General features: G+C 57.8%; 47 protein-coding genes, 1 tRNA gene, 2 rRNA genes and 3 pseudogenes (2 of these 53 cut by a window edge). 16 read left to right on the forward strand and 37 right to left on the reverse strand.

The features are described 5' to 3' along the window. The 4 genes from ACP8KU_RS05920 to ACP8KU_RS05935 all read right to left on the reverse strand — a co-directional run. Window positions 1–160: ribosomal RNA gene (locus ACP8KU_RS05920) — 23S ribosomal RNA — on the reverse strand; it reaches 2,920 nt to the left of the window's first position. Window positions 161–668: 508 nt separating this feature from the next. Next, window positions 669–2,186, reverse strand: a 16S ribosomal RNA gene (locus ACP8KU_RS05925). The 16S and 23S rRNA genes sit together here, the layout of an rRNA operon. A 629-nt stretch (window positions 2,187–2,815) precedes the next feature. Further along, on the reverse strand, window positions 2,816–4,102 hold the full coding sequence (tyrS, locus tag ACP8KU_RS05930) for a tyrosine--tRNA ligase (protein WP_484483439.1): 1,287 nt from the start codon (window positions 4,100–4,102) through the stop codon (window positions 2,816–2,818). A 54-nt stretch (window positions 4,103–4,156) separates the two neighbouring features. Further along, entirely contained in the window at window positions 4,157–4,324 is a 168-nt protein-coding gene (locus tag ACP8KU_RS05935; RefSeq protein ID WP_023017904.1) for a Trm112 family protein, read from the reverse strand. A 244-nt stretch (window positions 4,325–4,568) separates the two neighbouring features. Between ACP8KU_RS05935 and thiC the strand changes: the two genes are divergently transcribed. The 6 genes from thiC to ACP8KU_RS05965 are packed head-to-tail and all read left to right on the forward strand — an operon-like array spanning window position 4,569 to window position 10,455. After that, a complete protein-coding gene (thiC, locus tag ACP8KU_RS05940) occupies window positions 4,569–6,500 on the forward strand; it encodes a phosphomethylpyrimidine synthase ThiC (protein WP_023028767.1) in 1,932 nt (643 codons plus the stop codon). Then, complete coding sequence (locus ACP8KU_RS05945; protein ID WP_484483440.1) at window positions 6,490–7,164, forward strand: thiamine phosphate synthase; 675 nt, start codon at window positions 6,490–6,492, stop codon at window positions 7,162–7,164. Before thiC ends, ACP8KU_RS05945 begins: the two co-directional genes overlap by 11 nt. After that, the gene (gene thiO, locus ACP8KU_RS05950; protein ID WP_284623903.1) at window positions 7,157–8,278 is read left to right on the forward strand and encodes a glycine oxidase ThiO; all 1,122 of its coding nucleotides are present in this window, start codon (window positions 7,157–7,159) and stop codon (window positions 8,276–8,278) included. Before ACP8KU_RS05945 ends, thiO begins: the two co-directional genes overlap by 8 nt. A 24-nt stretch (window positions 8,279–8,302) precedes the next feature. Beyond that, window positions 8,303–8,506, forward strand: coding sequence for a sulfur carrier protein ThiS (gene thiS / locus ACP8KU_RS05955; RefSeq protein WP_005280344.1), 204 nt, complete (start codon window positions 8,303–8,305; stop codon window positions 8,504–8,506). A 9-nt stretch (window positions 8,507–8,515) separates the two neighbouring features. Continuing rightward, window positions 8,516–9,298 carry a thiazole synthase gene (locus tag ACP8KU_RS05960; protein WP_023028765.1) on the forward strand — a complete coding sequence of 261 codons (783 nt, stop codon included), beginning with the start codon at window positions 8,516–8,518 and terminating at the stop codon, window positions 9,296–9,298. Then, window positions 9,298–10,455: a ThiF family adenylyltransferase gene (locus ACP8KU_RS05965; protein WP_023028764.1), complete on the forward strand. Its 1,158-nt coding sequence runs from the start codon at window positions 9,298–9,300 to the stop codon at window positions 10,453–10,455. Before ACP8KU_RS05960 ends, ACP8KU_RS05965 begins: the two co-directional genes overlap by 1 nt. Before the next feature lie 137 nt (window positions 10,456–10,592). Here ACP8KU_RS05965 and ACP8KU_RS05970 read toward each other — a convergent pair whose 3' ends face one another. The 19 genes and pseudogenes from ACP8KU_RS05970 to uvrA form a co-directional block, all read right to left on the reverse strand. Continuing rightward, the gene (locus ACP8KU_RS05970) at window positions 10,593–11,630 is read right to left on the reverse strand and encodes an ornithine cyclodeaminase (RefSeq protein ID WP_484483441.1); all 1,038 of its coding nucleotides are present in this window, start codon (window positions 11,628–11,630) and stop codon (window positions 10,593–10,595) included. Between the two features lie 13 nt (window positions 11,631–11,643). Beyond that, on the reverse strand, window positions 11,644–13,161 hold the full coding sequence (locus ACP8KU_RS05975; protein WP_023017897.1) for an amino acid permease: 1,518 nt from the start codon (window positions 13,159–13,161) through the stop codon (window positions 11,644–11,646). A gap of 216 nt (window positions 13,162–13,377) precedes the next feature. Continuing rightward, complete coding sequence (gene argH, locus ACP8KU_RS05980; protein WP_484483442.1) at window positions 13,378–14,808, reverse strand: argininosuccinate lyase; 1,431 nt, start codon at window positions 14,806–14,808, stop codon at window positions 13,378–13,380. 6 nt (window positions 14,809–14,814) lie between these two features. Then, window positions 14,815–16,035 (reverse strand): argininosuccinate synthase, encoded by a 1,221-nt coding sequence (locus ACP8KU_RS05985; protein WP_023017895.1) that lies wholly within the window; start codon window positions 16,033–16,035, stop codon window positions 14,815–14,817. Window positions 16,036–16,113: 78 nt separating this feature from the next. Beyond that, window positions 16,114–16,596: an arginine repressor gene (locus ACP8KU_RS05990; protein WP_005282729.1), complete on the reverse strand. Its 483-nt coding sequence runs from the start codon at window positions 16,594–16,596 to the stop codon at window positions 16,114–16,116. A 2-nt stretch (window positions 16,597–16,598) separates the two neighbouring features. After that, window positions 16,599–17,519, reverse strand: a complete 921-nt coding sequence (gene argF / locus ACP8KU_RS05995; protein ID WP_005280336.1) for an ornithine carbamoyltransferase — start codon at window positions 17,517–17,519, stop codon at window positions 16,599–16,601. Next, window positions 17,516–18,694 carry an acetylornithine transaminase gene (locus tag ACP8KU_RS06000; RefSeq protein WP_278723755.1) on the reverse strand — a complete coding sequence of 393 codons (1,179 nt, stop codon included), beginning with the start codon at window positions 18,692–18,694 and terminating at the stop codon, window positions 17,516–17,518. The genes argF and ACP8KU_RS06000 overlap by 4 nt, the downstream gene beginning before the upstream one ends. Next, window positions 18,691–19,626, reverse strand: coding sequence for an acetylglutamate kinase (argB, locus tag ACP8KU_RS06005; RefSeq protein WP_005282711.1), 936 nt, complete (start codon window positions 19,624–19,626; stop codon window positions 18,691–18,693). Before argB ends, ACP8KU_RS06000 begins: the two co-directional genes overlap by 4 nt. A gap of 8 nt (window positions 19,627–19,634) precedes the next feature. Further along, window positions 19,635–20,804, reverse strand: coding sequence for a bifunctional glutamate N-acetyltransferase/amino-acid acetyltransferase ArgJ (argJ, locus tag ACP8KU_RS06010; protein ID WP_484483443.1), 1,170 nt, complete (start codon window positions 20,802–20,804; stop codon window positions 19,635–19,637). Between the two features lie 28 nt (window positions 20,805–20,832). After that, window positions 20,833–21,876, reverse strand: coding sequence for an N-acetyl-gamma-glutamyl-phosphate reductase (gene argC, locus ACP8KU_RS06015; RefSeq protein WP_284624856.1), 1,044 nt, complete (start codon window positions 21,874–21,876; stop codon window positions 20,833–20,835). A 202-nt stretch (window positions 21,877–22,078) separates the two neighbouring features. Beyond that, window positions 22,079–24,595, reverse strand: coding sequence for a phenylalanine--tRNA ligase subunit beta (gene pheT, locus ACP8KU_RS06020; RefSeq protein ID WP_484483444.1), 2,517 nt, complete (start codon window positions 24,593–24,595; stop codon window positions 22,079–22,081). Window positions 24,596–24,618: 23 nt separating this feature from the next. Further along, complete coding sequence (gene pheS, locus ACP8KU_RS06025) at window positions 24,619–25,665, reverse strand: phenylalanine--tRNA ligase subunit alpha (protein ID WP_023031140.1); 1,047 nt, start codon at window positions 25,663–25,665, stop codon at window positions 24,619–24,621. A 120-nt stretch (window positions 25,666–25,785) separates the two neighbouring features. Then, entirely contained in the window at window positions 25,786–26,592 is an 807-nt protein-coding gene (locus tag ACP8KU_RS06030; RefSeq protein WP_484483445.1) for a TrmH family RNA methyltransferase, read from the reverse strand. A 95-nt stretch (window positions 26,593–26,687) separates the two neighbouring features. Beyond that, window positions 26,688–27,098 carry a TM2 domain-containing protein gene (locus ACP8KU_RS06035; RefSeq protein ID WP_484483446.1) on the reverse strand — a complete coding sequence of 137 codons (411 nt, stop codon included), beginning with the start codon at window positions 27,096–27,098 and terminating at the stop codon, window positions 26,688–26,690. Window positions 27,099–27,262: 164 nt separating this feature from the next. Next, window positions 27,263–27,646, reverse strand: coding sequence for a 50S ribosomal protein L20 (rplT, locus tag ACP8KU_RS06040; protein WP_005280327.1), 384 nt, complete (start codon window positions 27,644–27,646; stop codon window positions 27,263–27,265). Window positions 27,647–27,702: 56 nt separating this feature from the next. Beyond that, window positions 27,703–27,897, reverse strand: coding sequence for a 50S ribosomal protein L35 (gene rpmI / locus ACP8KU_RS06045; protein ID WP_005280326.1), 195 nt, complete (start codon window positions 27,895–27,897; stop codon window positions 27,703–27,705). Between the two features lie 36 nt (window positions 27,898–27,933). Continuing rightward, on the reverse strand, window positions 27,934–28,455 hold the full coding sequence (infC, locus tag ACP8KU_RS06050) for a translation initiation factor IF-3 (protein WP_081443661.1): 522 nt from the start codon (window positions 28,453–28,455) through the stop codon (window positions 27,934–27,936). Between the two features lie 270 nt (window positions 28,456–28,725). Continuing rightward, window positions 28,726–29,580 carry a serine hydrolase gene (locus ACP8KU_RS06055; protein WP_484483447.1) on the reverse strand — a complete coding sequence of 285 codons (855 nt, stop codon included), beginning with the start codon at window positions 29,578–29,580 and terminating at the stop codon, window positions 28,726–28,728. Window positions 29,581–29,645: 65 nt separating this feature from the next. Continuing rightward, window positions 29,646–32,485: pseudogene (gene uvrA / locus ACP8KU_RS06060) on the reverse strand (excinuclease ABC subunit UvrA). Window positions 32,486–32,549: 64 nt separating this feature from the next. Between uvrA and ACP8KU_RS06065 the strand changes: the two are divergent. The 3 genes from ACP8KU_RS06065 (at window position 32,550) to ACP8KU_RS06075 (ending at window position 36,646) form a co-directional block, all read left to right on the forward strand. Then, window positions 32,550–33,152: an MBL fold metallo-hydrolase gene (locus ACP8KU_RS06065; RefSeq protein ID WP_284610767.1), complete on the forward strand. Its 603-nt coding sequence runs from the start codon at window positions 32,550–32,552 to the stop codon at window positions 33,150–33,152. 77 nt (window positions 33,153–33,229) lie between these two features. Continuing rightward, window positions 33,230–34,246 (forward strand): DoxX family protein, encoded by a 1,017-nt coding sequence (locus ACP8KU_RS06070; protein WP_023017882.1) that lies wholly within the window; start codon window positions 33,230–33,232, stop codon window positions 34,244–34,246. Window positions 34,247–34,387: 141 nt separating this feature from the next. Next, window positions 34,388–36,646, forward strand: coding sequence for a HelD family protein (locus tag ACP8KU_RS06075; protein ID WP_484483448.1), 2,259 nt, complete (start codon window positions 34,388–34,390; stop codon window positions 36,644–36,646). Window positions 36,647–36,735: 89 nt separating this feature from the next. On the opposite strand, the gene ACP8KU_RS06080 is transcribed toward ACP8KU_RS06075, so the two are convergent. The 7 genes from ACP8KU_RS06080 to rpsA form a co-directional block, all read right to left on the reverse strand. Further along, window positions 36,736–37,176, reverse strand: a complete 441-nt coding sequence (locus tag ACP8KU_RS06080) for a universal stress protein (protein WP_005280319.1) — start codon at window positions 37,174–37,176, stop codon at window positions 36,736–36,738. Between the two features lie 83 nt (window positions 37,177–37,259). Next, on the reverse strand, window positions 37,260–37,712 hold the full coding sequence (locus ACP8KU_RS06085) for a universal stress protein (protein WP_284609203.1): 453 nt from the start codon (window positions 37,710–37,712) through the stop codon (window positions 37,260–37,262). 149 nt (window positions 37,713–37,861) lie between these two features. Continuing rightward, on the reverse strand, window positions 37,862–39,955 hold the full coding sequence (uvrB, locus tag ACP8KU_RS06090; protein WP_484483449.1) for an excinuclease ABC subunit UvrB: 2,094 nt from the start codon (window positions 39,953–39,955) through the stop codon (window positions 37,862–37,864). 39 nt (window positions 39,956–39,994) lie between these two features. Further along, on the reverse strand, window positions 39,995–40,357 hold the full coding sequence (locus tag ACP8KU_RS06095; RefSeq protein WP_126318935.1) for a DUF4259 domain-containing protein: 363 nt from the start codon (window positions 40,355–40,357) through the stop codon (window positions 39,995–39,997). Window positions 40,358–40,432: 75 nt separating this feature from the next. Next, entirely contained in the window at window positions 40,433–41,035 is a 603-nt protein-coding gene (gene coaE / locus ACP8KU_RS06100) for a dephospho-CoA kinase (protein ID WP_005280314.1), read from the reverse strand. Between the two features lie 73 nt (window positions 41,036–41,108). Beyond that, window positions 41,109–43,157 (reverse strand): glucose PTS transporter subunit IIA, encoded by a 2,049-nt coding sequence (locus ACP8KU_RS06105; protein ID WP_484483450.1) that lies wholly within the window; start codon window positions 43,155–43,157, stop codon window positions 41,109–41,111. Between the two features lie 314 nt (window positions 43,158–43,471). Further along, window positions 43,472–44,935, reverse strand: a complete 1,464-nt coding sequence (gene rpsA / locus ACP8KU_RS06110) for a 30S ribosomal protein S1 (RefSeq protein ID WP_005280312.1) — start codon at window positions 44,933–44,935, stop codon at window positions 43,472–43,474. A 249-nt stretch (window positions 44,936–45,184) separates the two neighbouring features. Here rpsA and ACP8KU_RS06115 point away from each other — a divergent pair, with 249 nt between their 5' ends. Both ACP8KU_RS06115 and ACP8KU_RS06120 read left to right on the forward strand, forming a co-directional pair. After that, window positions 45,185–45,916: a class I SAM-dependent methyltransferase gene (locus ACP8KU_RS06115; protein WP_484483451.1), complete on the forward strand. Its 732-nt coding sequence runs from the start codon at window positions 45,185–45,187 to the stop codon at window positions 45,914–45,916. A 10-nt stretch (window positions 45,917–45,926) separates the two neighbouring features. After that, window positions 45,927–46,394, forward strand: coding sequence for an RDD family protein (locus ACP8KU_RS06120; RefSeq protein ID WP_484483452.1), 468 nt, complete (start codon window positions 45,927–45,929; stop codon window positions 46,392–46,394). On the opposite strand, the gene ACP8KU_RS06125 is transcribed toward ACP8KU_RS06120, so the two are convergent. Genes ACP8KU_RS06125 through polA form a run of 3 tightly spaced genes read right to left on the reverse strand, consistent with a single transcriptional unit; the run spans window position 46,358 to window position 50,359 of the window. Beyond that, window positions 46,358–46,729, reverse strand: a complete 372-nt coding sequence (locus ACP8KU_RS06125; RefSeq protein ID WP_005280309.1) for a hypothetical protein — start codon at window positions 46,727–46,729, stop codon at window positions 46,358–46,360. The genes ACP8KU_RS06120 and ACP8KU_RS06125 overlap by 37 nt on opposite strands. 38 nt (window positions 46,730–46,767) lie before the next feature. Next, a complete protein-coding gene (locus ACP8KU_RS06130; protein ID WP_284609210.1) occupies window positions 46,768–47,706 on the reverse strand; it encodes a DNA glycosylase AlkZ-like family protein in 939 nt (312 codons plus the stop codon). 4 nt (window positions 47,707–47,710) lie between these two features. Then, window positions 47,711–50,359 carry a DNA polymerase I gene (polA, locus tag ACP8KU_RS06135; protein ID WP_484483453.1) on the reverse strand — a complete coding sequence of 883 codons (2,649 nt, stop codon included), beginning with the start codon at window positions 50,357–50,359 and terminating at the stop codon, window positions 47,711–47,713. 144 nt (window positions 50,360–50,503) lie between these two features. On the opposite strand from polA, the gene ACP8KU_RS06140 reads away from it, so the two are divergent. Next, window positions 50,504–50,577 (forward strand) — tRNA-Leu (locus ACP8KU_RS06140). A 357-nt stretch (window positions 50,578–50,934) separates the two neighbouring features. Here the strand turns inward: ACP8KU_RS06140 and ACP8KU_RS06145 are convergent. From ACP8KU_RS06145 to ACP8KU_RS06160, 4 genes and pseudogenes are all read right to left on the reverse strand, one after another. Further along, on the reverse strand, window positions 50,935–51,237 hold the full coding sequence (locus ACP8KU_RS06145; RefSeq protein ID WP_431832304.1) for an IS3 family transposase: 303 nt from the start codon (window positions 51,235–51,237) through the stop codon (window positions 50,935–50,937). A 716-nt stretch (window positions 51,238–51,953) separates the two neighbouring features. Beyond that, window positions 51,954–52,247 (reverse strand): hypothetical protein, encoded by a 294-nt coding sequence (locus ACP8KU_RS06150; protein WP_284623064.1) that lies wholly within the window; start codon window positions 52,245–52,247, stop codon window positions 51,954–51,956. A gap of 268 nt (window positions 52,248–52,515) precedes the next feature. Continuing rightward, a pseudogene (locus ACP8KU_RS06155) lies at window positions 52,516–53,001 on the reverse strand (IS3 family transposase); the annotation flags it as partial. A gap of 40 nt (window positions 53,002–53,041) precedes the next feature. Continuing rightward, window positions 53,042–54,236, reverse strand: a pseudogene (locus tag ACP8KU_RS06160) (IS3 family transposase). A gap of 614 nt (window positions 54,237–54,850) precedes the next feature. Here ACP8KU_RS06160 and ACP8KU_RS06165 point away from each other — a divergent pair. The 4 genes in view from ACP8KU_RS06165 to ACP8KU_RS06180 are tightly spaced (each overlapping or abutting the next) and all read left to right on the forward strand, a layout consistent with a single transcriptional unit that may run on beyond the window. Next, window positions 54,851–55,687 carry a DUF368 domain-containing protein gene (locus ACP8KU_RS06165; protein WP_484483454.1) on the forward strand — a complete coding sequence of 279 codons (837 nt, stop codon included), beginning with the start codon at window positions 54,851–54,853 and terminating at the stop codon, window positions 55,685–55,687. Further along, entirely contained in the window at window positions 55,687–56,574 is an 888-nt protein-coding gene (locus ACP8KU_RS06170) for an ABC transporter substrate-binding protein (protein ID WP_484483455.1), read from the forward strand. Before ACP8KU_RS06165 ends, ACP8KU_RS06170 begins: the two co-directional genes overlap by 1 nt. Further along, window positions 56,567–57,520, forward strand: coding sequence for an amino acid ABC transporter permease (locus ACP8KU_RS06175; RefSeq protein WP_484484158.1), 954 nt, complete (start codon window positions 56,567–56,569; stop codon window positions 57,518–57,520). The genes ACP8KU_RS06170 and ACP8KU_RS06175 overlap by 8 nt, the downstream gene beginning before the upstream one ends. Beyond that, window positions 57,520–57,671, forward strand: partial view of an amino acid ABC transporter ATP-binding protein gene (locus ACP8KU_RS06180; RefSeq protein ID WP_284900561.1) — the 5' end (the start) only. It continues 613 nt past the right edge of the window; the window shows 152 of its 765 coding nt (coding positions 1–152); it begins with the start codon at window positions 57,520–57,522; its stop codon lies beyond the right edge, outside the window. The genes ACP8KU_RS06175 and ACP8KU_RS06180 overlap by 1 nt, the downstream gene beginning before the upstream one ends.

The following is a 57,671-nucleotide window of genomic DNA, read 5'->3' on the forward strand; positions in this document are numbered from 1 at the left end:
ACTGAAGGGTAACCCCACATAACCAGGGCCAGGTTTCCCCATTCGGACATCCTCGGATCAACGCTTTATTGACAACTCCCCGAGGCTTAACGCAGCCTTACACGTCCTTCATCGGCTCAGCATGCCAAGGCATCCACCATGCGCCCTAAATAACGAACACACCAACCACCACACACAAACCACACAACACAAAGGTCACACAATCCGTATGCAGTGGCAACAAGTGAACTTGACAAAATAAACAAAAAGAAAAATCACATCACACACACAACACCACCCACATAAGCAGGCGGCATCATGTGAGATGCTCGCGTCCACTATACAGTTCTCACACAACACCCCAACCAGCAACAAACACCACCACAACAAACGATGCTCATCAACCAGTCAGGCACACAAAAAAGGGGATAATGCCCCAGACACCCAACAATGCACCAACGACTTACCAATCAACTTTACTTCCTGTATGCATGGACACTTTTACGCATGTCACAAAGCACTGTCTCAACACTTAGACCCTGCTGATTAAGGTGTGTCTCCTACCCGGATTCAACAATGGTGGCAGCAGAACACTCGCCTACTCAACCACCAACCCACCATCAAACAACAGTGGGCAACCCACAACTGTGGGTCATGGCTGCAACTGCAGCCTAATAAAAGCTCCTTAGAAAGGAGGTGATCCACCCGCACCTTCCGGTACGGGTACCTTGTTACGACTTCGTCCCAATCGCCGATCCCACCTTCGACGGCTCCCTAACACGTTTAGGCCACCGGCTTCGGGTGTTACCAACTTTCATGACGTGACGGGCGGTGTGTACAAGGCCCGGGAACGTATTCACCGCAGCATTGCTGATCTGCGATTACTAGCGACTCCGACTTCATGGGGTCGAGTTGCAGACCCCAATCCGAACTAAGGCCGGCTTTCAGCGATTCGCTCCACCTCACAGTGTCGCAGCGCGTTGTACCGACCATTGTAGCATGTGTGAAGCCCTGGACATAAGGGGCATGATGATTTGACGTCATCCCCACCTTCCTCCGAGTTAACCCCGGCAGTCTCTCATGAGTCCCCAACCAAATGCTGGCAACATAAGACAAGGGTTGCGCTCGTTGCGGGACTTAACCCAACATCTCACGACACGAGCTGACGACAACCATGCACCACCTGTACACCAACCACAAAGGGAAACTACATCTCTGCAGCGATCTGATGTATGTCAAGCCCAGGTAAGGTTCTTCGCGTTGCATCGAATTAATCCACATGCTCCGCCGCTTGTGCGGGCCCCCGTCAATTCCTTTGAGTTTTAGCCTTGCGGCCGTACTCCCCAGGCGGGGCGCTTAATGCGTTAGCTACGGCACGAAAGTCGTAGAAAGACCCTCACACCTAGCGCCCACCGTTTACGGCATGGACTACCAGGGTATCTAATCCTGTTCGCTACCCATGCTTTCGCTCCTCAGCGTCAGTAACTGCCCAGTAACCTGCCTTCGCCATCGGTGTTCCTCCTGATATCTGCGCATTTCACCGCTACACCAGGAATTCCAGTTACCCCTACAGCACTCAAGTTATGCCCGTATCGCCTGCACGCCCGGAGTTAAGCCCCAGAATTTCACAGACGACGCGACAAACCACCTACGAGCCCTTTACGCCCAGTAATTCCGGACAACGCTCGCACCCTACGTATTACCGCGGCTGCTGGCACGTAGTTAGCCGGTGCTTCTTATCTAGGTACCGTCACAAAAAGCTTCGTCCCTAGCGAAAGGAGTTTACAACCCGAAGGCCTTCATCCCCCACGCGGCGTCGCTGCATCAGGCTTGCGCCCATTGTGCAATATTCCCCACTGCTGCCTCCCGTAGGAGTCTGGGCCGTATCTCAGTCCCAATGTGGCCGTACACCCTCTCAGGCCGGCTACCCGTCGCCGCCTTGGTAGGCCATTACCCCACCAACAAGCTGATAGGCCGCGAGCTCATCCTACACCGAAAAAACTTTCCACCACACACACTAAAGTGCGGTCCTATCCGGTATTAGACCCAGTTTCCCAAGCTTATCCCGAAGTGCAGGGCAGATCACCCACGTGTTACTCACCCGTTCGCCACTCGAGTACCCTGCAAGCAGGGCCTTTCCGTTCGACTTGCATGTGTTAAGCACGCCGCCAGCGTTCGTCCTGAGCCAGGATCAAACTCTCCACAAAAAGAAATTTCAGAACAACAAAATCCTGAAAAGGCCGTGAAAAGCCCAAACCTAACCAAAAGAACAAACCACCACAAACCCACAAAAGCAGGCCCATGCTGGCGTCCAAAAATTACTACAAAGAAAAATCACTGCCTCCCCAACCCGACGGGGCACAAAAAAGGGAGACAAAAAGTTGAACACAATCACATGCCAACCAATCCATCAATGCAGCCGAAACACTAAACAGTATTCAAAAAGATGCGTATTCCAACACCTTACCGGCACACACCAACCAACAAGCACACTAGGCTTGCCGGCCAACAGACCAATCAACACACAACCATGCACACAAAAATAAAAAATAAGTACATTGGCACACTATTGAGTTCTCAAACAACATCCACACACCACAAGAAAGTTAACCAAACGTTAACCTCTCAGCGGCGGCTCGTACCAACTTACCCAACAACCTGAACCAAGTCAAATCCTTGAATCAAGTCAGTACAAAAAGTCACTCAAAAGTAACCAACCGGCTACCTCTCGGCGACTTCGATAAAGTTACACCCAACCCCGAAAAACACACAAATCCCCAGGTAAAAGCGCAAAACGCGATTACCAAGGGATCAGTTAACAGCTAAGCTGACGCTCCTAGGAAGGATTCACAACCCGTGCTCCGGCGAAACGCTTCTTGCCTTTACGCAACACGAGCCACGAACCATGCAGCAGATCGTTGGAATTCGGCGACCACTCGATGTCCTCGATGCGCTGGTTATTCACGTAAGCGCCGCCCTCGCCCACGGTGCGGCGCGCAGCACCCTTTGATTTTTCCAGTCCCGCCTCAACCAGCAGATCCAGAATCGTTGCCTCTGGGCCGACCTCGGCAATCTCGGTTTCCTGCAATGCGGAAGACAACGTGGCCTCGTCCAAATCCTGCAGCTCTGCCTTACCAAACAACGCCTGGGAAGCCAGCTCCACTGCTTCGGTGGCCTGCTCGCCGTGCACCAGGGTGGTCATCTCCCGTGCCAATACGCGTTGCGCCTCACGCTTGTGGGGTTCCTCCTCTACCTTGCGTGCCAGCTCTGCGATCTCCTCCTGAGTGAGGAAGGTAAACCAACGCAGGTAGTCGATAACCACCGCGTCGCCAGCATTAATGAAGTACTGGTACCAGGAGTACGGGCTGGTCAGCTGTGGATCCAGCCACAGTTTGCCGCCGCCGGTGGACTTGCCAAACTTATTGCCCTCGGCATCTGTCACCAACGGCACCGTCAGGCCGTGGACCTTCGCACCATTCACGCGACGATTCAGATCGACGCCGGAAACGATGTTTCCCCACTGGTCGCCACCGCCAATTTGCAGCACACAGTCGTACTCTTTGTACAGGTGCACAAAGTCGTTTGCCTGCAGCAGCATGTAGGAAAACTCGGTGTAGGAAATACCGTCGGATTCCAGGCGGCGCTTGACCGTATCGCGGTCCAGCATGGTATTCAGCGAAAAGTTCTTACCGATATCGCGTAGGTACTCGATGACGTTGATCTGGCTAGTCCAGTCCGCGTTGTTCACCATAACCGCCGGGATTGCGGACTCGCCCGCCTCAGTGAAGTCCACGAAGGCCTCAAGTTGGTCCTTGATTGCCTGCATATTCTCTGCGATCTGCTCTTCCGAGAGCATGGAGCGCTCTCCGACATCCCGCGGGTCACCGATCATTCCCGTCGCGCCACCGGCCAGCGCGATGGGACGGTGGCCGAAGCGTTGGAAGCGCTTCAGCATAATCAGCGGCACGAGGTGGCCAGCGTGCAGCGAGCTTCCCGTCGGGTCAAAACCGCAGTACAAGCTGATCGGGCTCTCTGCGGCTTCCTTCAATGCCTCCAGGTCTGTGGACTGGTTGATCAGCCCGCGCCATTGCAGTTCATCGATAATGTTCGTGGTGTTGCTCATACGTAGGTGCTCCCTTGTTCCCTATTACGTGTTGTCTTTCCAGAGCGCGGCGCTCTACTTAATGGGCCAGTCCTTGGCTTCGTCGACCAGCATGACCGGAATACCATCCTGCACCGGATAGGCCTTGTTCAGCCTTGGGTTCACCAAATAGTCGCCGTGATCCTCCAGCGGCTGCTTGTCGATGGGGCACACGAGGATCTCTAGGAGCTTCTGATCGATCATGCTGCTTAGTCTAACCCGTACCCCAGACAAGCTATTTAGTGACTCCCTGATGTTGCTTGCCGATGTCCCCTCGGTCAATCGCCTAACCCATAACTTCACCCTCGCGTGGTGTGCGTTACAGTGGAAGGCGCAACCGAACACGGGCGCTCGAGGTATCGAGCTGAGATCGCGCTGTATGCCCGCGTGAGTACCGCTAGAACCTGCCTGGTTAGAACCAGCGAAGGAAGAATGAGGAGAGTCAACTATGACGGATACGTCTGCCCAGCACACCCGTACTACCATCCCGAACGACGAGTACGGTGCGGAAATCCACCCGAAGCACAGCTTCGCCCCCATCGAAAAGCAGGTGGAATCCTTCGGCAAGACCTTCACCCTACAGGTGCCGGAGACCGAGGTGCAGCTGGACGATTCCCCTACCGGCCCGAACGCGCCGCAGAAGCTCTACCGCACACGTGGCCCGTGGGCCGAGCCGACAGAGGGGCTAGAGGCTCTGCGCAGCGAGTGGATCGAAGCTCGCGGCGATGTGGAGGCCTACGAGGGCCGGCGCCGCAACCTGTTGGACGACGGTAACCGCGCCCTCAAGCGTGGCGAGGCCAGCGACGAGTGGAAGGGTATAAGCCGCGAGACGCTGCGAGCCAAGGAAGGCAAGCGCGTAACCCAGATGCACTACGCCCGCCAGGGTATTATCACCCCGGAGATGGAATACGTCGCACTGCGCGAGCACTGCGACGTAGAAAAGGTGCGCGAGCAGGTTGCCTCCGGTAAGGCAATCATCCCGAATAACATCAACCACCCGGAGTCAGAGCCGATGATCATCGGCAATGCCTTCAACACGAAGATCAACGCCAATATCGGCAACTCCGCAGTGACCTCCTCCATCCGCGAAGAGGTGGACAAGCTGCGCTGGGCTACCCGCTGGGGCGCAGATACCGTGATGGATCTATCCACGGGCAACGACATTCACACCACCCGCGAGTGGATCATGCGCAACTCTCCGGTGCCGATCGGTACCGTGCCGATCTACCAGGCCCTTGAGAAGGTCGACGGCGTGGCCGAGGACCTGACCTGGGAAATCTTCCGCGATACCGTAATCGAGCAATGCGAGCAGGGCGTGGACTACATGACGATCCACGCCGGCGTGCGCCTGCCCTTCGTGCCGCTAACCACCAAGCGCGTGACCGGCATCGTTTCGCGCGGCGGTTCCATCATGGCCGGCTGGTGCCTAGCCCACCACAAGGAATCCTTCCTGTACGAGAACTTTGACGAGCTGTGCGAGATCTTCGCCAAGTACGACGTCGCGTTCTCGCTTGGCGATGGCCTGCGCCCCGGCTCCATCGCCGATGCCAACGACGCAGCCCAGTTCGCCGAGCTAAAGACCATCGGTGAGCTGACCCACCGTGCCTGGGAGTACGACGTTCAAGTCATGGTCGAAGGCCCAGGCCACGTGCCGCTCAACATGGTGCAGGTCAACAACGACAAGGAGCAGGAATGGTGCGGCGGCGCGCCGTTTTACACCCTGGGACCGCTGGTTACCGATATTGCTCCCGGCTATGACCACATCACTTCCGCCATCGGTGCGGCCAATATCGCGATGGGTGGTACCGCGATGCTGTGCTACGTCACCCCGAAGGAGCACCTCGGCCTACCGAATAAGGACGACGTGAAGACTGGTGTGATCACCTACAAGGTCTCCGCGCACGCGGCGGACGTCGCCAAGGGCCACCCTGGCGCCCACGAGTGGGACGATGCGATGAGCAAGGCTCGCTTCGAATTCCGTTGGCACGACCAGTTCGCCCTGTCCCTGGACCCGGATACCGCCCAGTCCTACCACGACGAAACCCTGCCCGCGGAGCCGGCGAAGACCGCCCATTTCTGCTCGATGTGCGGACCGAAGTTCTGCTCCATGCGCATCAGCCAGGATATCCGCGACGCATTCGGCGAGAAGATCGACGAGGCGCTGGCCACTGACCGAGAGCAATCGCTAGTCAAGGACCTCGGCTTGCCTGGCTTCGGCCGCCAGAGCGTGGACGAAGAGCACTTCTCTAATGCTGAAGGCGAAGAAGAAATGGCCGAGGAGTTCCGTCGTGCGGGCTCCAAGCTGTATCTGAACCGCAGCGAGGCCAAAGAAGTAGCCGAGGATCTGGAAAAGGAAGCAGCGGGACACAGTGCGCGCTAAGCAACTGGATCTGCGGTGTTACCACGTGACGGGTGTACCGCAGGAGAAGGTCGTGCAGGTTGCCGCAGCGGCAGCAGCCGGTGGCGCGGGCGTGATTCAAGTTCGCAGCAAACCCATTAGCGTGCTCGATCTGACCGCGCTTGCTATCGACGTGGCGGCGGCGGTCGAAGAGGCCAATCCAGCAACGCGGGTGCTTATCGATGACCGAGTCGACGTGGCCGCCGCGCTGATGGGTAACCACAATATCCACGGCGTACACATCGGCCAGGACGACCTGGATCCGCGCCTGGCACGACGAATCCTTGGCGAGGATGCGATCATCGGGTTGACCACCGGCACCCTCGAGCTCGTGCAGGGTGCCAACGAGTACGCCGATGTGATCGACTACATCGGTGCCGGGCCGTTCCGCCCCACGCCCACGAAATCCTCTGGTCGAGCCCCGCTCGGGTTGGAAGGCTATCCCCCGCTCGTCGCGGCTTCGGCCGTTCCGGTGGTGGCGATTGGAGACGTGCAGGCCCCTGACGCCGAAGCACTGGCCGAAACCGGTGTGGCTGGTGTCGCCATTGTGCGCGCCTTCATGGATTCCCACGATCCGGCTGCGCTAGCGACCACAGTTGTCCGAGCTTTCGACCGCGCGAATGCAGCCACAGGTTCACATGCATAATGCCGAGCACGCGATCATTGGCGCGGGAATCATCGGGCTTACCACCGCATTCGAGCTGGTGGATGCGGGTGTCGACCCACCGGAAATCGTGGTGATCGATCCCCACCCCATTAGCGGTGCCACTTTCGTGGCCGGCGGCATGCTGGCTCCGGTGGCGGAGGTGCAATACCGGCAAGAGCCGTTGTACCCGCTGATGGTTGCTTCGGGCGAGATGTTCCCTGATCTTCTGGCCAGGTTGAGTGCGAAAACCACCGCACCGACCGGGCATCGCCGTGAATCCACCCTGGTGGTGGGCGCCGACCGCGCCGATGGCGTGCACATCCGCGAGCTGCTGGCGCTACAGCAGAAACACGGCATGGATGCCCACGCGCTGCCACTTCGGCAAGCACGAAAGCTAGAGCCTGGGCTCAGCCCCCAACTGGCGGCCGCGGTGGAAATCCCGGGCGACCATCAAATCAACCCGCGCATGTTCAGCGCGTGCCTGCTGGAATATCTGCAGCACGCCGGGGTTCGCTTTCTGTCCACGGCAGCAACGCGCATCGACGGCCAAAATGTGCAGCTTGCCGATGCCCCCATGGTCACTGCCAACATGATCTACCTCTGCAACGGGCTAGGCGCCAAGGACGTGGATGGCTGGTTCGAGGGTACCAATCCCCTAGCGCTACGGCCGGTGTTGGGTGACATGCTGCGGCTGCGGGTACCAGAGGAGCTAGCGCCAATCACCCGGGTGGTGCGCGCATTCGTGGAGGATCGGCCGGTGTATGTTATTCCCCGCACCGACGGCACCATCGCTATCGGTGCTACCAGCCGCGAAGACAACCGCAAGGGCCCGTCTGTGGACGGTGTGCACACGCTCCTTCGCGATGCCATCCGCGTGGTTCCGGGACTGGAGGATTGCGAGTTCATCGAAGCGATCGTTGGAGCCCGGCCAGGCACCCCCGATGATTTGCCCTACCTGGGCAAAGTACGCGACGGGCTAGTGATCTCCACCGGGTACTTCCGCCACGGAATCCTCCTGTCCGCCCTGGGGGCTAAGGTGGGTGCCCAGTTGGGATTGGGCACGTCCCCGGGGATAGACATTTCGGCCTGCGATCCGCTACGCCACGCCCGATAGCCACAAAAGAAAGGAATAAGCACCATGGAATACACGGTTAATGGAGAACCCCGCAACAGCGATGGGCCGATCACCGTGGGCACCATTGTAGAAGCAGAAACTGGCGATGCCGTGCCGAAAGGCGTGGCCGTAGCCGTCAATGGCGATGTCGTTCCAGCCAGCAACTGGTCTTATGAAGTCGCCAACGGCGATGAGCTCGATATCCTCATCGCCGTACAGGGCGGTTAGGAATCTCCGATGCTTACTATTGCAAATAAACAATTCGATTCGCATCTAGTAATGGGAACCGGCGGGGCCAGCAGCCAGGACATGCTGGAGCAATCCCTGGTTGCCAGCGGTACGGAGCTCACCACCGTCGCCATGCGTCGGCACAGCGCTAATAGTCCCGGTGGCGAGTCCATCTTCGAGCTCTTACAACGATTAAACATTGACGTGCTACCCAACACTGCGGGGTGCCGCACCGCCCGCGATGCCGTGACCACCGCCAAGTTAGCCCGCGAGGCGCTGGGCACCAATTGGGTGAAGGTAGAGGTGATCGCGGATGATCGCACGCTTCTACCGGACGTGGTGGAGCTCGTGGATGCTTGCGAGATGCTGGTTGCTGAAGGATTCGTGGTGCTGGCATACACGAGCGACGATCCGGTCATCGCCAAGCGGCTAGAAGACGTGGGCGTGGATGCGGTGATGCCTTTGGGCTCGCCGATTGGTACGGGTCTGGGTATCCTGAACCCGCACAATATTGAGCTGATCTGTTCGCGCACCCAGGTTCCCGTGCTGCTGGATGCCGGTGTGGGCACGGCCTCCGATGCTGCACTGGCCATGGAGCTGGGCTGCGATGGCGTGCTTTTAGCCAGTGCCATCAACCGCTGCCAGGATCCCCTGGCGATGGCGACTGCAATGAAATACGCCGTGGAAGGCGGCCGGTTGGCCCGCCAAGCTGGGCGCATTCCGAAAAGGCAGCATGCCGTGGCCTCGTCATCGTTTGAAGGGTTGGCGAGCTGGGAAGATAAGGTCCTGTAATGAGCCAACTGCCCCGCGAAGAGCTGCATAGAGTGGCCCGCCAGACCCTGTTGCCCGGTTTTGGCATCGCCCAGCAGGAAGCGCTGCACGGCACCCACGTATTTGTCATCGGCGCTGGCGGATTGGGATGCCCCCTGATGCAGCAACTGGCTGCCGCCGGTGTGCGCGAGATTTCTGTTATCGACGACGACACGGTGGATCTGACCAATATCCACCGCCAGATCCTATTCGGCACCCAGGATGTGGGTAGATCCAAGGTGGACGTCGCCGCCGAAAAGCTCGAACAGCTGCAGCCCGGCATCGTGGTGCATGCGATTCGCGACCGCCTTACCGCCGACAACGCCGTGGATTATCTCCGTGGAGTGGACATCCTGGTGGATGGTTCCGATACGTTTGCCACCAAATTCCTAGCCGCTGATGCTGCGGAGATCACGGGTACCCCGCTGGTATGGGGCTCGGTGCTGCGATTTCGCGGCGACTGCGCAGTGTGGTGGTCTGGACCCGGTGCCGAATCGGGCGTGGGCATGCGGGACCTCTATCCCCTGCAACCCGATCCCGATTCCGTGCCGGATTGCGCCACCGCCGGCGTGCTGGGCGTGACCACAAGCGTGGTCGCGGGCCTGATGTCGACCGAGCTAATCCAGTTCGCCACCGGCATGAACCGCGACCGGGTAGGTCTGTTGAGCATCTACGATGCCCTGACTTCCTCCATCACTCACTTCCGCGTGCCCCACGACCCGGCACGTGAGCTAACCACACAGCTGCAGCACAACTACGGTGGCGCTGCCTGTGCCTTACCGGGGGCCGAAGATACCGCGGCGATGTTCGACGATCTGCGCGCCGGCGCCGTGGCCATCGATGTACGCGAAGCCGGGGAGGCCGCCATTGATGATTTCTTTTTTGACGCCACCGCGAAGCATTACCACTTACCGACCACCGTGTGGCAGGAAGATCCAGAGGCAGCGCGCTGCTTGCTCGATTCCCTGCAGGGCGCGGGGCTTAGCGACGCCTGGGTGTACTGCGCCTCCGGCAAGCGATCGGCCAGCTTCATCTCGGCCTTCGCTGAGGAAGCCGAACAGCGTGGCATTATGCTGCACAACGTTGCAGGTGGCATAAAGAGCCAGCCCGCAACATTCCACGGGATGCCGGATCACTAACTAGTGCAAAACATCCGAATATGACAAAGGGTCCTTGCCTTGCAGGAAGACAAGGACCTCTTACAACTTCTAGGGATAGTGGTTCTCACCTTAGCGAGGCAGAGGGAGAAGTTGGATCCCTCTGCCCCACCCGTGCCTTAAAGCAGGGACGGAACGTTAGCAACCAAGGAGAACAGATCCTTAGGATCGTCCGGGTTGGCAATGATGTCAATCTCGGACTCCAAGTCGGTGCCCTTGACGGAATCGCGCAGGTAACGCAGCGCGGAGAAGTCATTGATGGCGAATCCGACATCATCGAAAAGCGTGATCTGCTCATCATCGTCGCGGCCGGTGGCCTGACCGGTGAGCACCTGGTAGAACTCCACGACCGGGAAGTCTTCCGGCTTCTGCTGGATTTCGCCCTCGATGCGGGTCTGCTCAGGGAATTCCACGAAGACCTTGGACTTGTCCAGGATGGAGCTCTCGAGCTCGGTCTTGCCTGGGCAGTCACCGCCGACTGCGTTGAGGTGTACGCCTGGGGCAACGTGGCGATCAGCAAGAATCTGGTTCTGAGCCTTGTCGGCGGTGCAGGTGGTAATGATCTCTGCGCCCAGTACTGCCTCGTCGACGCTAGAGCAGGCGGTGATATTAAAGCCAAGTGGCTCCAAGTTACGCTTGAACTTTTCCACTGCTTCAGGGTCGATATCGTAGATGGTGATGTCTTCGATGCCCATGACGCCACGGAAGCCCAGTGCCTGGAACTCGGACTGCGAGCCAGCACCAATCATCGCCATGCGCTTGGAATCCTTGCGCGCAAGGTGCTTGCCCACCATGGCGGAGGTGGCGGCGGTGCGCAGCGCGGTAAGGAGGGTCATCTCTGCTTCGAAGGTCGGGTAACCATTGTCGACGTCAGCGATAACACCAAATGCGGTAACGGTCTGGTAACCGCGAGCAGGGTTGGACGGGTGACCATTAACGTACTTGAAGGAGTACTCCTTACCGTTAGAGGTAGGCATCAGCTCGATGACGCCGAACGGGGTGTGGGAGGCAACGCGCGGAATCTTGTCAAAGCGCTCCCATTCGCGGTAGTCAGCCTCGAGGTAATCCACCATTCCAGTAATGATGTTCTCTACGCCTTCGCGCTGAATCCAGCGCGCCATATTTTCGACGTCTACAAACTTAACAGCGTGGTTCATAAGAATTCCTTTCTTAGTTCTTGGAGTGAAGGTCTGTTTGTGGTGCGGCAGGGAAGCTCGAGGTTGGCAGGTGCTTTGCCTTCCTCTCCTCCGCAATAGTGCGGATACGCTCGCGCCATGCAAACCACATTGCCACAAAGACCGGAATGAGCAGCACGGTCGATGCAAGCGCATAGGTTCCGATCGGATAATCAAAGGCCATCAGGATAATTACCAGGCCAATGAAGATCAGTACCGCCCAGTCTCCGCCTTGACCAAATGGTGAGCGGTACCCAGGACGAGTATAACGCCCACTCTTGGATAGTTGGATAAACCTCAGGTGAGATAGAGCAACCGCAGCCCACGAGGCTAGAGTGCCCAACGCAGCCAGGTTGAGGACGATTTCGAATGCCATCTCAGGCACGACATAGTTGAGGAAGACACCTGCCAAGCCCACCAGGGCTGCCATCACGATGCCGCCATAGGGCACGCCCGACTTGGACATACGGGCACCGAACTTCGGGCCCGAGCCAGAGGTAGACATGTTGTACATAATGCGGCCGGTGGAATACAGGCCAGCATTAAGCGAGGAAATAGCGGCTGTAATAACCACCAGCTGGAAGATTGGAGCGGCCACGCCAACGCCAAGGGACTCAAAGAAGGTCACAAAGGGCGACACTTCTGCCACGTAGTTGGTGTACGGCAGCACTAGGGTCAACAGCAGAACAGAGCCAAAGTAGAAGACCAAAATACGCAGGAGGACGTTGTTTACCGCGCGCGGGATGTGCTTTTCTACGTCCTTGGTTTCACCGGAGGTGGTACCCACCAGCTCGATACCTGCATAAGCAAAGACAACACCCTGGATGACAATCACGGCAGGTAGCAAGCCATTAGGCAACCAGCCACCGGTACTAGAAATCAGGCTGAAGCCAGTCGGGTCTCCACTCGGATGACCAAAGATTAGAACACCGATGGCCACGAGCATAAAGATAATCAGAGCGACGATCTTAATCAGTGAGAACCAGTATTCCAGCTCACCGAAGATCTTCACCGAAAGCATGTTGAATACCAAGATGCTGCAGATGACGACGAGGGCAAGCGTCCACTGCGGTACCGAGTCAAGCCATGTTGTGTACTGGCTAAACCACTTGATGTAGATGGCCACCGCAGTACCATCCGCGACCAGAGTCATGGCCCAGTTTCCCCAGTACAGCCAGCCGGTAACAAACGCAGCCTTCTCGCCGTAGAACTCTCGAGCATAGGAGACGAAAGAGCCGGAGCTTGGGCGGTAGACGATGAGCTCGCCAAGGGATCGCAGGATTATGTAGCCGAAGAAACCACAGATGAGGTAAAGCACCGCTAGGAAGGGGCCGGCGGTTTGCAGGCGGCTACCAGTACCCAAAAGAAGACCGGTACCAATCGCGGAACCGATGGCAATCATCTGTAGCTGGCGATTGCCCATCCCCTTTTGAAGGCCATGATCTTCCGATGCGAAAACCGCCTTCTCATTCTCGTGCGGCCCAGTACTAGACGGCGGAGAATTTTCAGTCATTTAGAGATCGTCCTTTCATTGGCAGGAATGCGTGTACTAGGTCTCATTCCTCGAAAAGACATTAACACAACACTATGTAACCCATGTCACCACTACCCCCAATTTGTTCAACAACACGGTTAGTACCTTGGGAATGAGTCGATCTCCTACCCCCGTTGGAAATATAAAAGAACCGCATGGCCATAGACCATGCGGTAAGAAGGGGGATTTCGCCAGTTAGCGCAACGGCTTCTGCGCCCACTCGCGCGCCGCGGCGGCATTTTCGCGGACGGTTTCGCGCTGTTCAGCAACGCGGACGCCGGCGGTTCCGCCTTTTGTTTTGCGGGAAGCAACGGCACCGTCGACGGTCAGAACCTTGCGCACCTCTGGGGTCAGTCGCTTGTCGACGCCCTTGAGTTCCTCATCAGTGAGGTCCACCAGGTCCACTCCCCGCTCTTCGGCGATGCGTACGCACGCGCCGGAAGCTTCGTGTGCTTCGCGGAAGGGCACGCCTTGGCGCACCATCCACTCGGCTAGGTCGGTGGCCAGGGTGAATCCGCGTGGCGCCAACTCGCGCATCCTGTCCTCATTGAAGGACAAAGTGGACACGAGCCCGGTCATCGACGGCAGCAGCAAGTTGAGCTGTGCTACCGAATCCACGATCGGTTCTTTGTCCTCTTGTAGGTCGCGGTTATAGGCCAGCGGCTGTGCCTTCAGCGTGGATAGCAAGCCAGTGAGGTTGCCAATCAGGCGCCCAGTCTTGCCGCGGGTAAGTTCCGGGATATCCGGGTTCTTCTTTTGCGGCATGATGGATGAGCCCGTGGACCATGCGTCGTCCAAGGTGACGTAGCCGTATTCCGGGGTGCACCAGTAGATGATCTCTTCTGCCAGCCTGGACATGTCAACGGCAATCTGTGCCAAGACAAAGGCCGTCTCCGAAGCGAAATCGCGAGACGCGGTGCCATCCAAGGAGTTCTCCGCAGCGGAATCGAATCCGAGTTCCGCGGCGATGGCCTCTGGATCAAGCTGCAGGGAGGAACCTGCGAGTGCACCCGAGCCATACGGGGATACGGCTAGCCGCTTATCCAAGTCCTGCAGGCGCTGAATATCGCGCAGCAGTGGTTGGGCGTGGCCCAGCAACTCGTGCGCAAGCAGGATGGGCTGCGCGGCCTGGGAGTGAGTTTTACCCGGCATGATGGCCTTGGGGTGCGCTGCGGCTTGATCCGCTAGGGCATCGACAAGCTCGGAGACCTGCAGGGCCGTATCGCGGATGGCATCGCGCACCCACATGCGAAAGAGCGTGGCGACCTGATCGTTGCGGGAACGTCCCGCGCGCAGGCGGCCGCCTACTTCGGGCCCGACGATGTCGATGAGGCCACGCTCCATGGCGCCGTGCACATCTTCATCGGTGGGTGCTGGGACAAATTCGCCTGAAGCAACCTTCTCCCCGAGCTCGGTGAGCCCGGTCAGCATGGTGTCGAGGTCGGCATCGGAAAGCAGCCCTGCCTTGTGCTGCACCTTGGCGTGCGCCTTCGAGGCGAGCACGTCGTACGGGGCAAGCACCCAGTCAAAGTGAGTGGAAACCGAGAGGGCGAACATCGCCTCGGAAGGGCCGCCGGAGAAGCGGCCGCCCCAGAGCGCGCCTTCGTTAGTCTTGTGTGGTTCCATCGGTGCCTATTTCTCTGCGCTGGTGGGGAAACCACCCTCGCGGTCACGCTGGTTGGAAATCTGGGTGGACAAGCCGTGCAACTGGACAAAGCCCTTTGCCGCGGTCTGGTCGAAGGTATCGCCGGTGTCGTAGGTAGCCAGATCGAAGGAGTACAGCGACTGGCCGGAGCGGCGGCCGGTCACGGTCGCGGTACCTGCGTGCAGGCTCAGGCGGATATCGCCGGTGACGTTCTCCTGGGATTCCTCGATGAAAGCATCCAGGGAGCGCTTGAGCGGCGAGTGCCACAGGCCGTCGTAGACCTCCTCGGACCACCGCGCATCCGTCAGGCGCTTGTAGCGTGCCAGCTCGCGCTCCACGGTGACATCCTCCAGCGCCTCGTGAGCCTGGATGAGCACCATGGCACCCGGTGCTTCGTAGACCTCGCGGGACTTAATGCCCACCAACCGGTCCTCCACCATGTCCAAGCGGCCGATGCCCTGGGCACCAGCACGGCGGTTGACCTCTTCGATGACCTGCAGCGGGGTCAACTTCTTGCCATCGACGGCAACCGGAACACCCTTCTCAAAGGAAATGATGATCTCATCCGGAGCATTGCCCAGGCCCGGGTCTTCCGTATATGCGTAGAGATCCTTTGTCGGTGGGTTCCACAGATCCTCCAGGAAGCCGGTTTCTACCGCACGGCCCCACAGGTTCTGGTCGATGGAAAATGGCGAGGCCGCCGATTGCTCAATGGGCAGGTTAATCTCTTCGGCAAAATCGATGGCCTTATCGCGGGTCCATGCATAATCACGCGCTGGGGCGACGATCTCTAGCGATGGATCCTGGGCGCGGAAGGACACCTCAAAACGCACCTGGTCATTGCCCTTACCGGTGCAACCGTGAGAAACGTGCGTTCCGCCGTGCTCCTGCGCGGCCTTTACGAGATGCTTGGTAATAAGCGGACGGGAAATGGCAGATACCAGCGGGTACTGCTTCATGTACATGCCATTCGCCTTAATGGTGGGCACGCAGTATTGCTCCGCAAACTCATCTTTGGCGTCGATAACGATGGATTCCACCGCACCGCAATCGAGCGCACGCTGGCGTACGGACTCCATATCCTCGCCGCCCTGACCCAAGTCGAGGGAAACGGCAACGACATCGCCGCCGGTCATCTTTGCCAGGTATGGAATGGCTACCGAGGTATCGAGGCCACCGGAATAGGCCAAGACTACGCGTGCAGACATGCTAAGACTCCTTAATTAATTGAAAACAATTCGGTTAGTTAAATAATATACGAGCGGGTGTGAGAATGCCACAATTTATTAAATCCTCTGCGAGGTCAGCGTCTCCGCCAATTCTGCGCCGGTAACTCCCTCGCGCGCCAGCACAAAGATGGTGTCATCACCAGCGATGCACCCCACCACGTCGTGGAGACCCACTCGGTCGATAAAGCTGGCGAGGTATTGCGCCGCGCCCGCTGGTGTGCGCAGCATCGCAATATTCATCGAGGAATCGTGGGAGACCACCAATTCATCCAACATGCGCCGCAGCTTCTCGCGCGGACCGCCCACCTGGTCTTCGAATTGCTCCAGCTCGCCGGCGACCATATAGTACGAGCGCCCGCCATCTCGCTTGACCTTTTTTGCTCCCAGCTCATCAAGATCTCGCGAGAGCGTGGCCTGCGTAATGTCGATGCCTTCTGCCAACAAGAGCTCCGATAATTGGACCTGGCTCGTGACGCGGTTGCGGTCCAGGATTTCCAAAATCTTTGCCTGCCGGGCAGTACGAGTGCTCGGGGTACTCATGGCTAGCTATTCTCCTTATTGATATCGAGCAACCACACCAGCAATGCCTTTTGGGCATGCAGGCGGTTTTCCGCTTCATCAAATACCCGGGACTGCGGTCCATCGATAACCTCTGCGGTCACCTCGTTTCCACGATAGGCCGGCAGGCAGTGCAAGAAAATCGCGTCCTTCTTTGCCTTTGCCATCACGTCTTTAGAGACCTGATACGGCAAGAACGGGGTGCGCCTGTCCTGCCCATCGTTTTCCTGTCCCATAGATACCCAGGTATCCGTTATTACCACATCAGCGCCGGACACTTCTTCCACATCATCGGTCACCGTCACATTGCCGCGCTGCCGTGCGCGCTCGACAAATTCGGGACGCGGTTGGAACCCTTCCGGTGACACGATGGAAATATCCATGCCTGCGGTAGCAAAGCCAATCATATAAGAATTGGCCATATTATTATTGCCGTCCCCAAGATAGACCGCCTTGCGGCCTGTAAGGTCACCTAGGTTTTCCCGGCAGGTCAGGAGATCGGCCAGGATTTGGCAAGGATGCAGGTCATCAGAAAGCGCATTGACCAGCGGAGCCGTCGAAGTCTCCGCCATCTGCTCCAGGTTGTCGTGGGCATAAGTGCGCCAGACAATGGCCTCCACGTAGCGGGACAAGACCGCACCCGTATCCTGATAGGACTCGCCCTTACTCATATGAGTGCCAGAAGAATCAACGGTAATGGCGCTGCCGCCCATGTGCGCAATTCCGGTTTCAAAGGAAAAGCGGGTGCGTGTAGATGTCTTATCAAAAAGGACGGCTACCGTCTTTGGCCCCTCCAACGGGCGCCGCGCGAACGGGTCGGCCTTGAGCTGGACCGCCAAATCGAGGACTTCCTTTTGTTCCTCTGGGCTCAGGTCATCATCGGCTAAAAAATGGCGCAAGTTCATACTAATTCCTCCACAACGGTGCGTAATTTTTCCAGGGCAGCATCGATTTCCTGCTGCGATATGATCAGCGGCGGGGTAAGGCGCAGGACGTTCTCGCTCGGGGCGTTGAGAATAATTCCCTGCGCGAATCCGCGCTTGACGGCCTCGCGAGCAACCGGTGCATTTAATACAACTCCGAGCATGAGACCGCGCCCGCGCACCTCGCTGACCCCGGGAATCTCCTTGACTTGCTGCGCCAAGTACTCGCCTTTGGCGGAGACCTCATTCAAGAACTCCTGATCCAGGGCATCGAGTACAACATTGGCCGCCGCACACGCCACGGGGTTTCCGCCAAAGGTGGTCCCGTGGGAACCTGGCTGGAATAAGTCCTTGGCGCGCCCACGGGTGATGGTGGCGCCGATGGGCAGTCCGGCACCCAACCCCTTGGCCATGGTGATGACATCGGGGGAAATTCCCTCAAACTCGTGGGCAAAGAACTGCCCCGTGCGCCCAGCCCCGGCTTGGACCTCATCGACGATGAGCAAAATGCCGTGCTCATCGCATAACTCAGAAACGGCCCGCATAAAACCGGCAGGAGCAGGAATGACTCCGGTCTCGCCCTGAATGGGCTCGAAGATGATGGCGGCGGTATCCGCGGCGTCTTGCTCCACTAATTGGCGCAGGTAGTCGATATCACCGTAGGGGTAAAATTCCACGCCACTAGGCAGTGGGCGGAATGCCTTTTGCTTATCGGGCTGCCCGGTCAAGGCCAAAGAACCCATCGTGCGCCCGTGAAAACCATGGTGCGCAGCGAGGATGCGCCGCCTACCGGTCAGCCGCGCGAGCTTAAATGCTGCTTCGTTTGCTTCTGAGCCGGAGTTGCAAAAAAATACTCGCGCATCGTTATCGCCTACCCGCTCAATGAGCTTTGCTCCGGCATCTAGTACGGGTTGGGTGGCAAAAAGATTGGAGGTATGCACCAGGGTGCGGGTTTGCTCGGCAACGGCATCTGCTACCTCCGCATTGCCATAGCCCAAGGAAATAACGGCGATCCCTGCTAGCAGGTCAATGTAGGTTTTACCGTCTTCATCGATTAGGGTAGCCCCCTCCCCGGATACTAGACCGAGTGGCGGCTGACCATAAGTATTGGCCAGTGTTTCTGACCACCGTCCGGTTAATGTTTTTTGCGCGCTCATGCGATATCGTCCTTCCTGAACACGGTGCCTTCGGGATAATCGTGCTTTTCGTAGTCATCGGGCAGGACCATCGTTCCAATGCCGCCCGGGGTTAAAAGCTCAAGGAGTACGGAATGGCCTATTCGACCATCAATGACGTGCGCAGCGGATACCCCGCCCTGCACAGCATTGAGGCAGGATTCCATTTTGGGAATCATGCCGGAGCTCAGGCCGGGAAGCAGCCCAGTAAGCTCATCGCTTTCGATTTTGGAGACTAAGGAATCTTTATTCGGCCAGTCGGTATAAAGGCCTTCCACGTTGGTCAAGATGACCAGGCGCTCTGCTCCCAACGCGCTCGCTAGCGCACCCGCGGCGCTATCGGCGTTGATGTTATACACCTCGCCATCGGCTCCTGGCGCGATAGTTGAGACCACCGGGATGCGGCCGGCTTCGATGATGTCATTGACCGCTGCCGGGTTGACCTCCACGATATCGCCCACCATCCCGATATCGGTTGCCTCTCCTTCTACCTCCACAAACCGCTTGGTAGCGCGGAAAAGCCCAGCGTCTTCGCCACTTGTGCCCACGGCGTAGGGCCCGTGCGAGTTAATGAGGTTCACCAGACCGCGGCCGACTTGGCCAAAAAGGACCATGCGCACCACGTCCATGATTTCGGGCGAGGTGACGCGGAAACCGCCCTTAAACTCGCCTTCGATACCGAGCTTATCCAGCATGGAATTGATCTGCGGGCCGCCGCCGTGGACGACAACGGGCTTTGCTCCAATGGTGCGCAGAAACACCATATCCGCCGCAAAGGCTTCCTTGAGTTCCTCATCCACCATGGCGTTGCCGCCATACTTGACGACGACGATTTTATCGCGGAAGTGCTGCAGCCACGGCAAGGCTTCAGCCAGCACCGTAGCGCGTTCTTGATTATTCAATCCGGGAAACATTTCTCCTCCTAGGAGCTATACGCCGAGTTAATCTCAACGTAGGAGTAGGACAAGTCGGTGGTGCGGACGAACGCTGTACCCTCACCGCCGGTGCCGAGATCCACGCGGACATCAATATCCGCCCCGCTCAAGTCCACATCGCGGGCCCCGGGCGCGCCCGTCGAGTATTCGCATACCGGCTGGTCATTGAAATAGACGGAAATATTGTCTGGGTCCATGTCTGCATCCGCCATGCCGACGGCGGCCAGTACCCTGCCCCAGTTGGGATCGGAGCCAAACATGGCGCACTTGAATAAATTGTCCCGGCCCAGGGTGCGAGCGGCATTGAGCGCTTGCTCATCAGATCCCGTGCCTTCGACGGTGATCTTTACGCGCTTTGTCACTCCCTCAGCATCGGCTTGGAGCTGATCCGCAATATCCGCGCAGACCTCTAGGATTGCCTGGTCCAACTCCTCTTCGCTGGGCTGGACGCCGGAGGCCCCGGAAGCCATGACAATCACGGTGTCATTGGTAGAGGTCGAACCGTCCACGTCCAACGTATTAAACGTCTGTGCGCAGGCCTTCTCCAGCGAGCTTTGCAGGATAGCTGCGTCAGCGACGGCATCGGTAGTAATGCAGACCAACATCGTGGCTAGCGACGGCGCCATCATGCCAACGCCCTTGCCCATAGCGCCCACGGACCAACCATCGCCAGCACAAGCGGATTCCTTAGGAACGGTATCCGTGGTCATAATCGCAGTGGCGGCGTCATTGCCGTGCTGTGGGGTCGTGCCCACGTGATCGACGACGTCCGCGATGCCCGCAAGTGCATTGTCTATAGGCAGCGGCTCGCCGATGAGCCCGGTAGAACAGATGGCAATATCTTTCACGGCGATTTCCGTGCCATGGGATACGGCATCGACCATCGCGCGTGCATCGACATCGCCTTGCGCGCCATTGCACGCATTGGCATTGCCGGAGTTGATGACTACGGCACGCAGCTGGCCATCCGCTACCGCCTCGCGGGAGACCTTAACGGGGGACGCCACCACGCGATTGCGCGTGAACACTGCCGCGGCATCCGAGCGCGGGCCTTCATTGATAATCAATGCCAAGTCCGACTTGCCAGAGGGCTTGATTCCGGCCGTTACCGCGCCGGCGCTGAATCCGGCGGGCCAGGTTATTCCAGGTGCAGTCATAAAATTCTCCTCTATATAGTGCGCAGCCCTACGGGGCGACTGCGGCTTGGAGCAATCCCAATGTTTCTGTCCATCCCAGCGCGAGGTTCATGCATTGCACGGCGGCACCGGCAGTGCCCTTGCATAAATTGTCTAGCGCCGCGGTGATGATGAGGCGGTGGGAATTTTCATCGACATGGGCTTGAATATGCACCATGTTCGTACCCACCACGTTCTGGGTTTCCGGTTGCTGGCCTTCTGGCAGGACGACGCAGAAAGGCTCATCTGCATAAAATTCTTCGAATGCGGTGCGCACCTGCTGCTTGCCGATGCCTCCTTTCAGCTCCGCCGTAATCGTCGCCAGAATTCCTCGGGGCATGGGTGCGAGCACCGGGGTGAAACTCACGGATACCTCGTCGTGGGAAAATGGTTGCAGGTTCTGCACGATTTCCGGGGTATGCCGGTGGGTGCCACCTGGTTTATATGCCTTGACATTTCCCATGGTCTCCGCGCCCAATTGCGCGACGGATGCCTTCTTTCCCGCTCCAGAGACGCCGGTAATAGCGATCACAGACAGGGCGGGCTCCACGAGATCGCGGGCAATGGCAGGCAACGCCCCCAAGGTAATGGCCGTGGGGAAACAACCAGGCACGGCGACCCGGTTTGTACCTTTAAGGTTCGACCTATTGTCTGGGAGTTCCGGGATACCGTACGGCCACTGCCCCGCATAGTTCCCGCCGTAGTAGGCTGCCCAATCGCTCTCCTCGCGGAGCCGAAAGTCGGCGGCGCAATCGATGATGGTGATCTCATCGCCCAAGTGCTCCGCAAGTCGCGCTGAGTGCCCGTGCGGCAAACCCAAGAAGACGACGTCATGTCCCGCAAGTTCCTCGGGCGTGGTGTCAGCAATGACGCGATCCGCCAGCTGCGGCAGATGCGGCATAATTTCTGCGACGCGCTGGCCCACTTGGGAATTTCCCGTCAAGGCACCAATGCGCAGGTCACCGGAGTGATAGGCAGGGTGGGATAGCAGCAGGCGCAGTATCTCTCCGCCGGCGTACCCTGTGGCCCCTGCCACTGCTACTGAAATCGTCATACGAGAAACTATAGCAAGAAATACGCTCCACTGTATGTTATTCAGTGAATTGGATTACTTTTCGCAGCTCATAGGGCATGAAAATAACTAAAAATCTGCATGAAAAAGCAGAACGGCGAAGACCCAAGACCCGAGTGGCTTATGTGCCACCAAAGTCTGGTTCTTCGCCATTTAATACAAAAGGCTAGGCTTCTGGCCCGTCCTATGCTCGCATTTCTGCACCGAAGCGCTGCTTGGCCAATTCGGCTGCCGTCGTGCGGTGCTCGTTGACCTCTTCATCGGTCAAGGTACGGTCCGCAGCGCGGAATTGCAGCTGGAAGGCCAAGGACTTCTTGCCCTCACCCAATTGCTCACCGCGGAAGATATCAAACAGGTCGACCGACTCGATGAGGTCTCCTGCGCCCTCTTCCACCGTTGCGCGCACCTTTTCCGCTGGAATATCTTCATCCACCACCAGCGCGATGTCCTGGTGCAAGGCTGGGAATGCCGACAATACCGGCGCTGGGAAGCGCTCGGTCAGCGGCAGCGCGGTGATATCAAGCTCCATCGCACACGTGCGCGGTGGCAGGTTGAGGGCTTCGAGCACCTGCGGATGCAATTCACCGGCATAGCCCACGATGTCATCTGTTCCTGCCACCTTGATGGCGGCGCACCGGCCTGGGTGCCATGGCAGGTGGTCCGCGGCTTCAACCTCGATATCCAGGCCAGCGGCGCGGGCCACCAGCCGTGCGGATTCAATCGCGTCCGCGTAGGTGTAATCGCGGCCTTCGCCCCACGGGCCCTCGTGCTCCATCTTGCCGGTTGCAACGGTTGCCACGTGCAAGGGCTGTTCAGGAAGCGTGCGCAGGAGTTCTTCTACCACTTCATCACCAGGACGCTGTGCAACAGACGGCATGGGCGAAGATTCTGCGCGCTTGAAGGCCACCTGCTGCAAGCCATAGAGCGCCAGATCTTTGCGGCCGCGAGCAACATTGCGGCCCAAGGCCTCAAGCGTTGCGGGAAGCAAGGTCGTGGCCAAGATGGCTTTGTCAGATTCCAAGGAATTCTGCACGGCGACGGTATTGCGGCGGGCATCGTCAGCCGCAAGGCCCCACACATCAAAGGTGTCGTTTGCGATAAACGGCGTGGGCAAAACCTCTGCATAGCCGGCATAAGCCAAACCGTGGCCGATGGCGCGGCGGCGTTTTTGCGCTGGGGTCAAACCGCGACCGCCTGCCGGGGTGGGCAGAACGGTGGGGATATCTTCCAGGCCTTCCAGGCGCAGGACCTCCTCGATGAGGTCAACATCCATGGAAATATCGGTCCGCCACGTCGCGGGCGTGACCTGCAGAACCGAATCCGAACCTTCCTCGACCGTGCAGCCCACCTCTTTAAGGCGAGAGATAACGGTCTCGCGGGAGTATTCGACGCCGGCGTATTCACTCGGCTTTTCCGCACGCAAGCGAATGGCTTGGGGCTCGGCTACCTCTCCGACGAGGGTACGTCCCTTTTCCACCGTTCCGCCCGCAATCGAGTGCAATAGCGCGCACGCAATATTAAGGGCCACCTCAACGATGGCTGGATCGACGCCGCGCTCAAATCGGCGGGATGCCTCAGAGGAAAGCTTGTGGCGGCGAGAGGTACGGGCGACGGTAATGGGATCCCAGATTGCGGACTCGAAGTAGACATCGGTGGTCTGGTCAGAAATCTCTGAGTGCGTGCCGCCCATAACGCCGGCTAGGGATTGGATGCCGTTGTCATCACAGATGACCACATCTTCACCAGAGAGTTCGCGAGTGACGTGATCGAGGGTTTCGAACTTCTCGCCTTCTTGTGCATTGCGCACCGTAAGGTCGCCCGCGACTTCATTGGCATCAAAGGCATGCATCGGGGCGCCCAAGAGCAACATGACGTAGTTGGTCACATCTGTTGCCACATTGACGCTGCGCTGACCGCACAGCATGAGTTCGCGCTCCATCCAAAATGGGGTGCGCGCCTGCGGATCGATGCCGCTTACCTTGCGCACGCCAAATCGCTGCGCCTTGGTCTCCTCGCGCAGATCGATGTTGATAAGCGAGCCTTCTGCCTCTGGAACCGCAGAGGTATCGATCCCGGCCACCGCTGGATCATCGGCGACGTCCTTAAACTCCAAGTCAAAGGAAGAGGCGATTTCGCGGCTTAAGCCACGCGCAGATAGCGCGTATCCGCGGTCCGGGGTGATGTTGACGTCAAAGTCGGTATCGGACAGTCCGATGACTGGACGGGCATCTTCGCCTACCATATCCGCGACTTCCTCACCCAGCACGATGATGCCGTTTGCCTGCGCGCCAAGGCCCAGCTCAGCAGCGGAGCACATCATGCCATTGGAGATGTGATCGTAGGTTTCGCGCGCCGCGATTTTGAACCCACCGGGCAGCTCTGCGCCGGGCAGGGAAACTACGACGTAATCGTGCAAGCGGAAGTTACGCGCACCGCAGATAATGCCCTGCAATTCACCGGTGCCATTTGCCTGGCCAACGTTGACCTGGCAGTACCGGATGGGCTTTTTGAACTGCGTGAGCTCTTCGATTTCTACGACCTGGCCGATAACCAACGGGCCAGTGGTCTCAGGGATCGGCTCATATCCTTCGGTTTCAAACCCCACGCGGACGAAACCGGAGTCCATATCGGCAGCGGACACGCTCCAATTCGGATTGGAGGCACGAAGGATACGGGTAACCCAGTCTTGGGAAATAAGCATGATGTATCTATCCTTTCTGGGTTTTAAGCCTGTACGCCAAAGGGCAGGGTGAAGCGGACATCGCCTTCAACCATGTCGCGCATATCGGTCAGTCCATTGCGGAATTGCAGGGTGCGCTCAAGGCCCATGCCGAACGCGAAGCCCGTGTATTCTTCCGGGTCAACGCCTACCGCGCGCAGCACGTTGGGGTTGACCATTCCGCAACCGCCCCATTCAATCCAGCCGGCGCCGCCCTTTTTATTGGGGAACCAGACATCTACCTCGGCGGAAGGCTCCGTGAACGGGAAGTAATTCACGCGCATGCGCGTCGTGGTTTCGGGGCCGAAAAGCACCTTGGCTAGGTGCTCGAGCGTTCCGCGCAGGTGAGCCATGGTTAGGCCCTTATCCACGGCAAGGCCCTCCACCTGGTGGAAGACTGGGGTGTGGGTGGCGTCCAGCTCGTCCGTACGGAAAACGCGCCCTGGGCAGGCGATGTACAGCGGCACATCGCGCTCGAGCATCGTGCGCACCTGCACAGGCGAGGTGTGCGTGCGCAGAACCTGCTTGGAGCCTTCCTTGCCCACGTGGAACGTATCCTGCAGGGTGCGCGCTGGGTGATCCGGCTTGAAGTTCAGGGCATCGAAATTAAAGTACTCGGCCTCAATCTCTGGGCCATCGGCGATTTCCCACCCCATGCCAACGAAAATATCGGCAATGCGCTCCGATAAGGAGGTAATGGGGTGCAGCGCACCCGTTTGCGCCCGGGTCGTAGGAATGGTGACGTCGACGGTTTCGGCCTTGAGCTGGGCCTCGCGGGCCTGCTGCTCCAATTCCTCCTTGACCTGCGCAAAACGCTTTTCCATCTTGCCGCGGGCCATGTTGACGGCCTTACCGGCGGCTTTGCGTTGATCCTTAGGTATTTGGCCGAGGGATTGGCGGGCTTGCGGGATATACCCGTTATCGCCTAAGTGCTCGCGGCGGGCAGCGGTGAGATCCTCTAGCGTCTCTGCTGCTTCGAAGGCTGCGATAGCCTTATCGGCCGCGGCCCCCAGGGCCTGTTCGGTCAATTCGATCTGCGGTGTATCGGACACGTACTTCGTACCTTCTTCTCGCGCGAAAACTAACGCGTGCAATCTTACTCTGCCACTAGGACACGGACAGCCCCAGGGACCCCCTTTTCATTCGCTACCGCGGAGCAACGCGATTGCGGCCTAGTTCTGGTCCTGCGCCTTCGCGGATTCGTACAAGCAGATGCTGGCCGCGGTGGCAAGGTTGAGTGACTCCGCGCGCCCCCGCAGCGGGATGCGTACCCGCATATCGGCCTCTTCAAGCAGCTCGCCCAGCCCGTGGGCCTCATTGCCGAAGAGCCAGGCGGTGGGTTGGGAGAGGTCGGCATCGGCAAGCTCTACTTCCCCATCCGCGGCTGTGGCGACGATTTGCATGCCAGACTTGCGCAGCTGCCCCAATACGTCCTTGATATTTGGATCGCGCGCGACGGGGACGTGGAATAAGGAGCCGGCCGAAGCGCGAGCAACCTTGCTACCTAGGGGATCCACGGTCTCACCCGCGAAGATCACTCCATCGGCGCCCATCGCATCCGAAGTCCGAATCAACGTCCCCGCGTTTCCGGGCTCAGAGGTAAGAACCGGTACCGAAATCAACTTCGGCTTCCCGTTGAGGATCTTTCCCGCAGACCACAAGACGGAGGAACTGCACAGAGCGAAAATTCCCGTCGTCGTCGCGGTATCGGCCAGGTGCTTGGCGGCCTTGTCCGTAATGGGGTGGACGTAGACATCCATATACCCACAGGCCGTAACGATGTCCGCAAAGCGCTCGGCAGCCTTCTCCGTCACGAATACGTCCGTCGCCGCACCCGTGGATACTGCGGCGTCGACGGCATTTTCGCCCTCGATGATGAACTGCTTAGCCTTCTTACGGCTAGCAGCCCGGTGCAATTTCGCCGCGTTGACGATGCGCGGAGTGCGTTCAGTAAAGGCGGAGTCAAAGTCTAAATTCATAGGCCCTACCCTACCTTGGGCGCTGAACTGCTCGTTTCACGCCTTAGGCATGACAAAGCCCTGCCTGAAATCCGGCAGGGCCATGGCTCAAAGTATTACTTCTTTAACGGAACTCCGCGTGCGTCCTTGTCGTAATCGCCCACGCCAAGGAGAATCATGAAGAACTCAATGAACACCCAGATTCCTAAAACGGTCCAGAAAAGGAAGCCCAACAGGAACCAGAAGGTAAACCAGCCAAGGATATTGAGCGACAACTGCACGACGCCATAAGTAGTGCGGCCAGTGTAGAAGTTATGCGCGCCGACACTGCCCAAGAAGAAGCACAGAAGCAACGCAGCTACCCAGGACTTTTGGTTACCTGCCGCCGCATATTGTTGCTGAGGATAGCCCTGCTGCGGGTAGCCACCAGAGTGGAAGTCCTGGGAGTAATACGGCCGATCCTGGCCAGAAAATTGACTCGAACCAGGGTTGCCTTCTGGTTGCTCACGGTTATATGGGCTCGTCATGTCGCGGCGTTCTCCTTGCACATGCTGGGTTTTATCGACACATTAATTTAGCACATACAGCGAACAGGTTATCTGCAGGCTTGAGGCAGTGAGATAGCACAGAACCCACCCCTCACCGTGTCGAGCGGTGTAGAGTGGGCAATCAGCTATGTAGCTGGAGAGGCTTACGCAGCCTTCGGTGCGTTGACGTCCTCAGGCAGGGCGGCCTTAGCGGTCTCGCACAGTGCGGAGAAAGCCTCGAAGTCGTTGACGGCAAGCTCGGCGAGGATCTTGCGGTCTACCTCGACCTCAGCCAAGCGCAGGCCGTGGATGAGGCGGTTGTAGGTGATGTCGTTCATGCGGGCAGCAGCGTTGATGCGCTGGATCCACAGCTTGCGGAACTCGGACTTACGCGCGCGACGGTCGCGGTAAGCGTAAGTCATAGAGTGCAGCCACTGCTCCTTAGCCTTACGGTACAGGCGGGAACGCTGACCACGATAGCCCTTGGCGGACTTCAGGATCGCGCGACGCTTCTTCTTTGCGTTAACTGAGCGCTTTACTCGTGCCACAGTAATACTTCCTTAAATTCTGGTTGAGATGGTGGATGTGGGTTGATTGGGCGCTATTAAGCGCGACCGAGCAGGCGCTTGACGCGCTTGGTGTCTGCCTGGGAGACGGACTCGGTGCCCTTGAGGCGACGGGTACGCTTGGAAGGCTTGCCCTCCAGCAAGTGGCGGCGGTTTGCCTGCTCGCGGCGCAGCTTGCCGGAACCGGTCACCTTGATGCGCTTTGCGGTGCCCTTGTGGGTCTTCTGCTTCATGAGTATTAAGTCCTTAAATCCTACGTGGAATATGGTTTACTTTTTGCCCTTACGAACCGGACCCAAAACCATGGTCATATTGCGACCATCCTGCTTGGGGCGGGACTCAACTACGCCAACCTCGGCGACGTCATCGGCCAACCGCTCCAAAAGCCGGAAACCCAGCTCCGGTCGCGATTGCTCACGGCCGCGGAACATGATGGTCACCTTGACCTTGGATCCCTTTTCCAGGAAGCGAACTACGTTACTCTTCTTGGTCTCATAATCGTGATCGTCGATCTTCGGACGGAACTTCTGTTCCTTCACCACGGTCTGCTGCTGGTTCTTACGAGATTCGCGAGCCTTCTGGGCTTGCTCATACTTGAACTTGCCGTAGTCCATGATTTTGGCAACTGGGGGCTTAGCCTTAGGAGCTACCTCGACCAAATCCAGGTCAGCTTCATAGGCAAGCTTGCGGGCATCATCGGTACGGACGATACCCACCTGTTCACCACCGGGGCCGACAAGACGGACCTCGGGTACTCGGATACGCTCATTAATGCGAGCTTCAGCGCTGATTGTGGTTCTCCTCGATTAGGGGTTTTGGGTAATGAGTTCACCTACCGTGGACCACAAACGAATCTAACCCGGTCTGTCATAGACAGCCGGGAGATCTCACAGAGCCAGACACTGATGCCTGGTTACCTTTACCGTTATCCAACGAACCTGAAGTTCGCGGCATCGGGTGGGAGAATCTCCGCTTGTGACCCAGGTTCCTGCAAAAGGTACCTTGGGCGGTAGTGGATATGACAGTAGCAGCCGCTACCACTTAAGGCAAACCGCGGCGAACTAGCCATCCTTGCAGGTGGAATCGGGCTCTAATTTTTCATCCGCGATGGCTTTGTCGATAGCCTTGAGGACGTCATCGGCAAGGTCATCGATCGCGGCGGAGCCATTCTCGTAGTCCTCGCCCTCGACGATGACGCTTAGGGCTACCCCTACCCTTTTGCCGTCCTTTTCATGCACGCCGAATTGCCGGAAGGTGTAGTCATCGCTATTTTCATCGAGTCCCCAGCCGCTTTTTGCCCGGGTGCTTGTGTGTTTGGAGAGGCCAACGTTTTGCCATTCCACGATGTCATTTAATACTTCATGGACGTATTCGGCTTCCTTAATGCAGGGCAATTGCGCACCGAAATTTGCCTGCTCCTGCAATGGCCAGGTGGCGTACCCGAAAGAACCTTCCTCGATGGAGGCCTTCGAACCGTGCTCGCGCAAGAGCTTTTCCACCGCCTCTGAGGCCTCGCCTTCCTCCCACTGCACCTGCGACCACAATGCGTAGGCGGCGTCATTGTCGGATTCCTTTATGGCCAAATCCACCAAGGATGGATCGGCGCCGTCTTGCAGCGCCGTAATGGCGATGGGCACTTTGATGGTGGACCATGCTGGGCTCTCACCTTTGTCTCCCGCGGAGATTTTTTCTTCGCCGGCGGAGATGGCCACGCCAACCTTGGCATCGTAGTCCTTGGACACTGCGTCAACTGCGCGGTCTAGATCTTTGGCGATTGCGGCATCGGCATTATCGCTAGCGCTTGCCGATGCCCCTTCCCCCGCCGTATCCGGCGCCTGCTCAGGCGACGAGCACGCCGACACGGCAGCAAGCGATACCGTGGCCAGTATCGCTCCTAATCTCTGCCGCAGGTTCATTCCTTACAGACTAGTCCATGTTTTAAAAAGAGGACAATTTTTCGCAGAAACTATCGCCCTTATTTTTAAGGCAGCATTTCCTTGAGGTAGCCGCCGGTATAGGAGCCTTCCACCTGTGCGACTTTTTCCGGTGTGCCCTGCGCGACCACGGTGCCGCCGCCGGCACCGCCTTCGGGCCCCATATCCACAATCCAGTCCGCTGCCTTGATGACATCGAGGTTGTGCTCAATGATGAGCACGGAATTGCCCTTATCTACCAAGCCTTGGATAACCAGCATCAACCGGCGAATATCTTCAAAGTGCAGACCAGTCGTCGGCTCATCCAAGATATAGATGGTGCGGCCATTGGTGCGCTTTTGCAGCTCCGAGGCAAGCTTCACGCGCTGGGCCTCGCCGCCGGACAACGTGGTGGCGGCTTGGCCGAGGCGGACGTAGCCTAGGCCAACATCGACAAGCGTGGCCAAGTAGCGGTGGATGGAGGTAATGGGCTCGAAGAAGTCCGCGGCCTCAGAAATCGGCATGTCCAGCACTTCCGCGATGTTTTTGCCCTTGTAGTGGACCTCCAAGGTCTCGCGGTTATAGCGCGCGCCCTCGCAGACCTCACACGGGACATAGACATCCGGCAGGAAGTTCATCTCGATCTTGATGGTGCCATCGCCCTGGCAGGCCTCGCAGCGCCCGCCTTTGACGTTGAAGGAAAACGGCCGGCCTTGTAGCCGCGCACCTTTGCTTCTTGGGTCTCTGCAAAAAGGTTGCGAATCTTATCAAAGACGCCGGTATAGGTAGCCGGGTTGGACCGCGGGGTGCGGCCAATCGGGCTCTGATCCACCTGCACCAATTTATCCAGGTGCTCAATGCCCTCCACGCGCTTGGCGCGCCCAGGAACCTGCCGGGCGCGGTTCAAGTTATTGGCCAAAGTCTTGGCCAGGATTTCATTGACCACGGTGGACTTTCCGGAGCCGGATACACCGGTAATGCACACCAGCACGCCGAGCGGAATCTCAACGTTGATTCCCTTGAGGTTATTTTCCCGGGCACCAACCACCTTCAGGGTGCGGTCCTTATCGATCTCGCGGCGGTGATCCGGAACGGCCAGGACCTTGGAACCGGATAGGTACTGCCCCGTTAAGGACTCCTTTACCTGCTCCACGCCGGCGGGCTCGCCTTGGTAGACCACTTCACCGCCGTATTCGCCGGCGCGCGGGCCGACATCCACGAGCCAATCGGACGAGCGAATGGTGTCCTCATCGTGTTCGACCACGATGAGCGTATTGCCGATATCGCGCAGGCGCTGCAAGGTCGAAATCAGGCGGTGATTATCGCGCTGGTGCAAACCGATGGACGGCTCATCCAAGACGTACAGCACCCCGGCGAGCCCAGATCCAATCTGCGTGGCCAGGCGAATGCGCTGGGCCTCGCCGCCAGACAGGGTCGAGGCGCCGCGATCCAGGGTGAGGTAGTTAAGGCCCACATCCAATAAGAAGCGCAGGCGGGCTTGGGTCTCCTTCAACACCGCCCCAGCGATGATTTCCTCGCGGTGTCCTAAGACCAGCGAATCCAAAAACTCCGAGGCATCCTCGATGGACAGGGCGCTCAGCCCCGCGATGGACTGTTCGCCATGGGTGGTCGACGCCAGGCGCACGGCGAGGATTTCCGGCTTCAGGCGCGTTCCCTTACAGGTGCTACACGGCACCCGGCGGGTGTATTGCAGCAGCCGATCCTTTTGGGACTGCGAATCCGTCGTATCCAATTTGCGGTGCAGGAATCCGACGGCACCCTCAAAGGGCGCGGTCCAATTGCGCTGGCGGCCATAGCGGTTCTTATAGCGCACCCGCACCTCGGTTTCGGTGCCGTAAATCAACGCATCGCGCTGCTCCTTGGTCAGCTCGCTGACGGGGGTCTGCGGGTCAAAGCCCAGGGCCTTGCCCAAACCTTCCACGAGTTTGACGAAGTACCGGGAGTTCGGGCTGGAATGCCACGGCTGCACGGCATCAACGGCCGGGGCATCCGGATCCGGGATGAGCAGATCTACGTCCACTTCGAGCTTCGTGCCCAAGCCATCGCAGACCGGGCAGGAACCAAAGGGCGCGTTAAAGGAAAACGCGCGCGGTTCGTATTCCTCGATGGTAAGGGTATGGCCATTGGGGCAGGCCGCCTTCTCGGAATAGGTATGCGTGAGTTCTTCTTTATCAACGAACTCGATGGTGACGAGGCCATCGGCAAGCCGCAAAGCCGTTTCCACGGAATCGGTCAGGCGCTGCTTCTGCGACGCCTTGACCTGCAACCGGTCCACCACCACCTCGATGGTGTGTTTAACCTGTTTCTTCAGCTTCGGCGGATCGCTTAATTGGTGGGTTTCACCATCCACGCGTACGCGGGAGTAGCCCTGCGCCGAAAGGTCCTGGAAGAGGTCAACAAACTCACCCTTGCGCTTCCGCGCCACCGGGGCAAGCACCTGGAACTTCAGCTTTTCTTCCTGCTCCAGGACGGCATCAACAATCTGCTGCGGTGTCTGGCGCTCGATGACGGCATCGCACTTGGGGCAGTGCGGGGTGCCGGCACGCGAGAAGAGCAAGCGGAGGTAATCGTAAATCTCCGTAATCGTGCCCACGGTCGAGCGCGGGTTGTGGTTGGTGGATTTCTGATCGATGGACACCGCCGGCGAAAGGCCGCCGATGTATTCCACGTTGGGTTTATCCATTTGGCCCAAAAACATCCGGGCATAGGAGCTCAACGATTCCACGTAGCGGCGTTGGCCCTCCGCGAAGATGGTATCGAAGGCCAGCGAGGACTTACCAGAGCCCGAAAGCCCAGTAAAAACCACCATTTTATCGCGCGGAATATCGATATCCACGCCCTTGAGATTGTGTTCCCGTGCGCCTCGCACAATCAATCGTTCTGCCACTGCGCTCCAGCCTCCACATCATAGATTTTAATCTCCCCTTGAATGTACCCGTAGGCTGGGACGTATGACTAACGAGCTACATCTTCACCAGATCTCCGTTTCGGAGATGGACAATAACTGCTACCTGCTCATTGCCGGCGACCAAGGCTTGCTTGTCGATGCCGCCGATAACGCCCCCGCCATCCTCGACATGGCCCGCGAGGCAGGCGTTGACATCACCGCCGTTCTCACCACGCACCGCCACTGGGATCACGTGCGTGCGCTCGGCGAGGTTTTGCAGGCCACCAACGCAAAGCACTACGCCTCCTTCATTGATTCGCCGGCCATTCCAGAAGACGTAGACGTTGAGCTGCGCGAGGGCGATTCCATCGAGTTTGCCGGCATGAAATTGCCCATCATCATCCTGCGCGGCCATACCCCCGGCGGCGTGGCGCTCGTGGCCACCGTTGACGGCGTCACCAACCTGTTTGTGGGAGACTCCGTTTTCCCCGGTGGATTGGGTCGAACGACCTCTGAGGGCGACTTTGTGCGGCTATATAAGGACGTCACCAAGCGCGTCTTCGAGGAGTTCCCAGATAACGCCATCATTCGCCCGGGGCATGGCAAGCCCACCACCTTGGGGGAAGAACGCCCCAAGTTGGGTGATTGGTGGGAGCGCCGGTGGTGATCTAGGCGGCTATTTCAGCGTATAATGGTCAATCACACGATTGGTCTAGAACAACGAGCTAAGGAGCTTAAAGGACTATGATTCGCAAGTTTGCCCGCCCCATGCTGGCATCGGTATTTGTATGGGAAGGTGTAGACGACCTGCGCAATGCCTCGGAGCACACCAAGGAAACCGAAGGCTTCCTCAAGACCCTGCGCAAGTTCGTCCCCTCCGGTTACAAGAACCTCATTCCCAATGATCCGGAGCTAGCTACCCGCGCCCTTGGCGGCGCAAAGATCGGTGCAGGTACCACCTTGGCTCTGGGCAAGGCACCGCGCACCTCCGCAGCCGTGCTGGCTGCCGCTACCCTGCCCAACTTGGTGGGCAAGAATAACTTCTGGGCCGCAGATAATAAGAAGGACAAGGAAGACCGTCGCAACGGCTTCATTACTAACACCGCCCTGCTCGGCGCGCTGTTTATCACCACCCAGGACACCGAGGGCAAGCCGTCCCTGCGCTGGCGCGCACAGAAGGCCGGTGAGCGCACCAATAAGAAGATTCAGCAGGCGCTGCCCACCAAGTCTGAGTCTCAGGAAAAGCGCGAGGAGCTTTCCGCTCGCGCCAGCGAGCTGTCCAATAAGGCCGGCGACTGGTTCAATGAGACCTCCCAGAAGGCTCAAGCCTATGTGGATGACAACAAGGATGATTGGCAGTCCACCGGTCGCGGCCTCCTAGATACCGCCAAGTCCTATGTCGACGACGCCAAGGACTACGTCGATGACAACAAGGACGACTGGCAGGATTCCGGCCGCGATTTCTTGGACAACGCGAAGTCCTTCATCGAGGACTCCGTCGATAGCGCCAAGTCCTACGTTGATGACAACAAGAAGGACTGGCTGAAGTCCGCTGAGTCCAACGCCAAGACCGCCCGCAAGGGTGCCGTCAAGGCCGCGAACAAGGCACAAAAGCGCGCCGATGACGCCGCATCGAAGCTCGACAAGGCAGATTCCAAGCGCGCTGCTAAGAAGGCTTCCAAGCAGGCAGACAAGCTGCAAAAGAAGGCTAATAAGAAGATCGACGCCGCTATCAAGAAGATTGAAAAGCGCGCTAAGTAATTCGCCTTAACCCTCGCACACGGCCCAGCCCTACGCTGGGCCGTTGTTCTTTGTCACGGCAAGGTCTAAACTCGAACCTCCCCTAGGCGGCACGCGGTTGCGTGCCCACCCAAATTTTCGTGTTTCATTCTGAGGAGTTTCGTGAACTCTGCACCGAAGAATTCTCCAGCAACTCATTCTCCCGCTACTGCATCTTCATCCAACAACGCGGATAACGCTGGAATTTCTGCCATCAAAGCCGAGCAGAACTATGTCGATGGCCTTTTTGACCGCCTCGATGACGAGGTGGCCGCGGCAAACGCACGCTTGAACGAGGTCCAGGCCGAGGTCGACCCGGCGACCCCCGATGCCGATGCCCTCGTGCGCCGCGAAACGGAATACCACGGCCTCCAGGCCAAGTTGGATCGCCTCAACGTCGCGCAGATGGGGCTCGTCTTCGGCCGCATCGATATCAATGCCCCCGGCGATAACCCAACTGATGAGGGACTAGACCGCCGCTATATCGGCCGCATGGGTTTGGATGCACGCGAAGAAAACTACCGCACCCTCCTGCTGGATTGGCGCGCGCCCATGGCCCGCCCCTTTTACCTCGCTACCACGGCCCAACCCGAGGGAGTGCATACGCGCCGCCAGATCCGCATGACCGGACGCACGATCACTGATGTCAATGACGAGGCATTGGACGGCCCTGGTGTGCGCGAGGAAGAGGCAGGCGTGGCAAGCGAATCCGCCCTGTACTTTGCCATGCAACGCGCTCGCACGGGACACATGACGTCCATCGTGGAGACAATCCAGCGCGAGCAGGACGAAATCATCCGGGATAATACCCGCGGCGTCATGGTCGTCGAAGGCGGCCCCGGCACCGGTAAGACCGCCGTAGCGCTGCACCGCGTTGCCTACCTGCTCTATACCCACCGCGAGCAGCTATCTTCCACCGGTGTACTCATCGTTGGGCCCAATACCAACTTTTTGGACTATATTTCCCGCGTGCTACCCGAGCTCGGTGAAACCGGTGTCGTGCTCTCCACCATCGGTGGGCTATTCCCTGGCATTACTCCCACCCATACCGAGGGGCTTGTGGGCCGCGAAATTAAGGGCAGCGAAGCCATGGCAGAAATCCTGAGCGCCGCCGTCAAGGATTATCAGCAGGTGCCAAGTGAGCCCCAGGACATCACGGTGGAGGGCCTGACCCTGACCATCACGCCCTCCATGGTGAAGAGGGCGCGCACCCGCGCCCGCCGCTCACGCAAGCCGCATAATCAGGCGCGCGAGGCGTTCATCGAGCACTTCGTGGAGGATCTGGCCCAGGAGATGGCCACCAAGGTGGGCACGGATCCCCTGGGCGGGGAAAACCTCCTAAGCCGCGCGGATGTGGATCAATTTCACGACGATCTTGCCATTGATGAGTCCGTGGTGGGCTGCATCGATGGTTTTTGGCCCGAACTCGATCCCTCTGAGGTACTCGCCGCGTTATTGTCTTCCCGCGAACGCATTGCCTCGGCTGCCCGCGGCTACGACGAGGAAACCCAGGCCGCCTTATACCGGCCCGACGGTTATGCCTGGACCGATTCCGATGCTGCCCTTTTAGATGAGTTGGCCGTCCTCATCGGGCTGCCCAATCCCGAGGAGAAGAAGGCGGCCAAGGATGCCGAGTGGCGCGAACAGATCGCGGATGCAGAAGATGCGCTGAATATTCTTTCCTCCTCCGAATCCACCGATAACGACGATGACATGTTTGAAGCGGAGATTCTTTCGGCGCACGACGTCATCGACGCGGAGACCCTAGCGCAGCGCCAGGAGGTACGGGATACGCGCACCACCGCGCAGCGTGCCCGGGAGGATCACACGTGGGCCTTTGGCCACATCATCGTGGACGAAGCGCAGGAACTAACCCCGATGGAATGGCGGATGCTCTTCCGCCGCTGCCCGTCGCGGTGGATGACGCTGGTGGGCGATACCTCGCAGACCGGTTCCCCGGCCGGCGTGGATGACTGGGGCGAGGCCCTAGAGCCGTTCATCGCCCAGCGCTTCCGCCACCACCTCCTTACCGTCAATTACCGCACGCCAGAACCCATTACCGAGCTTGCCAATCGTCTGTTGGCCTCCATCGATCCGGATGCCACCCCGGCCATTGCCATTCGCGATGGCGAGCCGGTGCGCCGGCTTGCCGATGCCGACTTCACCCCCGGCGTGACCATCGAGGACGATGGCCGCCTGACCGCGGTCATTGATGCTACGAACGCCGAAGCAGTCAAGGGCCTCGAGTTCGACCACGTTATCGTACTTAACCCGCGCGAGATTGTCGATGCCTCCCCGCAGGGGCTGCAGAACCTGTATGTCTGCATCACCCGGGCCACGCAAACGCTAACCCTAGTGGGAGATACGTCCGGCGTGCTTTAGCTCGCTGGGATCACAAAACCCACCGCGCGAATCCAGAGGTGGACTCGCTGCGGTGGGTAAGGCGAAAGCCGGTCAGGCGAAGGCCTAGATTAATTAACGGTGTGAACAATCATGACGTCACAATCGGACTGACGCGCCACATCCGCTGGCACAGAGCCGAGTAGACGACCGGTCAAGGAATTAATGCCGCGGTTACCAACGATGAGCAGGTCTGCATCATTGTCATTGACAATGGACATCAGGGCTTGCACCGGCGTGCCAGGGCGGACGGCGGTTTCTACCTTGGAAACCCCGTGCTTTTCCGCTTCTTCCTTGCCTGCATGCAGGTTGGCTTCGGCTTTCTCATCACCAAGAATAGTGACGGAATCCTGACGCAAGGTCTTCGAAGCCTGCTCTTGATTCTCGTAGTAAGCACAACCGATGATCAGCGTGGCATCGAATGCAGCGGCAATCTTGGCTGCTCGCTCCACGGCGAGGAGGGAGGACTTGGAACCGTCAGTACCGACAACAATCGTGCTGTAGTCGCTCATGATGACCTTTCTTTGTGGGTGTGTACCCTAACTATTCTAGTGTGCCAACTTGGCGTTACTGCAAGTCTAACAATGAAAAGTGATTAACGTTTTTCACTCGTGTTAACCACCACGACATCCACCTTGGATTTATGGGTAAGTTCCGTCGGCACCGAGCCAAAAACGCGCCCGCGCACGGAATTAACGCCGCGATTGCCCACGACCAAGAGCTCAACGTCGTATTTCTCCGTGACCTCGATTAAGGCATTGACGGGGTCACCGGGGGTGGTGATCACCTCAATGTTTTCCGCACCTTCGGACTCGGCAATCCGCTGCGCGTTCGTGAGGTAGGTATCGGCCATTTCTTCGCTGACCACCGGTAGCCTGGAGCCCTCACCGCTGGGGGCGCCGAGCATGGAGCCAGAATGGTTATAGGCTGCGGAGACGATGATGAGCTTGGCATCGTATGCCCGCGCCATGGATGCCGCCGAGCGCACGGCGCGCAGGGAAGTTTCGGAGCCATCGGTACCGACGGCGATGGTGTGATACGTAAGCATGATTCTCCTTGCTGGTGAATTACTAGGTCGGCACATTGAACCGGCTTTTAGTCGCCCCCAGTATAGTCAGGACGCCGAACCAATAAGCCTATGGTTGCAGTAGTGCGCACTTTTAGGGGGAGCCTGTTATTGAGACACTGCGAGCGGCGTTAAATTCCGGCTTCCTTTAGGCCGCGCAGCTCCTTCTTCAAATCAGCAATCTCATCGCGCAGCCGGCCGGCTAGCTCGAATTTCAACTCGCGTGCGGCAGCGCCCATCTGTGCCTGCAGGTCATTAATGAGAGCCTCAACCTCATCGGTGGCCATGCTGGACACGTCGCGCTTTTCCACCACCGCCGAAGGATCCGACTCGGCGGCCTCTTCCCCATTATTCTCATAGACTTGGTCCAAGATATCCGCGATCTTCTTGCGCAGCGGCTGCGGATCCACGCCGTGTTCCTTGTTATAGGCAATCTGCTTCTCGCGGCGGCGCTCCGTTTCATCGATGGCTTCTTGCATCGAGTCGGTGATTTTATCCGCGTACATGATGACCTCGCCCGATACGTTACGGGCAGCGCGGCCAATGGTCTGGATGAGCGATGTTGTCGAGCGCAAGAAGCCTTCCTTATCCGCATCGAGGATCGCCACGAGCGAGACCTCGGGCAAGTCCAAGCCCTCGCGCAAGAGGTTGATGCCCACGAGCACGTCGAATTCGCCCTGGCGCAATTGGCGCAGCAACTCCACGCGCTGCAGCGTATCGATATCCGAGTGCAGGTAGCGGACCTTAATCCCCTGCTCCAAGAGGTAATCCGTCAGGTCTTCTGCCATGCGCTTGGTCAAGGTGGTGACCAGAACGCGCTCCTTAGAGGCAATGCGGCCGCGGACCTCATCAATGAGGTCATCGATCTGGCCCTTGGTCGGTTTCACCGTGACCTTAGGATCGACCAGGCCAGTCGGGCGAATGACCTGCTCGACAAACTCGCCGCCGGAGGAGGTCATTTCGAAATCGCCCGGGGTGGCGGACATATAGACCGTCTGGCCAACGCGCTCTTCGAATTCGTCAAAGGTCAGTGGCCGGTTATCCACCGCGGAGGGAAGGCGGAAGCCAAACTCCACCAGGTTTCGCTTGCGCGACATATCGCCTTCGTACATGCCGCCGATCTGTGGCACGGTCACGTGGGACTCATCGATGATGGTAAGAAAATCCTCTGGGAAATAGTCCAAGAGCGTGGCTGGCGCGGACCCCGCCGGGCGGCCATCCACGTGGCGGGAGTAGTTCTCAATGCCGGAACAGAACCCCACCTGCTCGATCATCTCTAGGTCATATTCCGTGCGCATGCGCAGCCGTTGCGCTTCCAACAGCTTGCCACGGTTTTCTAGATCTTCTAGGCGCTCAGCCAATTCTTCCTTGATATCGGCCACGGCTTTTTCCATGCGCTCTGGGCCGGCCACGTAGTGCGTTGCGGGGAAAATGCGCACTTCATCGACCTGCTCGATAACATCACCTGTCACTGGGTGGATATAGTACAGCGAATCAATATCATCGCCGAAGAACTCGATGCGCACCGCGCGTTCCTCATATGCCGGAATGATATCGACCGTATCACCCTTGACGCGGAAGGTACCGCGGGTAAAGCCCACATCGTTGCGCTCATATTGGATATCCACCAAGAGCCGGAGGAAACGGTCCCTGTCGAGCTCCTCGTCGACGGCGATAATCACCGAGCGATCCAAATAGGATTGCGGAGTGCCTAGGCCGTAGATACACGAGACCGAGGAGACCACCACGACATCGCGCCGCGAGAGCAATCCAGAGGTGGCCGAGTGGCGCAGGCGCTCGACGTCCTCATTAATGGAGGAGTCTTTTTCAATATAGGTATCGGTCTGCGCGATATAGGCTTCTGGCTGGTAGTAGTCGTAATAGGAGACGAAGTATTCCACCGCGTTATTGGGCAATAATTGGCGCAGTTCATTGGCCAGCTGTGCGGCCAAGGTTTTATTGGGCGCCATCACTAGCGTGGGCCGCTGCTGCTTTTCAATCAGCCACGCGGCCGTCGCGGATTTACCCGTACCGGTTGCACCCATGAGCACAACGTCGCGCTCGTCGCGGTTGAGGCGCTCATTAAGTTCCTCGATGGCCGCAGGCTGGTCACCTGCGGGTTCATATTCAGAAACGACCTGAAACTTGCCGGGGGTGCGTTCTACCTCGCCGACGACGCGGTGTTCAGAATTTGGAATAAGGGGATGTTCAGCAGCAAAAGCCATGCCCGCTATTCTACTGCTTGGACGCTCCTGCTAGCCATTTCACGGCAGCGCGGCCTGGGCGGTGTGCAACCACTGGTCGAGCTCCCCTGTCGGTTCCCATAGCGCGTAGACCGACGAGGAATCAGAGCACATCGCTTGATTGATGCGCCGGCGCAGCCACGCCTTAGATTGCGGCGTGTACAGGGACGCTAGATCCGTCGGGGCTACGCCGTCTGGCAGGCCATCGGCAGGCAGCTTCGTCAGCGCCCCTAATGCGATGACCGCTTCGGCTTCATCGGAATCGAGCACTCCAGTGCCGCACGAGCGCTGAAAGTGCCGGAGATCAAAAGAACCATTCCGCAGGCTATCGAGTACGTCTCGCGCCGCGTGATTATCGAATGGTCCAGTGCCCCAAGTTCCCACGCTCAAATAGTGTAGGGACCAAAAGTAAACGTTAATAGGAAAAGACGTTAACGCTACTTACCAAAAAGGTTAAGGTTAAGAAGACGCCGCCTCAATCTCATCGCAGACCGCCGCTGCGCGCTCGGCCAGTTGTTCCTGCGTGCCGTTATTATCTATGACATGGCTTGCTGCCGCGAGCCGCTTGTCATCAGAAATCTGGGCGTTAATCCTTTTGCGCGCGTCTGCTTCATCGAGTCCGCGGAACTCCACGAGACGACGCACCCTCTCTTCTGGATCCACGTCAACGACGATGACAAAATCCATATCCCCGTCGAGCCCATTATCCACCAGCAGCGGCATATCATAAACCGTAAAATCAACGCCCTCTTCGCGCGCAGCAGCAAATTGTCGCTGGGTCTCTTTTTGGATACGCGGGTGTGTAATCGAATTCAGGAGCTCGGTGTGCTCCTTATCCACGAACGCACGGCGGGCTAGTTCCTTACGGTCGAGACTGCCATCTTCCTGCAGGATGTCCTGGCCAAATTTCTCTGCTAGCTCGGCTAACGCCGGTTGGCCAGGCTTGACGATGTCCCTCGCTATGCGATCTGCGTCCACCACCCGCCAGCCGCGCTGAGCGCACAGCTTCGCTACCGTAGATTTCCCGCTGCCGATTCCCCCGGTTAATCCGATTAGCTTCATAAGATACCAGGGTACGCGAAAAGGAGCCCGGCACGACTGCCTGGGCTCCTTGCTGCGGAATTTAAGAGTGCCTTTAGGACTCGAGTTCTTCTTCCAGCTTTGGATGAACCTGCAAGAGTTCATCGCTTGGGGTGACAGCGCCGGTAGCGCCGCTCACGGAACCAAATTTCTTGGCGTTGGTAACAACGACCGGGGTAATCAGGTTGTAGTCCTTGGACTTAATGAAGTCTGCGTCAAAGCTGATGAGCTTATCGCCAGCGGAAACGCGCTGCTTCTTTTCCACGTGGACATCAAATCCCTCGCCGCCCAGTTCCACGGTGTCTAGGCCAACATGGATGAGCAGCTGTACGCCGTTATCCAGGTTCAGACCGATCGCGTGGCCGGACTTTTGGACGGTGAGCACGGTGCCATCGGCAGGCGCGTAGACGGTATTGCCGGTTGGCTTCACGGCAGCGCCCGGCCCAAGCTTGGCGCCAGCGAAGATGGGATCCGGTACCTCGGACAGGTCCACTGCCTCGCCCTCCAAAGGAGAGTCCAGCTTCATGATTGCCTGTTCTGCTTCCTTGGTGGCGATTCCGGTGGCAGCAGCAACCCCTGCAGCCTGTGCATTCTCGGAACCGTCCGACTCATCATCGGATCCTCCGATGATGCGGGACTCGGAGCGGCTAGCAACCTCTTCCACGGTCTCGTTATTTTCGCGGGCGATGCGCTCGAGGTCGGCCTGCTTTTCCTCTGCGGTGCGGTAACCAAACAGCAGCGTGAGGGAGAAGGAGGTGAAGAATGCCACGGCGATGCCGATGACGTAGCCCACGTGCGGGATCATGGCTGGGGTGGTCAAGATGGAGGTGAAGACGAAGGCGTTAGCGCGGACATCGAAAAGCCCCATCACTGCGCCACCGATGGCACAACCCGGCAGCAGGCGGTAGTAGGTGCGGCGGAAGCGGAGCAAGATGCCGTAGAGGGACGGCTCCGAAATACCGCCGAGGATGCCGGCTGCGAATGCACCGACGGAAACCTGGCGCATGGAGTTGTTCTTCTCCTTCATGGAGATGACCATCACGGCGCCGGTGACGCCGAAGCAGGCAAAGTTCCACGCACCCATGGGGCCTTGGATGAAGTCGTAGCCGTAGGTGGTGATGTTCTGAATCATGATCACGTTGAGCGGCCAGTGCAGGCCCATGGGCACCAGGAATGGGTACAGCAGCGGAATGACAATGGCCAAGATGAACGGCGAGAAGTCATTGATCTGGAACAGTACCCAAGAGATGCCATTGCCCACGCCGATGCCGAATGGGCCGAGCAGGAAGGCCGTAGCCGGAATCATGATGAGCAGCGAGAAGAACGGCACGAAGACCATGTGTACGGCGCTCGGGATGATCTTCTTCAAGCCCTTTTCCACCCAGAACAGGCCGATGGCCGCCAAGATCGGTGGGAATACCTGGGAGCCGTAAGAGTTAATCACCAGCGGCAGGCCGAAGACGTTGACGGTATCGCCCTGTTCACCCAGGGACATGAACTCCGGCGTGAGCAAAGCGGCCGGGATGGCGGCCGAGACCCACATATTCGCACCCAGCTTCTGCGCGGCGGTAGCACCCACCATCACCGGCAAGAAGTAGAAGACCGACTGGAACATCGCGTGGGCCAAGCGGTAGCCCTCAGGCTGTTCTTCCAACGGCGCGCGGAAGTCTTGGATGCCAATGGTATCCGCCAGCACCAGCAGCGTAATGATGAGGGACGCACCAAGCAGCGCCCACAGAATCGGGCGGAAGGTATCAGAGAGGAACTCGAAGCAGTAGTCGATCCAATCGTACTTACCGCGCACACCGTCGTAGTTCTTCTTAGATGAGGAGGCCTCCTCATCCGGCGGATTGACCCCAGGGTCCTTGATGATTTCGCCGTAGTAGCTGGCCACGCCGCCACCCATGACTACTTGGTAGCCATGGGTACCCTGCGTGACGGAACCGAGAACGGCCGTATCGCTTTCCAGCTTTTCCTGATCTACTTTCCCCACATCAGCGAGTTGAAAACGCAGGCGCGTCGCACAGTGCGTCAGCGACGTGATGTTATCGGCGCCGCCCAAGCTATCGATGATGTGTGTGGAAGTGTCCTTCACAGATGCCACTTCATACTCCTTGCATAAAGACAAAACAATAGTCAGTACTCAACTGGCTATTACGTCACACTTGGATTATAAGTGAGAGGCAACACAAACAAAAGCCCAATCTAGTGGTCTTAAGTGGGGATAGTTGTCTTTTTTGCTCACGAAATCACTTTGCCGCAGGTCAAGAACCCGCAAACGAAAAATAACGGGCAATCGTTTGCATATACTGTCATAAAACTCACAAAGCCACGTCCTTCCTCCCCTAAAGGAGAAGGACGCGGCCAGTGCAGCTGTGTGAAGCTAGGGGCTATCGCACCCTAAGCTCCAAAGGCGTCTTAGTTGCCGGCGAGCTTGTCGCGCAGTGCGGCGAGCTGCTCGTCAGAAGCCAAGGATCCGCCGGACTCTGCCTGAGTCTCCGATGCCGGAGCTGCATCGGTGGAGTCAGAAGAGTAGTTGGAGGATGCTTCAGCGGACTCTGCAGCTTCTGCGGCGGCAGCGCGGTTGCGCTCGATCTGAGCGGTATGCAGGTTGAAGCGGCGCTCGGACTCTGCGTAGCGTGCCTCCCAAGCCTGACGCTGCTCGTCGAAGCCTTCCTTCCACTCGTTGGTGTCCGGGTCGAAGCCTTCTGGGAACACGTAGTTGCCCTGCTCGTCGTAGGAGTCAGCCATGCCGTACTTGGACGGATCGAACTCTTCGGAGTAGTCCTCGTCAGCCTGCTTGACGGACAAGGAGATACGACGACGCTCGAGGTCGATGTCGATAACCTTGACCATAACTTCCTGGCCAACGGTGACAACCTGGTCCGGAACCTCGACGTGGCGCTGAGCCAGCTCGGAGATGTGAACCAGGCCCTCGATGCCTTCCTCGACGCGAACGAACGCACCGAACGGAACCAGCTTGGTGACCTTGCCCGGCACGATCTGGCCCACAGCGTGGGTGCGGGCGAAGACGCGCCATGGGTCTTCCTGGGTTGCCTTCAGGGACAGGGAAACGCGCTCGCGGTCCAGATCAACGTCCAGAACCTCAACGGTCACCTCGTCACCAACGGTGACAACCTCAGATGGGTGGTCGATGTGCTTCCAGGAAAGCTCGGAAACGTGAACCAGGCCGTCGACGCCGCCAAGATCGACGAAGGCGCCGAAGTTGACGATGGAAGAGACAACGCCCTTGCGGACCTGACCCTTCTGCAGCTGGTGCAGGAACTCGGAACGGACCTCAGACTGGGTCTGCTCCAGGTATGCACGGCGGGACAGAACAACGTTGTTGCGCTGCTTGTCCAGCTCGATGATCTTAGCTTCCAGCTCCTGGCCAATGTAGGGCTCCAGGTCGCGGACGCGACGCATCTCAACGAGGGAAGCAGGCAGAAAGCCGCGCAGGCCGATGTCCAGGATGAGGCCGCCCTTGACGACCTCGATGACGGTACCGGTAACCGGCTCTTCCTTGGCCTGCAGCTCCTCGATGGCGCCCCAAGCGCGCTCGTACTGTGCGCGCTTCTTGGACAGGATCAGGCGGCCTTCCTTGTCCTCCTTGGTCAGGACAAGCGCGTCAACCTCATCGCCAACCTCGACAACTTCGTCGGGATTGACGTCGTGCTTGATGGACAGCTCGCGGGAAGGGATAACGCCTTCGGTCTTGTATCCGATGTCCAGCAGTACCTCGTCGTGGTCAACCTTGACGACGGTACCCCCGACAATGTCACCATCGTTGAAGTACTTGATGGTGGCGTCTACAGCTGCGAGGAAGTCCTCTGCGGTTCCGATATCGTTGATCGCAACCTGAGGGGTAGTAGAAGATGGCATATTGTAAAAATGCTCCGAATAAATGTAGGAAATCGTTCGTGGACAACTGCGTGTCTCTCGAATTAAAAGCCCGTCTACGCTGCACAAATACAGGAGATAGAGGCCACATTCGATCCCGCCGCGTGATTGCCCCAAGCTTTCCTACAATAGCCTGCAACAACCCGTGGCATAGACATGCTTGTAAAAGCCTACATCTGTCCAGCTTATACGGCAAATATTGCACGCCAACCAGAAAGGTAACCCACCCCAGTGACTTCGCCTTCTCACGCCAATCAATCCCACTGGGACGGTGATGCGGCCAACTACCATGCCGAGCACCCCGAGTACCTTTCCTCTTTTTATTGGTGCCCAGAGATGCTCCACGAAGCCGATGCGCAGCTGCTTGGCGATGTCTCCTCTGCCGCCGTCCTCGAAATCGGCTGCGGGTCTGCCGCCTGCACCCAGTGGCTCAGCACCCGCGCCCGCTTTGCCACCGGCTGCGATATTTCCCGCAGCATGCTCGCCCACGCAGCACCTGGTTTGGCGCTCACCCAAGCCGATGCGCTGGCACTGCCCTACGCCACCGACTCCTTTGACGTGGCATTCTCTGCATTCGGCGCATTCCCCTTCCTCGCCGATCTCGATGCCGCGCTCGCGGAAGTTGCCCGCGTGGTGCGCCCAGGTGGGCGCTTCGTATTTTCCGTGACCCACCCAATGCGCTGGATCTTCCCCGATGATCCCACCAGCCTCACCGCAGAAATCAGCTACTTCGACCGCGCCTATCTTGAACACGATTCCGCTGGGACGCTCACCTACGCCGAATTTCACCGCACCATCAGTGATTGGTTCCGCGCGCTCCAAGGTCGCGGCCCGTTTCTCATCGAGGACATCATCGAACCGGAATGGCCCGAAGGCTTGGACATTACGTGGGGCCAATGGTCCCCGCAGCGCGGGGAAATTTTCCCTGGCAGCATGATTTTCATCTGCCGCGCCTACAGCTAACGTGGAGAACATGATTGCCGAAAGACTGGGAATTTTCCTGCGCCGCGCCGTGGCTTGGTGGATCGACGCCTTTCTCGTCGCCGCCATCGTCACCGTGGTGCGATGGGTGATTAATGCCCTTGCCAGTACCCCCTTAGCCGGGCGCCCCCAAGAAATCTACGAGGCGGCCGCTCTCGCCGTGGTCTTTTACATCTACCGCGTGTGGGTGGAAACGAAGAAGTCCACCTCCCTGGGCAAATGGTCGATGCAGCTCGAAATCATCCCGGCCCGCTCGCCGCTTGTCACCGCGTGCCTGCGCAATTCATGGCTGCTGCTCACGCCCCTGACGCTTACCGGCTGGAACATCGACGGCATTATCCTTGCGATTTTAGGCCTTTCTGTTTTAGCCATCGGCCAAACGCCCTTTGACCTCTTGGCCGGCTGCCTAGTGGAAAAGCGGCCTCAGGAAGATTCCACCGCGATGCGCGGCCAGAGGTAGTACACCACGGCAGCAATAGTAATGAGCGCAAATACCCACGAATACGGGAAGGCCACGGCAATGACAGTTACCGCGATCATTACACCGGCCGCCTGTATTCGGTAGCGCCACGGGTTCTCGCCTTCTCTGGCGGCGTTGCCAGCAGAAAGGAAAAACCCAAAAGTTATAACCGCATAGAAAATGAAGTAAGATTTATCGCTGCTTACTGCTTCTTTTAAGCCGCTCTCAGCAATTTGTCCCGCCGGGTATGCGACCATGACTGCCCACGTAGTCTCAAAAAAGCGCAAGACGTAGGGATGGGACTTCCAGGTAATACGTTTTCCGAGAAACTCCATGAAACTACTTTAAAATCCTCATCTGCTTCACGCACTTCTCAGCAGTCTTTCCACTGCCGTTCCACGCGGCGTGACGCGTAGGCGGGAATACCCCAGTCCTCAATCCCCTGCTTATTCCACATGCCGCGCACTTGGCCGTCAATAACGATGGCGCGGCGGAAAATGCCCTGGTTCCCGGGAACGAGCGCGTGGTGCATATCCGCTGACATGGCAAAAAGCCGATCCTGGTAGCCCAGGATATATTCATCAAAGGCGCCCAATAGCAGCACCGATTTCTTCCTTCTCACCTCTGGCAGCTCCAGCACCTCTGTAGAGACCAGCTCCTCGCCTTCCCTACCTATCCGGATGAGGTCATCCGGCAAATTCTCCGCTGCGGGACGAATGAGCTTTTGGGGCAGCTTGGACCACCACGCAAAGTCTTGCAGCGTCGCCGGACCATGGGTGCGAAAATAGCGCGTCATCAATTCCGTCGTGGCGGCCACCGAGTCGCCGTTAAAGAGGGCCTCCAGGCCGTCTAACTCCACCGGAGTAATGAGCTGCTCTTCGCCTACATAACACGCATGCCCGCTTTCCATGGCGATGCGTACCACGTGCCAGAAAGGTAGCTCGGGCAAGGCCCGGGCGGCGCGTGCTTTCAATTCTGCGCGCGTTAATGGGGCATCGATAAGCTGAAGCACGGCTTCCCGTACCGCTGCATCGCCTTTTCGAGGCTTCGCGCATAGCTCGGTTATCCAGCCCATATCCTTGACGGAGGCGGCGAACAGCGTATTGCGCATCGCATAGCCGCGCACGATCTCGGACTTATCCGATTCATCCGTTGCGCGCAGCGCCAAGGACCGGCGCACCGAATGCAGGTCCTGGCCTTGCGTAACGCCAAAGGCGCGAACCGCCTCTGCAGCGGTGTGCCAGCGTTGGGCCGTGAGCCCCTGGGCGGCCAAGCGCATGCGGGCGCGTTCGCGCCGGTTAAGCGTCATCATCGAACTAGTGGGCCGCGGCGTCCCAATCCGTACCGGCACCTGCAGAGACTTCGAGTGGCACGTTCAGCTCGATGGCAGAATCCATCTCGCGCTCAAGAATCTCGCGGACTTGATCGGCCTCGCCGGGGGCGACTTCCACCACCAATTCATCGTGTACCTGGAGCAAAACACGAGATTTCATGTCTCGCAACGCACGGTCCACGCGAATCATCGCGACCTTGATGATATCCGCGGCCGTTCCCTGGATCGGGGCGTTGAGCGCAGCGCGCTCCGCGTTTTCGCGGGCCAGCCGGTTATCGGAGTTGAGCTCTGGCAGGTAGCGGCGGCGGCCAAAGAGCGTGGCCGTATAACCATCCTTGCGGGCTTGCTCCACGACATCATCCAGGTACTTCTTCACGCCGCCAAAGCGCTCGAAGTAGCTTTCCATAATCGACTTGGCTTCACCAGCAGGGATTCCCAGCTGCTGCGATAGCCCAAATGCGGACAGACCGTAGACCAAGCCATAAGACATGGCCTTTACCCGGCGGCGCAGCTCAGGGGTCACCTGGTCAACGGGCACATCAAAGACCCTAGAACCAACGAAATTGTGCAGGTCCTCGCCGGCCTTGTAGGCCTCAATCAACCCGGGATCGGCAGATAGGTGGGCCATCACGCGCATTTCAATCTGCGAGTAGTCCGCGGTCATTAGCTGCTCAAATCCCTCTCCCACGATAAACGCCGAGCGAATCTGGCGGCCGGCCTCCGTGCGCACCGGGATGTTTTGCAGGTTGGGCTCCGTCGAAGACAAACGCCCCGTCGAGGTCACCGTCTGGTTAAAGGTGGTGTGAATGCGCCCATCCGGCTGAACGGTCTTGATAAGGCCCTCCAGCGTGGTTTTCATCTTCTGGTATTCGCGGTGGGCCAAGAGGTGGTCCAAGAACGGGTGTGGGTGCTTGATGGCCAGCTGCTCGATTTCCTTCGCGGCCGTGGAATAGCCCGTTTTCGTCTTTTTCGTCTTGGGCATATCGAAGGTCTCAAAAAGTACGTTTTGCAGCTGCTTAGGCGAATTCAAGTTGAGCTTGTCATCGCCGGCAAGCTCCCGCGCGGAGCGTTCCTGTTCCGCGACCTGCTCCACAAAGGCATCCTTTTGGGTTTCCAAAATGTCTACATCGACCGCAATGCCCGTAGCCTCCATGCGTGCCAGGATGGTCACCAGCGGCAGTTCCAGGTCGGTGTACAACTCGAACGAGTCGATGTCCTGCAGCTCCGCGGTGAGTTTTTCCGCCAGCTCCATGATTGCCGCCGCCTGATCTACCAGGGAGGAACTATCGAGCAGCGACATCTGCTCCGAGGCGGCGCCGAGGGACTTTTGGAGGTGGCGCTGGTAGACATCGGAAAGCTCGTAGGTGCGCTGGCCTGGGCGCAGGATATACGCAGCCAAGGCCGTATCGTGTGCAAGCCCGTTGAGCTCGATTCCGCGCCCTGCCAGCATGTGGAACGCGGCCTTCGCGGCGTGGAAATACTTAGGGGCCGGCGATTCTAGCCATTGGACCAAGGCCTTTTCCTCATCGGCGGATAGGTCCCCGAGTTCCACCTGCAGGCCGTGGTGCTCACGGTCCACAAAAGCGATGGCAGAGGCATCGCCCTGGCCCGGGGTGCCCTCGCCTTGCACATACACGGCTACGTGCTCGCGGCCAGGTAGCCATTCGCTCAGCGAGGCGTCATCGATGGTGAGCTCGACGTCTGGGGCATCCGCGGATTGCTCATCTGCCTCTGCTCCATCGTTGGGGATGGCAGATAAGACACGATCGCGCAGGTTGGTGCCAAACTCCAGCTCATCGAACTTCGCGGCAACATCGGCGACCTTGACTTCCCTGAATGCCAGATCATCCGGGCCGACGTCTAAGTCCATATCTGTAATCATCTGGGTGAGCTTCCGGTTCATCTGCACCTGCTCGATGCGTTCGCGGAAGTTATTTCCCACCACGCCATTGATTTCTTCGGCGTGCTCTACCAAGGAAGCCAAGTCTCCATACTTGACTATCCACTTGGTGGCGGTCTTCTCTCCCACCTTGGGAATGCCGGGGAGGTTATCGGAAGGATCGCCGCGCAAGGCAGCAAAGTCGGGATACTGCGCGGGGGTCAGCCCGTATTTATCCTCGACGGCTTCCGGGGTAAACCGGTGCAGCGTGGATACGCCCTTCATGGGATAGAGCACCGTGGTCGAATCCGTAACCAGCTGCAGGTAATCGCGATCACCGGTAACGATCAGCGTCTCGTAGTCCTGCGCCTGGGTGGCAAGGGTGGCCAAAATATCGTCGGCCTCGTAATTTTCACGCGAGAGCGTCGTAATACCCAAGGTCTCCAAAGTATCGCGAATGATGTCTACTTGGCCCTTAAATTCTTCCGGCGCGGCCTCGCGCTGCGCCTTATAATCCGGGAACATCTCCGTGCGGAAAGTCTTCCGGCCAACGTCAAAGGCAACCGCGATAGCATCCGGCCTTTCCTCAGAGACAATATTGGACAGCATGGATAAAAAGCCATACACGGCGTTGGTGTGCTGGCCGCCGGAGGTAGAAAAGTTTTCCACCGGCAGGGCATAAAAGGCACGAAATGCCATGGAATGGCCGTCAATGAGCAAAAGGCGAGTCTTATTGGAAGTCACCTGCCCCATACTAGGCAACACCGTGGACACGGCGACACCCCACCCAACTTCACCGCCTTGAGCAGGACTTTTTACCGGAAGTGGACCCCAATTAGGAATTGCACCAAACCCTGCGCTAATATTTCCATCAGTCAAAGGCGCTCGCTTTTGATTGCCCCTGTAGCCCAATTGGCAGAGGCAACGGATTCAAAACCCGTCCAGTGTGAGTTCGAGTCTCACCAGGGGCACATTGCAACCCCGCTTCCTTCCGGATAAATATCCACGGAGGAAGCGGGGTTTTGCCCGCATATCCGAATTTGTTGAGTTGTGGGGTTCGCGAACTAGACAACATTTAATGTTGGCGCGGTGAGGTTTCCAAGGTTTTCTCTTCTACTTAAACGGAACAGATCCTGGGACATTTCACAATCGCTTGGTTGAGTGCTTGCAGCGGTAATGCCTCGGTGCGCATCGAGTCCGATAATGCCCATCCACTATCCGTCGGGAGTAAACGTCAGTGACAAATGCGGCATACACAAAGCCTTTCTTCGTGCGCACGTAGGTAATGCCGGCCACCCACAGCTTGTTTAAGGCCTTGGGCTTTGAACTCACGCTCGACCAAATCCGGGCGCAGATCCGGCATGTTGAGGTGTACGGGTTGTGATAGGTGATCCGCCTTTGCCTTTGCCAGAAACACCGGCCAGGCGCATCAGCCGGGCGGTTTGCTCACGACCGATATCTATTCCGTCACGGTGAAGCGCATGCCACATTTTCCGCACGCCGTAGACACCGTAATTATCCCGATGAACAGCACTAATGCGTTCAACTAGAACAGCATCACGAAGGCGACGAGCACTTAAGCCCACAGGCTTTGGACTGGCGATAACCACGCGAGGTGATGAACCCACCACCCCGGTTATTTTTCAACGCCGATGCAGATGAACTCGACAGAGAAACAATCCCGGTATTTATCGATGAACCGGATCATTTCTTAACGTTTTGGGCCTGGTTCCGACGCGAAAAAAGCTGACGCAGCCTTCAGCAACTCGTTGGTATCTCGAAGCTCTTGATTTTCGCGGCGTAGCCTGGCATTTTCGGTAGCCAAATCTTCAGGAACAGGTTCTGGGATGTTTCCCGCACGACGAGCAGGCTTAAGTCCGTAGACGAGCCGTGTGCCATGAAACCCCCAACTTTGAAGCTACTGCCTAGCACGCGGCCTGCATCGACATGTTTTTCGCCAAGATGCGGTCCTCTACAAGACGGACCACACGGTCCTTTGCATCCTGGTCAAATTTTCTTGGCATGTTCCAGATTTTCCTATCTACTCAACCGGAACAAAACCTGGGACACTTCATTTGGCAACACGTCGTCGATGCGTCTACTTGGTACATCAGCTTGCTCTAGCTTAGCCTCGGCGTGAGCATGGTCGCGGTATTCGGTCCAGTTTGATGGTTACTCTGGCAATGGCTCTGGAACGAATGGAAAGCGTTAGAGAGTCCTTAGCAGTTCCAAAATACGCAGAAACTTAAGTGGAAATAGGTTCTTCTGCGGTTACAGTTAGTCCCTCTAGACTTCAATCTAGAGGGACTAACTGTAATTGGCCTTACAGCGGTTCCATATCTATAGGCTATGCAAAGTTTCCATAGCCAGAAATGGTGCTCACCCATAAGAACGCTGATACGACGAAAGCCGCAGCGAATGTGAAGGCAAAAGCACGCCATGATCGGTCGCTAAGCCGACCCTTTTTCAACATGTAGACAGACATGGCTAATACACCCAACACCACCAATGAAGGAAGAGGTAGCCCATAGAAGACGAAAGGTATTGGAAGCCATGTGGACAGGACCACTCCGACGTAAAGGGTTGCGACGCCCACGACAATTCCAAAAAGTATTCCCGGAATGATCGTTCTTTCTTTCACAACAAATTCCTTACCAATCAGTTTATCTTGATCAGACCACCGTTTTTAGCCTGCGCATGACATTCATTGATGGCGCCCGCTTCATCTCCTTCGTGTCGCAATTGGGGTTGCCCGCAAATCGTGGACACCTAGTCAAGCTACCTAGTGGTTAGGCAGCTATTTCTTCTTCGTTTCTGGTTTGGGTGGTGTGGTTTTCGAAATCGACGGGGCTGACCATCCCGAGGGCGGAGGGGCCCGACCCCCGGAAAGTGGACACATCGGGGGCTAGCTATGCTGCTGTGGTCAGTATAGCCGAAGTCTCGGCTTCAAAGACATCAGGCGCTACGAGATTGCACCAGGAGTGGCGCCTGCGGGTGTTGTAGCGCATGCACCACCGGAAGACCTCTTGGCGACAGGTAATTGGGTTGTCAAAGACTTTCCGATCACGTAGCACTTCCCGCTTTAAGGTGGCGTTAAAGGATTCTGCTAGGGCGTTATCAGCACTCGTTCCTACCGCTCCCATGGACTGGCGTACACCTAACGACGAGCAGTAATTTCTAAAAGCTTGTGAGGTGTACACACTGCCGTGATCGGAATGGAAAATAGTCCCGTCAAGACTGCCGCGCACGCCGTGTGCGTGGGCTAGAGCATCGATAACTAGTGAGACCCGCATGTGGTCTGCGAGTGCATAACCTGCAAGTTTACGTGAATACGTGTCAATGACTGTGGCAAGGTACATGTTTTTGCCTCCCCTACACGGCAGGTAAGTAATGTCACGGGGCCTGCCCCCGGAAAGTAGACACGTCGGGGGTTAGCTATGCTACTTGGCTCAATGTAGCTGAATTAAGTGCTTTGAAGTCATCGGGGGCTTGAAGGTTGCACCAGGAGTGTCGTCTGCGCGTGTTGTAGCGTATGCACCACCGGAAGACTTCCTGGCGGCAGCTGATTGGACTTTCGAAGACTTTCCGATCACGCAGGACTTCACGCTTGAAAGCGGCGTTAAACGATTCTGCTAGGGCGTTATCGGCACTTGTACCCACCGCTCCTATGGATTGGCGCACACCAAGCTGGGCGCAGTGGTCCCTAAATGCCTGCGATGTGTAAACACTGCCGTAATCGGAATGGAAAATTGCCCCTGTAAGGCTTCCGCGGACCTTTCTAGCATGAGACAAAGCTTCGATAACCAGCGATACCCGCATGCGATCCGCGAGTGCATGGCCAACGAGCTTGCGCGAGTAGGCGTCGATGACTGTGGCCAGGTACATATTCTTGCCGCCCTTACACGGCAGGTACGTAATGTCGCCTACGTACACGTGGTTGGGCCTGTCCGCAGTGAATTTGCGGCCTACTAAATCTGGCATGGCTCGGTCGCCAGGCTTACGCCGAGTGGTGATGCATCGACGCTGTTTCGAAAAGCCTTTAAGCCCCATGGATTTCATGATGCGTGCGACCTTCTTGTGATTGATTGGGCGAATGCCCGAATCGTTGTTGAGGCTTGCAGCGATGCGTTTAGCGCCGTAAAGACCATGCTCATCATCAAAGATGGTTGTGATTCTCGCACCGATAACGGCATCAGAATACATCTTTAACCTGCGATTTTTACGGGTTTGGAGCCATTTATAAAACAAGGAGCGATTGAGCTTTAAAACGTGGCACATCCGTGTGGACCGAGTGTTCGGTTTGGTGGTCATAGACAAACTGGAAGCAGAACTCCGGTGAGTTGCTTTAAGCAAAATATTTAGCGGCCTTGCGCAGGATGTCACGTTCTTCGCGCAGCTTCGCGTTCTCTCTTTCTAACTGACGGATCCGCTCTGAATCAGTCATCACTTGAGCTTCATCGCGCAGGGTCTTCGTGCGGGCACGTTTGCCGGTGCCGTACTGCTTGATCCAAGAATAAAGTGAGGAACGATTGACTCCTAGCTCTGCTGAAGCCACGTGAAGTGAGAGGTCCTCATTATTTTCGTAGAGGGCCACAGCATCACGTTTGAACTGTTCGGAATACCTAGGCATGGTGGTAGATTACCTTTCTTCCCAACCCAACCGGGCTGGATATCAGGTGTCTACCTAACAGGGGTCAGGTCCTTTGCTACTTTTTGCCGCAATGGGGTTCCTTTCTGACTTTGGATGTTTTTATCAATATTGGTTTTGTGAGATTTTTGGGTATTGGCGTTGTCAAATCGTTGTCGCAAAACGTGGCAACATAAATTACTCCCTGGTCAGACCCTTACATTACGTTAGTTGGTGTGAGTTCGAGTCTCACCAGGGGCACATTTCAACCCCGCTTCCTTCCGGATAAATATCCACGGAGGAAGCGGGGTTTCGTCATGCCACCTTGTTTATCTTGCTGCTACCTCGATTGTTCGTATATCCTTCCGCGAATTGCATATTTACACAACGCTCGAGAAGCATAGCCGTTGCAAAATAACACGTTCTTACCTCGAGACTTTAAGCACAAGCCCATCTCATATAAGGTGGATAACCGTTAAAGTAATGAAAGATATGCAGGCTTAAACCACCGCGGGCGATGGTGCACCACGCCGTTCGGTCTTGAGCCACGAGTTTTTGGCACCCCGAGTGGCCCGTCAACCGCAGTCATGTCTTATACCCAGGTAGATTTTTAATTTATGCACTATATTTTGAACGCCATTCGTGGCGCCCTCATCGGTATGGCCGAGCTGGTTCCCGGCATCTCCGGCGGAACCGTCGCCCTCATCGTGGGGATTTATGAGCGCGCCGTCCGCAATGCCAATGACCTCATCTCCGGCAACTTTAAAAAGGTCGAGTGGTCCTTTCTAGCCTCAGTTGCCGTCGGCATGCTAATCGCCGTATTCGGCTTTTCCACGCTCCTGTCTAACTTCGTCGACAACAACGTCTCTGCCTCCAGCGCGCTCTTTTTAGGCATGGTGGTCATCTCCATCATCGTTCCGCTTTCCATGTTGTCTAAGGCGGAGCGCACCGCCCCCTCCTCCATCATTGCGTTTATCGCTGCTGCCGTCGTAATTTTCATCGTCACGGGCTTTACCTCAGAGCCACACGATGACCCGAGCCTTATCGTGGTCTTCTTTGCCGCAGCGATTGCTGTATGCGCGCTAATTCTGCCGGGCATTTCCGGCTCGCTCATCCTGCTGACTATGGGGCTGTACCAGCCGATCATCGGCGCGGTATCAGACCGTGAGTTGGGCACCATGGGCGTGTTTGCCCTAGGCGCCCTCTGCGGGCTCGCCGCCTTCATCAAATTGCTCAACTATTTGCTGAGTACCCACCGCGCTCCCACCCTGGCCGCCATGGCGGGCTTCATGCTGGGATCCCTGCGCGCCCTGTGGCCCTGGGGTGCAGACCAGGACGCCTCTTCGGGCGCCATCATCGGATACTTCATCCTCGGCGCCATCATCGTGTCCATCTTCATCTACGTAGACCGCAGGAACGCGCAAGCCATCGATGAAAGGACGGCGGAATATTAATGCCCTGGGCGATTAATCATCGACCACTAACGGCCGCCATCATGGCGTGCGCACTCCCCTTGAGCGCGTGCGTGGTCAACGAGGAGGATTCCACTCCAGAGGGCTGGGAGGAGCCAGAAACCAGCGAGGTTCCAGAGATCGCCGCGATGTACCACGACGATGACGGCGTGCTCACGGCAGGAACGAACCCGCCCTATGCCCCGTTTCAGCTCAAGGACTCCCACGGCAATCTGCAGGGCGTAGAGCTCGACCTCGCCCGCGCCGTAGCCGGGGTGCTGGGCCTGAAATTCCAGGCCCTGGAGCAAGACTTCTCCATGATCTTGCCGGCGGTACAGTCCGGCCAGATAGACATGGGGGCCTCCGGGTTTACGGATACGGCCGATCGCCGCGATGAGTTCGACTTCGTGGACCACCTCTATGCGGGCATCCAGTGGGCAGAGCTTGTCGATGGCCCCAATAAGGTCGATCCCCAAAACCCTTGCGGTTTGACCGTCGCCGTGCAACGCACCACCGTGTCCGAGACCGACGATGTGCGCCCCAAGCAAGAGGCCTGCGACGGCGATCTCACCGTCTTGTCCTATGACACTGGGGATAACGCCGCGCTCGCCGTCCTGATGGGCCGCGCCGATGCTTTATCCGCAGACTCGCCGGTGACCGCTTGGGCGGTCAATCGCTCCGAGGGGAAGATGCGCGCTGTCGGCGATATGTTCCAGGCCTCCCCTTACGGCTTCGCAGTCCCGAAGGGCTCGGACTTGGCTAAGGCCTCAGCCGCTGCCCTCCAACACCTCATTGATACCGGTGAGTACGCGGAGATCTTGGCCCGCTGGGGAATTGAAGATGGATTAGTAGACCAGGCGATGATTAATGAAAGGCCCATCAATGGTTAACGAGCACAAAGAGGAAGCCAGCGCGACTGCGCACCAGGAAGCACCCGCCAAGATTGAAGCCCGGCCACTGCGCCACCCTTGGCGGTGGCTCTGCGCGGTCGTGCTGCTCATTCTTGGTCTGTGGTTTGTCATTGCCTCCGCGCGCAATGAGGCCTTTGGGTGGGATACGTACTTCCAGTATCTCTTTGACCAGCGCATCGCCATCGCCTCTCTGCACACGATTGCAATCACCATCTTGTCCATGATCATTGGCGTGGTAGGCGGCGCCATCCTCGCCGTGATGCGCATGTCGCCCAATCCCATCCTGCGCGCCATTTCCTGGATCTTCCTGTGGATCTTTCGCGGCACGCCGATTTATGTCCAGCTGGTTTTCTGGGGCTTGCTATCTGCGATTTATCAATCCATCAACTTGGGCTTTGCAGAGGTCTCCCTGCAAAGCGTGTTGACCAATGCCTTCTTCTTGGCGGTCATGGGCTTGGGTCTCAATGAGGCCGCCTATATGGCCGAAATCGTTCGCTCGGGCATTTCCTCGGTTCCGGCAGGACAAAAGGAAGCCTCCAAAGCCCTCGGCATGTCTTGGTGGATGACCATGCGGCGCACCGTACTGCCCCAGGCGATGCGCATCATCATCCCGCCGACAGGCAATGAGTTCATTTCCCTGCTCAAGACCTCGTCACTGGTGGTGGCTATCCCCTATACCCACGAGATCTTCGGCCGCGCCACCGATATTTCTGCAGCCCTCTTCCAGCCCATTCCGCTCTTGATGGTCGCCGCCTCCTGGTACTTGGTCATTACTTCCCTACTCATGGTGGGTCAGTACTTCCTCGAGCGCCACTTTGAGCGCGGCGCCACCCGCGAGCTCACTGGGCGCCAACTTGCCGCGCTTGCCGATGCCGAAGGTACTATCCCCCGCAACGTCTCTGTAATCCAGGAGGGTAAAAAATAATGACTACTCCCATGATCTCCGCACAGAATGTGCACAAATCCTTCGGGCAATTCGAGGTGCTCAAGGGCATCGACTTAGAGGTCCAACCCGGCGAAGTTGCCTGCCTGTTAGGCCCTTCCGGTTCAGGTAAGTCGACCTTCCTGCGCTGCGT

Source organism: Corynebacterium sp. LaCa_282 (assembly GCF_057198125.1).

Coding starts and splice junctions, on each gene's coding strand:
- argF (WP_005280336.1), bottom strand. CDS start 17,519: ATGAACTTGCGCCATTTTTTAGCCGATGATGACCTGAGCCCAGAGGAA.
- polA (WP_484483453.1), bottom strand. CDS start 50,359: ATGGGGCAGGTGACTTCCAATAAGACTCGCCTTTTGCTCATTGACGGC.
- ACP8KU_RS06170 (WP_484483455.1), top strand. CDS start 55,687: ATGCCCTGGGCGATTAATCATCGACCACTAACGGCCGCCATCATGGCG.
- ACP8KU_RS06070 (WP_023017882.1), top strand. CDS start 33,230: ATGATTCGCAAGTTTGCCCGCCCCATGCTGGCATCGGTATTTGTATGG.
- coaE (WP_005280314.1), bottom strand. CDS start 41,035: ATGAAGCTAATCGGATTAACCGGGGGAATCGGCAGCGGGAAATCTACG.
- thiO (WP_284623903.1), top strand. CDS start 7,157: ATGCATAATGCCGAGCACGCGATCATTGGCGCGGGAATCATCGGGCTT.
- ACP8KU_RS05975 (WP_023017897.1), bottom strand. CDS start 13,161: ATGACTGAAAATTCTCCGCCGTCTAGTACTGGGCCGCACGAGAATGAG.
- ACP8KU_RS06165 (WP_484483454.1), top strand. CDS start 54,851: ATGCACTATATTTTGAACGCCATTCGTGGCGCCCTCATCGGTATGGCC.
- argB (WP_005282711.1), bottom strand. CDS start 19,626: ATGTTTCCCGGATTGAATAATCAAGAACGCGCTACGGTGCTGGCTGAA.
- ACP8KU_RS06035 (WP_484483446.1), bottom strand. CDS start 27,098: ATGACGAGCCCATATAACCGTGAGCAACCAGAAGGCAACCCTGGTTCG.
- thiC (WP_023028767.1), top strand. CDS start 4,569: ATGACGGATACGTCTGCCCAGCACACCCGTACTACCATCCCGAACGAC.
- thiS (WP_005280344.1), top strand. CDS start 8,303: ATGGAATACACGGTTAATGGAGAACCCCGCAACAGCGATGGGCCGATC.
- argC (WP_284624856.1), bottom strand. CDS start 21,876: ATGACGATTTCAGTAGCAGTGGCAGGGGCCACAGGGTACGCCGGCGGA.
- rpsA (WP_005280312.1), bottom strand. CDS start 44,935: ATGCCATCTTCTACTACCCCTCAGGTTGCGATCAACGATATCGGAACC.
- ACP8KU_RS06055 (WP_484483447.1), bottom strand. CDS start 29,580: ATGAACCTGCGGCAGAGATTAGGAGCGATACTGGCCACGGTATCGCTT.
- argH (WP_484483442.1), bottom strand. CDS start 14,808: ATGGAACCACACAAGACTAACGAAGGCGCGCTCTGGGGCGGCCGCTTC.
- ACP8KU_RS05970 (WP_484483441.1), bottom strand. CDS start 11,630: ATGAACCACGCTGTTAAGTTTGTAGACGTCGAAAATATGGCGCGCTGG.
- rpmI (WP_005280326.1), bottom strand. CDS start 27,897: ATGAAGCAGAAGACCCACAAGGGCACCGCAAAGCGCATCAAGGTGACC.
- pheT (WP_484483444.1), bottom strand. CDS start 24,595: ATGCTTATTTCCCAAGACTGGGTTACCCGTATCCTTCGTGCCTCCAAT.
- ACP8KU_RS06030 (WP_484483445.1), bottom strand. CDS start 26,592: ATGAATTTAGACTTTGACTCCGCCTTTACTGAACGCACTCCGCGCATC.
- uvrB (WP_484483449.1), bottom strand. CDS start 39,955: ATGGCTTTTGCTGCTGAACATCCCCTTATTCCAAATTCTGAACACCGC.
- ACP8KU_RS06085 (WP_284609203.1), bottom strand. CDS start 37,712: ATGCTTACGTATCACACCATCGCCGTCGGTACCGATGGCTCCGAAACT.
- ACP8KU_RS06000 (WP_278723755.1), bottom strand. CDS start 18,694: ATGAGCGCGCAAAAAACATTAACCGGACGGTGGTCAGAAACACTGGCC.
- ACP8KU_RS06125 (WP_005280309.1), bottom strand. CDS start 46,729: ATGGAGTTTCTCGGAAAACGTATTACCTGGAAGTCCCATCCCTACGTC.
- ACP8KU_RS06080 (WP_005280319.1), bottom strand. CDS start 37,176: ATGAGCGACTACAGCACGATTGTTGTCGGTACTGACGGTTCCAAGTCC.
- ACP8KU_RS06130 (WP_284609210.1), bottom strand. CDS start 47,706: ATGATGACGCTTAACCGGCGCGAACGCGCCCGCATGCGCTTGGCCGCC.
- ACP8KU_RS06065 (WP_284610767.1), top strand. CDS start 32,550: ATGACTAACGAGCTACATCTTCACCAGATCTCCGTTTCGGAGATGGAC.
- ACP8KU_RS05935 (WP_023017904.1), bottom strand. CDS start 4,324: ATGATCGATCAGAAGCTCCTAGAGATCCTCGTGTGCCCCATCGACAAG.
- ACP8KU_RS06120 (WP_484483452.1), top strand. CDS start 45,927: ATGATTGCCGAAAGACTGGGAATTTTCCTGCGCCGCGCCGTGGCTTGG.
- ACP8KU_RS05960 (WP_023028765.1), top strand. CDS start 8,516: ATGCTTACTATTGCAAATAAACAATTCGATTCGCATCTAGTAATGGGA.
- ACP8KU_RS05985 (WP_023017895.1), bottom strand. CDS start 16,035: ATGTCTGCACGCGTAGTCTTGGCCTATTCCGGTGGCCTCGATACCTCG.
- tyrS (WP_484483439.1), bottom strand. CDS start 4,102: ATGAGCAACACCACGAACATTATCGATGAACTGCAATGGCGCGGGCTG.
- argJ (WP_484483443.1), bottom strand. CDS start 20,804: ATGACTGCACCTGGAATAACCTGGCCCGCCGGATTCAGCGCCGGCGCG.
- ACP8KU_RS05965 (WP_023028764.1), top strand. CDS start 9,298: ATGAGCCAACTGCCCCGCGAAGAGCTGCATAGAGTGGCCCGCCAGACC.
- ACP8KU_RS06175 (WP_484484158.1), top strand. CDS start 56,567: ATGGTTAACGAGCACAAAGAGGAAGCCAGCGCGACTGCGCACCAGGAA.
- ACP8KU_RS05990 (WP_005282729.1), bottom strand. CDS start 16,596: ATGAGTACCCCGAGCACTCGTACTGCCCGGCAGGCAAAGATTTTGGAA.